Here is a 57,671-nt window from a genome sequence, read left to right as displayed (position 1 = left end):
AACCCTTGAATGCCGTCCGACGCTGGGCGCGAGGCAGCATCCGGGCCAGGGCAGCATGTGCGTCAGAGAGCGGGAAGCGTCCTGGATCGGCCAGATGCGCGAGCCAGAGTTCGCCGACGAAGGCGCCGCCGGTCCAATCACCGTCGGGCGTGGATGTCCATTTTCCATCCTCTGTGCTGGCCCAGTGCGGCAGACCTACTGTGACCGCGTCCCGCGTTTGCGCAATGCGCGCCAGCATGCATTCACGCGCGACGATAAAGTTGCTTGTCGACATGTTTTCTCCCAAGACAATCTCCAGGGCTCCAGGCGAAGCCTAACCCTAGTCACGAAGGATTCAATATCAGTCGCCGATGTAGACATGGCCGCGTTTCTTCGCGATGTGATAAACGATCACGCTCAGCACCGCGATCACCGATCCATAGACCGGGAACATCCAGGCCATATTCGCGTGCTGCAACCACACCAGCAAATAGGGTGAGGTCCCGCCGAACAGTGAGACCCCGAGCGCGTAACCGAAAGCGATGCCGGTCGTACGCACTGCGCGCGGCATCAGCGTGGTTGCGATGAAGTTGTAGAGAGCCATGTTGAAACCGACGATGGCGCCGCCGAACACCATGACGAAGAAGAATGTGGAAATGCTCTTCTCGGAATAGAGCAACGTCAGGAAGAAGCATCCGACGAGCAGCAGCCGCAGCAGCGTGAACGCCCGCGAGGGGCGGATCCTGTCCGCGAAAGTACCCACAAGAGGCGCTGTCACGATCCAGATCACGCCCATCAGGGTCGTGATCCCGTACACCCAGGTGCTGTTCTCCTTGAACACGCCGTTGGCCAGATTGGGCAAACCAGCATTCCAGGCGTAGTTCGCAATCTGCACCGCGCCGACGACGAGGACGACCGCGAGCAGCGAAAGTCGAACGCTCCAGAGTGTCTTCCACACATCGCCGGTGGTCTTTTGAATGCGCGACAGCTCATCGCAATGCATGACGTCCTTGATCAGGGTCTCCGGCAGCGTGCTGCGCAAATAGATCACGACCAGGCCAAACGCGCCGCCGACTGCAAAGGGCAGCCGCCAGGCCCATTCGTGCAATGTCTCGGAAGCCACCGAGGCACTTACCAAAAAGGCGACCAAACTGGATCCGAAGACACCGAGCTGGATAAACGTGCCACTGATCAGACCAAGATATCGCCCCTCCTTGCCCGGCGGTGCAAGTTCGATCGCAATGGCGTTGGCAACCCCCGCCTCGGCGCCCGTGGCGAGGCCCTGGATAATCCGGATAAGCAGCAATATCACGGCCGCCGCAGCGCCAAGATCCTTGTAACCCGGCAAGACGGCAATCAGCAGCGAACACAACGCCATCGCGGTGACCGAGATCATCATGACCCGCTTGTGGCTAATGCGATCGGCGATTGGACCGAGTATCGCTGCTCCCACCGGTCGCGCGAAGAAGCCCGCGCCGTACACCGCAAGTGCGGCGAGCAGCGACGTCGTGGGATCATCGGAGGGAAAGAAAAGCGGCGACAGAAACGACGCCATCATTCCATAGACGGTCCAGTCGTACCACTCCAAGGCTACGCCGCCGCCCAAACCTATCGTCATGCGCTTGTTGGCAACATGTCTTTCATGCGGGATGGTTGCGGTCATGGATTCAATCACAGTGGTCATTCATTTCCTCCGGTTTTCATTATGGACTTTTACTAGAGCTTGATGAAAACGTTTTCATCTCCGAACGAACGATGTTGTTCCTGCACGCGCACTACAGGTAAATCATCGAGCGATGCGAGTTCGATGTCGCGCGTCAACGTCCGGTGAACGCTGGCGGCCGCTTCTCGACGAAGGCAGCCATGCCCTCCTTTTGGTCGTCGGTGGTGAACACGTATCGGATCGCACGCCGCTCGATCGTCAAGCCGGCCGACAGTGACGTTTCGTCGGCCGCCTGGATCGCTTCCTTGGCTAACCGAGCGGCGACCGGCGCACGCTTCGAGATGACGCGCGCTATCGCGAGCGCGCGCCCGAGCACCTCGGACGCCGGCAGCATTTCTGATGCAAGTCCCGCCGCCACTGCCCGTTGCGCGCTGATCGGCTCGCCTGTCAACACCATCTGCATGGTCAGAGATTTGCCAACGATCCGCGCTAAACGCTGCGTGGCGCCATCGCCGGGCATGATTCCGATGGTGATTTCCGGTTGCGCCAGTATGCTATCTTCTGCCACCAGCAGAATGTCAGCGAGCATCGCGAGCTCAAGGCCGCCGCCCATGCACACGCCTCGAACGGCCGCAATGAGCGGCTTGGGGAAGCCGGCGATAACATCCCAAGCACCCTGCCGTGCAGGATCGCTCAGTGCATCGAAGCCGTGCTGCTGCATCTCCTTGATATCAGCACCAGCGGAGAAGGTGTCTTCACCGCCACTGAGAACGACGCATCGCACGGCCTCATCGGAACGAGCCGCTCGAAGTGCATCGGCAAGCAGACGCAACAGAGCCGCACTCAGTGCATTGCGTTGTCTTGGGCGATTGAGCCGCAGCAGGAGGATGGCTGGCTCAGGCCGCTCGACGATGATGAGGGACTCGGTGAGGTGGTTCATATCGTTCCTTTGAGCAAGACAGCTGCGAAGAGTCCTTAGCTTGTGCATGCGGCTAGACGCCGCTGCCCTTCTTCGGAAGGAAGCGTTGCATGTTTGCTCGTGCGGTCTCGTGCAGGATATCCTGGGCAAAGTAGCGGTTTGCCAGGTCATCCATGACCTCAGCTCCGGCGGCGATCGGCGTGGAGAAAAACTGTTTGGTGGTCAGCACAGCGTGCGGCGGCATCGCCGCCAGGCCCTTGGCGTAGTGGAGCGCAACTTGGCGTGCCGTTTCATTTGGATGCGACAGAATGTCAGCCAGCCCTAACCTATGAGCCTCCATGCCATCGATCGCAGTCGGACTCCAGCTTAAGGAACGGGCCACAAAGGGACCAACGCGTGCGGCTAGTGTATTGAGTCCAAAGCCCGGCAGCCAGCCAAGAGAAACCTCCGGCAAATGCCAGCGCGTTGCCGGAGCCGTTACGACTACGTCACACGACGCCGCGAGCATAAGGCCGCCGCCCAAGGCAAACCCATCGACAGCACAGACGACCGGCTTTCTGATCAGGGTAAGGGAGCGAACAAATGCGCCCAGGCGGCCGTTGAGGTTGAAGGTGCCCTCGATGTCGCCTGCAGAAAAGTCCTTGAGGTCTGCGCCGGCTGAAAAACCGGGGCCGTTTCCTGCAAGCAATATCACGTTGACGTCTTTATCGCTGGCCGCCCTGGCCACCGAATCAACCAGATCTCTCAGAATGTCCTCGCCGAGAGCGTTGCGTCGCTCTGGCCTATTCATCGTTAGAATCTCGACGTTGCCGTCGTAGTCTCTTGTGACGAACTTCATGCCGGCACCTCTCCTATGCCTGTACGGCGCCAGCGTGGAAGCGCTCTGCCAAGTTCATCGGCTCGTTCTTGAAGATCCTCGCATCCATCAGTTTCAGGTCGGGCGATACGATGACGTCGAATTCGATATTGGGCAGGACATCCTTTTCAACGGATATCCCGGGCGCAACCTCGGTCAGCATCAGACCGTTCGGCGTAAGCTCGAATACAGCGCGCTCGGTGATGAACACCACTTCTTGTTGACGTTCTTTCGCATAACTGCCGCTGAAGGTAATTTGGTTGACGTCCTTGACCCACTTCTTGACCATTCCCTCGTTGGCAATAACGAGGGAGCCGTCATTGGGCTTCGCGCTCAGACCCTCTGCGGTGAGAGTGCCCGAGAAAACGACCTTTCGGGCGCCCTGACTGATGTTGATGAAGCCACCGGGCCCTATGATCTTGGCGCCGAAGCGACTGACATTCACGTTGCCGTGTCGATCGACTTCGGCCGATGACAGGAATGCAATGTCCAGCCCGCCGCCGTCGTAGAAATCGAACTGATCCGGTTGCGGCGCGATCATGTCGTAGTTTGTGCCGGCACCGGCATCCATTCCCGGAGCGGGAATGCCGCCAATCACCCCCTGCTCCGCCGTCAGCGTGACTGAGCGATATATTCCTTCTTCAGCAGCTACGACGGCAATTCCATTCGAAATACCGTAGCCGATGTTGACGGTCGCGCCGGGCGTCAACTCAAGCGCCGCGCGCCGCGCGATGATCTTTCTCACATCCAGGGGCAACGGCTCGATCGCCCCGTCCGGCACCCTCATTTTTCCTGCATACGCCGGACTATATTCCGTCGCATAAGTCTGCCGTTGATCGGGATCGACGACGAGATAGTCGACCAGAACTCCAGGTATTCTGACTTCTCGTTGATTTAGCGTATTCGATGCAGCAACCCGCTTGACCTGAACGATGACTATACCGCCCGAGCGCCGAGCTGCGGCCGCGATCGACATGCTTTCACCGACGTATGCTTCGTCCTCGAGGGAGATATTTCCCTTTTCGTCCGCAATGCTTCCTCGCAGGATTGCGACCTGGATAGGAAAGGTCTTGTAAAGCAGATGCTCCTCTCCTTGGATGTCAACAAGCGCAACCATATCCTCCTTGCTGCGCTCACTCTGCCTGCAGCCGCTGATACGGGGATCGGCGAAGGTGTGGAGTCCGACCTTCGTGATCACACCAGGCCGCCCCGCCGCATTTTCGCGAGCGAGTTGCGCAAGGACTCCCTGGGGAATGGTGTAGGCCTCGATCTTATTGGCCAGCGCTAACTGTCCAAGCGCTGGACAATTGCTCAAGCCACTTGCCACAACGCGACGCACCAAGCCAGGAGCCGAGAGCTTGTTAAAGCCGAGACCAGTCGCGAGCCAGTCGCCAATTGGCACCGTGCCCACCACGATCAGGTTTTCAGGAGACCCCCGCTCGGAATAGACGTCGCGAAGGGCATCAATGATCGCCTCGGGAACGGCGTGGCCGGCGCTAGAACCACCGAAATAAACGCAGTCACCGTTGGATATTAGCGATGCCGCCTGCCTAGCCGAAATAATCGGCACTGCACCCGCTCGTCGTTGCTTCGCTCGCACGCTGGTCTCCTGTCGTGAATGCAGGTCACTGACACAGCCGATTTGAAATCAAAACCTCCCGTCAGGCGCGAAGAGGTTTGCGCCTGGGTTCTATGGTCCTGAACTGCAATCGCCGGCCACGACTTCCCCTTCCGAGGGGAGCCAATTCTTGAAAAGGTTTACATCGCCTTTGCGGACATTGCAAGAGGCCTCCAAAAATAATTGGAATTGTTTGGCATTGCCGCAGAGCGTCTCATTTATGGCTGGGATTGTCTCTGCATCTGCGACCGAACGAGCCTTCCAAAGAACCCATACTGGATAGAATCCTCGTTCATACAAGGGGTTAGATTGCCACCTCGTAGAACGCGAGCAGTTCGCGTCCGTCACGGCAACGGGTGCTTGCGTCGAATCGAAGCCCGCGCGAACCTAGTCCCTCTGTGCCGGCGAGGATCGTGACATGGCAGCTTTCGCATTTGGCCCCTTTCGCAATTCTACGTGTTGTGGTAACGTTTTCACACTGGCGAAGTTTGGCAGAAAAGGCCGATGGCATCAGACAAGACGGCCCGCGGAGATCGCGGCATCATCGAAGTAGCTAAGCGCGCGGGATGTTCTATCGCCACAGTTTCGCGCGTGTTGAATCGACCGGAGAGCGTCGCGGTCGATTTGAGGGGGCGTATCCTCCAGGTGGTTGAGGAACTCGACTACGTACCGAACGGATCTGCGCGCGCGCTACGATCCTCGCGCTCGCGACTGATCGGCTTGATTGTTCCGACATTGGACGCCGCGATCTTCACTCGGATGCTGGAGGGCCTGGAGAGCCGACTAGCGCCCACGGGGGCGTCGCTTGTCCACTCTGCCACGGGTTACGATCTCGACAGAGAATTTAAGGAAGTTCGTAACCTTATTGAGAAGGGCGTTGACGGCATTGTTCTCGTCGGCTCTTGCCATCGAAAAGAGACGCTGAAACTGCTGCGTGATCGCAAGGTCAGGTTTGCTGTTACCTACGCTCTCTCGGAAGATATTTCGATTCCTTGCATGGGTTTTGACAATCGGACCGGCGGGGCGTTGGCAGCAAATTATCTTGCGGACCTCGGTCACAAGAATCTTGCGGTCATTGCTGGAATAACGCGCGACAACGACCGGGCGTCTGGCCGCCTTGAAGGGTTCCTGGACACGGCTGAACGCCGTGGAATAGATCGTTCCAGCATCGTCGTTGTCGAATCGCCCTACGATTTTGGTCGCGGCCGGGCCGCAGTCAAAATGATCCTCAAGCAGAATAAGAATGTAACTGCGATATTTTGCGGGAGCGACGTACTTGCTGGCGGAGCATTACGCGGCTGCAAAGATCTTGGATTGAGCGTACCTCAAGACATATCGATGATTGGTTTTGATAATCTCGATATTGCCGAATATCTCTCTCCTGGGCTTACGACCGTTGACGTCCCGGCTCGTGTGATGGGCGAACAGGCGGCCAATTATTTTCTGGCTGATCAAGCCTCGCTGGACATTCACTCCAGGGTAGAGTTGGAAACGCGATTGATCGTTCGAGACTCAACTGCCCCTGCGAGAGGTCGGCAATGATCGAACCTCGCACATGTCGTTGCCGGAGGCTGATCTCTTCCTCAACAATCGCACTGTCCGCCGGCCATACCCAAAGGTCGAACAACAGTTGCCAAGGACCGCTTTGCGGCTCGCCATCGATGTTGATCGCGCTGCAGACCAATATTCGGAAGCCGGCCCAACATGCAACAAGGGTGCGGATCGACAATGTCAAAGTATGGACGGGTGCTTGGCAGGTACTCGGCCACCAAGGCTGAAGATCAGATTCTCTCATTCTGTTCGAGGGCTGGAATGTCCGCGAATCCGGATCGAGCCCAAGAAAATCCAACGCCGCACATCCGCTGCTCGTCACATTGCTTCTGATGTCAATTCCGAGAGGGATCCTTGCCCATGCCAATCCAAAAAAGCGTGCTCTATAGCGGCCTGTTCCCCGTTGCGCCAACGCCATTTATCGAGTCCGGAGGTATCGATCTTGAGGGGCAGCGACGTGTTTTGGATTGCATGATCGATCAGGAGGTCGACGGAATTTGCATCCTGGCCAACTATTCCGAGCAGTTCCTGTTGTCAGACGAGGAACGCAGATTGCTGGTTGATCTCTGCCTATCGCATGTGGGTGGGCGCAAGCCGGTCATGGTGACATGCAGCCATTTCAGCACGCGTATCGCGGTGGAGCGTGCGCGATATGCGACTGAACGAGGCGCAAGTCTTCTCATGTTGATGCCGCCTTACCACGGCGCAGGTCTCACGGTAGACGAGACCAGCATGATCGAGCATTTCGCTCGTGTTGCCGATGCCGCAAGAATTCCGATCATGGTTCAGGATGCGCCACTCAGTGGCGTCGTGCTCTCGGTACCCTTTCTCGTACGCCTGGCACGGGAAGTGCCGCTGGTTAGCTATTTCAAAATCGAGGTGCCGTTTGCAGCCGCGAAGCTGCGCAACTTGATCGAGGCGGGTGGCGAGGCCATCGCAGGTCCATTTGACGGAGAGGAAGCCATTACCATGATGGCAGATCTCGAAGCTGGCGCGACCGGGACAATGTCGAGCGCGCTTTGCCCCGATTTGTTGCGAGCAGTGTTCGATCATCACAAGGCAGGGCGCAGCGCGGCAGCGGTCGCAGCATATGCAAAAGTGCTGCCGTTGATCAATTACGAGAACCGTCAATGTGGCCTGCGCGCGGCCAAGAGCGTGATGAGAGAAGGCAACGTCATCAAATGTGAGGCTGTGCGGCACCCATTGGAGCAGATTCATCCGAAAACGCGAGCCGGACTGGTTGAGCTTGCGCGCGGAGTCAATCCTTTGGCTCTCTCCTGGGGGCGCTGAATAGCCCTTTCGCGAAGTGACTTAAATATTCGGTCTGCAGTGCTGCGACGCCGAGACCTTGTGCACTTACCAAAATCCAACTGAGATCTTATCCATGACGAATAATTACATCGCCGGCGAGTGGCTTCCTGCAGCGGAGGCATCCGCAAATATCAACCCATCCAACACCAATGATGTTGTCGGCGAATATGCCCGTGCATCCGCTGCCGAGACTGAGCGCGCAATTGACGCTGCTTACGAAGCTTTTCCGGCTTGGTCGCGCTCCACCATCCAGACCCGGCACGATATTCTCAAGGCCGCGGGCGATGAGATCCACGCCCGCAAGGATGAGCTCGGCCGCCTGCTCTCCCGCGAGGAGGGCAAGACCTTGCCGGAAGGCATCGGCGAGGTCACGCGCGCCGGACAGATCTTCCACTTCTTCGCCGGCGAGTGCCTTCGCACGGCGGGCGAGAAGGTGCCGTCGGTGCGGCCTTTGGTCGATGTGGAGATCACCCGCGAGCCGGTCGGCGTCGTCGGGCTCATCACCCCCTGGAACTTCCCCATCGCGATCCCGGCCTGGAAGATCGCGCCGGCGCTTGCCTGCGGCAACACGGTGGTGTTCAAGCCTGCCGAGCTCGTGCCGGGTTCGGCTCATGCGCTCTGCGAAATCATCGTCCGCGCCGGCGTGCCGACAGGTGTGTTCAACCTGGTCATGGGCCGGGGCTCCGTGGTGGGCGAGGCGATGCTGAACAGCCCCAAGGTGTCCGCTATCTCCTTCACGGGCTCGGTGCCGACAGGGCGCAAGGTCGCCGAGAGGTGCATAACCGCGGATCCGATCAAGAAAGTTCAACTCGAGATGGGCGGCAAGAACCCCATGGTGGTCCTGAACGATGCCGACCTGAAGGTGGCGGTGGAATGCGCTGTGAACAGCGCCTTCTTCTCCACAGGCCAGCGTTGCACGGCTTCGTCGCGCCTGATTGTGACGGATGGCATCCACGACCAATTCGTGGCGGCCATGCAGGAGCGGATGCAGGGGCTCGTCATTGACGATGCCTTGAAGGCCGGCACGCATATCGGTCCCGTCGTCGACCAGAGCCAACTCGACCAGGACTTGAAATATATCCAGATCGGCCAGGCCGAAGGCGCCAAGCTTGTTGCCGGCGGCGAGCTCGTCAAACGCGAGGCTCCCGGCTTCTATCTCGCGCCCGCGCTGCTTACGGAGGTGAGCAACGGGATGCGTGTGGCACGTGAGGAGATTTTCGGACCTGTAGCCACGGTGACCCGAGCGAAGAGCTATGACGAGGCGCTGGAACTCGCCAACGACACGCCATTCGGCCTGTCTTCGGGCATCTGCACCACGAGCCTGAAATACGCCAGCCATTTCAAGCGCAACTCAGAGAGCGGCATGGTGATGGTGAACCTGCCGACGGCGGGCGTGGACTACCACGTGCCATTCGGCGGCCGCAAAGGCTCCAGCTATGGTCCGCGCGAGCAGGGCCACTACGCGCAGGAGTTCTATACCACGGTCAAGACGGCCTACATCTTCGACGGCAACAGTCCTTAACCTGCAGAAGACCAGATCGAGGCAGGACGTACGCCTATTCAACCCCGGGCAAGGCTGGAATGCCAGGAGCAAGTCCGACGGGTCGGGGAATCCTTGAGATTGGTCCTTCTCTGTCTGGCCCAACTTGAGTTTGGCGATCCTGCAGAGTCAACTGCGGAGGCAGGCATTTGAGGGGACCGACGATCATAGACATTGCGCGTGAGGCGAATGTCGGCGTCGCAACCGTAGATCGCGTTCTCAACGACCGCGGCGGTGTGAGGATCGCGCTTGCCGAAAGAATCATCAAGGCCGCAAAGAAGCTAAAATATCGCGACCGGCGATCAGGACCCCACCGCGGCATCATTCGCATTGAGGTGCTTCTGGTTCAGCCGGAACTCGAGATTTTTTATGCCGACCTCAACACCACTTTCCAGCGGATTTCGGCCACCTTGGACCCAACTATTCTGGTGCACCGGACGTTCGCTCGCGAGGACGATATTGCCGCCGTCGCCCGACATATTGCAAAGCCTCCCCTTCGCCGGTCTGGTCTCATCGTTCTGGCTCCAGACCATCCCAAGATTGCCGAGAGCATCCGCCAAGTCCGCATGTCGGGCGTGGAAGTCGTACAGATGCTTACGGGAAGTGCAGGCGATGACGTGCCCTATATCGGCATCGACAACTACGCCGCGGGAAGAACTGCGGCCTACTATATGTCGCGGATGCTGCAGGGACGTCGCGGCACTTTGCTCGCCATGTGCCACAGCGGAGCCTATCGGGCGCATCGGGAGCGCATACGCGGCTTCTCCGATTATCTGACCCAGCACACGAACAGTGATCACAGTTTCGACCTCGTCATTTTTGGACATGACGACAATTTGCTTTCAGCAGAGAGGCTGACGGACGCTTTGCGTGACGACGATCGCGTTATCGGGTTGTACACTGTCGGCGCTGGACGAGAGGGAATCGCGTCGGTCTTGAAGGCTCATCCGGTCAAGATATTCTGGATCGGACACGCGCTTACTCAAACCACAGCAAAATGTCTCCGTTCCGGCTTGATGGACATCTGCATCGACGGGGCGCAGGAGGCCCATGCGCGCCGATCGCTTGATACGGTGCTTCGCCGTCTCGGGCTGATCGAGGTGGATGTGAGCAGCGCCCCTGTCCAGTTTCTCACCATCACCGCGCAGAATCTTTCGTGCAGCATCTGAGCGGACTGCGGTCGGCGCCGCCTTAAAAGCAGAGGCGTCGTGGCGAGCTCCGAATCAAATGGGATCAACGATGTGAAGTGGCCGCGGTGCAAAACCGTGCCGGACGCCTCGCTCGTCAGACGCACCACGGCGTCGCCGACGGCGACCGGGCAAGCGCCGCGCGCAAGCGCTTGGTCGGGCACATCATGCCGCCGCCGTGCCGCGCGAGACGATCGATTCGGTCCATGCCCTTCAATCAGCGTTCGGCCGTGTCGGCCGGATGAGGAGGTGTGTCGCGTTGACAAAGTCCGAGAGAGCCTGGTCGGCGCGACGATAGATTTCCCGATCCAGGACCAGGTGACGCTGCTCTGAGTGCTTCTCGCAGTGCTCCTTGATAAAGACACCGCCAACCGGCGTTTCTCCGTCATGGTCCTCCGCCTCACGGCACGTCCACCCCGTCTCGCCGTACCGCGCTTTCACAATGAGCGCCAACAGAAAGGCCTTCTTGCGCCAGAAGGGGCGTGCGTTCGGATCTGTGTCGATCCGAATACCTTGCAACGCGCCACTCTTGTCGACGAGCCCCCTCACGAGCACGGGATGGCCGCCGAGCTTCGTCCCCTCATACTTGTCGTTCACGGCCGCCAGAGGATTCACCTCGTCGTTGAACCGAAACGAGATAACGTGCAAACCCATTTCATTCGGTGGGCATGTCCGAAAGTCCTTCCAGCCCGCCAGCCTGATGTCCTGATTATCGGCACAAGCAAGATTGATATACTCTTCCGGAGGGATGTTGGCGACCGACATCCCAAGACTGAGGTCGCGCAAGTCGGCGGCTTGGCGCGCGTTGGCATCCCCGCAAGGAACCACGAGGAGCAGAAGCCGTAGCGCCCAGAGCAATCGTCGATGACTCATTGCCTCTATTCCGTACCAGTTGCTCGGGAGTGGGCGGAGATGTTCTTGTAGACTTCACAGGCCCTCGCGCCCTCTCCAAAGAAGTCAGCGCAGTCCTGATAGCTCGCCGGCCCCTTGCCTTTGATGTGCTGCAGAACATAATCGACGACCGTCTCGATTTCCTTGGGTCGTAGAAATGTAGCCGCATCCAAAGGCAGGTCTTTGCCCAAATCCTGAGCCGTGACTCCGGAATAGCATCGGTAGTCCTTGTAGGCGTCGCGATCAAAATGCGGCATCCCCGTTCCCGGCCGCCCGCAATGGACGACTTCAACAAGTTGATCGCGGGTGAGCTGTGTGGCTCGCAACGAGAGCGCCGCGCCGCCATAGCCGCCGCCGCCATCGCCGTGCCATTTGTGGCAGCCGACGCAATTTGCCTTTTCGTAGATGCGTTGCCCTTCATCAAGCGCGCGATGCGCGCCGTTGATAACCTGCCCCTGTATGGGCGTGCCACCTTCGCCCCGAGCGACATCTCGTATCGCGAGAAGAGCCAAGCCACCACTCAGGATCAAGCTAACGACGCTCATGCGTACCGTCCTGTTAGCCCGTCGGTTCGGGCGCCCAAGTTTCAGTTCCATTGTTTCCTCTTGAACTCTTTTGACGAAGTGGGACAAGCGCAGTCTCGCCCCACTATCCGCAAAACGGATCACAGACCGAAAACATACAGCATGGAACCCGGGGCGATTTTCTCCAGGCCTTTAGTGGAATCGAGATTCCACTTGTCCCAGGCGCCGCCCAGTCCCACGAGGATCGCAATGTATTGCTTTCCGTCCACCGAGAACGTCATGGGGGGAGCGTTGATGCCGGCACCCGTATTGAATTCCCATACCTTGTTGAGCGTCTTGGCATCGAGAGCGTAGAGCTCTCCGGATGGCTGGCCAGCGAACACCAACTCGGGCGTTGCAAGCAGCCCACCCAGCATCGGGTAGGTGGTCTCATGCTTGCCAGTGACCTTACCAGTGGTGATATCAATGGCGGTGACGCTTCCTGTTATCGCCAGCTTCACGACTGGACCGCCGCCTGTGAAGAATTCGCGCGCCTTCCAATCGGAAGGTTTCGTCTCCTTGTTATCCAACTCGTCACAGCTCTCGATGACGGGGATGTACCAGGTCTTCAGGTCCGGATTGTACGCGGTAGGCGGCCAGTTCTTGCCGCCATTATGTCCCGGACAAACGGTGACATGCGAGTTCTTCCGGTTCAGCGTCACCTGCGGATCATAGGTCTGCACCGACTTGGCGGGATCATACTCGATCGGCTTTCCGGTCTCGGGATTGATGCCCCTGGTCCATGTCACCTTCTTGACGAAAGGGGTTGCCCACAGGAAAGAGCCGTCGGTGCGGTCGAGCGCGTAGCCGAAGCCGTTGCGATCAGCTTCAAGGACGATCTTGCGCTGGCTTCCCTTGAACGGGACGTCGACCAGCACTCTCTCCGCAACACTGTCATAGTCGAAGGGATCATTCGGTGTGTGCTGAAAGTGCCATTTGATTGTCCCGCTATCCGGATCCAACGCAAGGGTACTATCTGTGTAAAGGTTGTCGCCCGGACGATATTCCGTATCAAAATCCGGCCCAGGATTTCCGACACCCCAATAGAGCAAGTTGGCTTGGGGGTCGTACGATCCGGTCACCCAGGTAGATCCCCCACCGGTCTTCCACGAATCGCGATCATCCTTCCAGGTCTCGTTGCCTGGCTCGCCCGTGCCCGGAATCGTAAAGGTTCGCCAAGCTTCCTTTTGAGACTTCAAGTCGGTGGCAGCAATCCAGCCGCGGATGCCATACTCGGCCCCGGCTACTCCAGTAATAGCCATGTTCTTGACGATCAACGGCGCGCCGGTGATGACTTCGCCCTTGTCGGGATCGGCCACCTTGCGCTCCCAGGCGACTTTGCCATCGTCCTTATTGGTCGCAACCAAGCGCCCATCGAGGGTATGTGAGATCACAAGATTCTCCCATAGCGCTGCGCCTCGATTGTTAACACCGCAACAAGCAACGGCACCGGCCCAGTCGTGATCGGTCCTGGGATCCATTTTCCAGACCAGTTTTCCGTTGCCGCCGTGGAGATCGATCTTGTAGACAGATCCCCACCCGTCGGTGACATACATGAATCCGTTCTCGACAATCGGGGTGCCTTCGAGACCGCCATGGCTCCAAATGCCGCCCCCCTCGATACCGCCCAGCGCCATCGTCCAGGCGACGTGTAGCCCCTTGACCGTGCTGCGATTGATCTGGTTCAGCGGAGAGTAGCGCTGGGCCGTGTAGTCGCGGTGATGATGCAGCCAGTTGCTCGTTTCCTGGGTCGCATTGACAAGCCGCTTTTCGGTCGTTTCGTCAGAGGCAACCGCCGCACTCCCGATGGCGCCCGCCATGAGGCCGACCCCGGCGATCGCGCTGACGGCCGGCCAAAAACCCGCTTTTGCCTTGCTTACCTTGGACACTTTTTTCACTCCTCCAGTAGCCGATTTTTTATGGTGATTGCGTGCGAGCTCAGTCGCGGTTCGAGGCGATCAAGTATTGAAGCCTGGTCGTCTAGACGCGAACTTGATCGCCTGCTGGAAGCGAACGGATTCGCTTGCCGGTCGCGGCGAAGATCGCGTTGCAAAGCGCCGGCAGAAAAGGCGGCACTCCCGGCTCTCCGACACCCCCCGCCGGCACCTCGGAGCCGTTCGGAACGATGTGGACGCGCACATTTATCGGTGCATTGTCGATGCGAGCCACCGGATAGCTGTCAAAATTACTCTGCTCGGCGCTGCCATTCTTGAAGGAAATCTCGCCGATGAAATTGCTGAGTCCCATGACGGCTGCCCCCTCGATCTGGGAACGAATCCGCTCGGGGTTGACAGCAAAACCGCAGTCGATCGCAGTCTCGACGCGCGGTATGGTTAGCTTTCCTCGCGAGTCCACGCCGACTTCGACGACCGTTGCGACGTAGGACAGGAAGCTGCGGTGTGCCGCAATTCCGAGCCCGCCCCCCTTCGGCAGCGATCTCCCCCAGCTTGCACGCGAGGCCGCCAGATTGATGACGTTCGCGAAACGTCCGGTGTCGATCGGATGCGTCGAATACGGATCACCATAATTCCAGAGCGGATCTGTCAGCCCCAGTTTCTCGAGCTCAAGCTTTCGGGGTGGCCCAATGATTTCAAGCAGGACGTCTTTGGGATCCTTGCCCAGCTCGCGCGCGATCTCTGCAATGAAGGACTGTACGGCGAACGCGTGAGGTATGTTGTTGACCGACCGGAACCAGCCAATCCGCGTCAGGGCCGTCGCTTCGCCGGTCTCAAAGCGCACGTTGGGAATGTCCAGTGCGAGATCTGCAAGTCCCAATCCCAGTTCTATCGCCTGCTCGCGCTTTGGATCAGGCTTGAAATTCGCAAACAAGGTTGGCGCGACCGAGCGATGCCGCCATGCGATCAATTTTCCAGACGCGTCAACGCCGGCGTCCAGACGCGAATAGGTGACGGTATGATAGAAGCCATGATGGAGGTCGTCCTCTCGCGTCCAAGCGAGTTTGACTGGCGCACCATCAAGTGCCTTCGAGAGCAGTACGGCTTCCTGCGCGAAGTCAGATTGACACTTTCGACCAAAACCGCCGCCGAGAAGAGTGATGTTCACCTTCACCTTGTCAATCGGCAACTCAAGAAGCTTGGCGAACGCTTCGCGCGCGCCGAACGGATACTGCAAGGGAGCCCACACCTCGCATTCGCCGTTGCGAATGACTGCAGTCGCAACCGGCGGCTCCATTGATGCTTGAGCAAGGTGCGGCACATAATATTCGGCCGATACAATTTTGGATGCGCCGGCGAACGCCTTGTCGAAGTCTCCCTGAGTGCGCTCGACGTGACCCGGCCTATTCGCGACTTCAGCCATCTGCCGTCGATACGCCGCGGAGTCGTAGGCGCTATTCTCACCGTCTTCCCAGTTGAGCTGCAGGGCTTCTCGACCCTTTATGGCCGCCCACGTATTCGTCGCCACCACCGCGATCCCACCCAGCGGCGAGAACGCGGCAGGTGGCACCCAATCGACCTTGAGTTCCAACACCCTTTCGACGCCAGGAACTTTGAGAGCCTCGGTTGGGTCGAAGGATTTTATCCTCCCACCGACAACGGGAGGACGCGCGATCACGGCGTATTTCATGCCCGGCAATCGCACATCGTATCCGTATTGCGCCTGTCCGACCGTAATATCGAACAAGTCGTAGATCGGGACGTTGCCGTGGCCCATATACCGAAACGCATTGTCGGGCTTGAACTTCAGGGATTCCACCTGCGGGGTGGGCAAGTCCATGGCCGCTTTCGCGAGCTCACCGTACCCGAGCTTGCGTCCGGTCGGCTTATGCATCACTTCGTGATTGCTGGCTTGAACTTCCGATAAGGAAACGCCCCACTGTTTGGCCGCCGCTTGCTCCAGCATCTGGCGCATCGCCGCGCCGACTTGTCTCATCGGCTGAAAGAAATGACGCATGCTACGGGAGCCATCCGTGTCTTGATTGCCGTATCGCGGCTCGTCGGCGAGCGCCTGAATGATGCGAACCTTGGACCAATCGGCCTCTAGTTCGTCTGCCACCACCATCGGAAGAGAGGTGCGAATTCCCGTACCCATCTCGGAACGGTGGGCGGTAATCGAAATGATGCCCGACGAGTCAATCGATACGAACACGTGTGGATCGTTGACGGTCCCATGCGGCATCTGCGCGCCACCGGTCTCGTACGCCAGGCCGGCCCGCAAGCCGGAAATCTCGGCAGCTACGGCAAACGCCGTAACAGCTGCCGTCGAGCGAAGGAATTGACGTCGGCTAACGTTCTCAAGTCTCACGCCGGGGTTGGACGAAGTTGACGGTGCATGATCGCTCATCGTTAGACCTCCCTTGACGCCCTGCGAACCGCAGACTGGATCCGCTGGTAGCAACCGCAGCGGCAAATATTCCCTGCCATCGCATCGCTGATCTGCTGATCGGAAGGGTTCTTCATCTCGGCAAGGAGCGCCGCGGCCTGCATGATTTGTCCGGCCTGGCAGTAGCCGCATTGTGGAACACGCTCCTCGCGCCACGCGCGCTGAACGGGATGGTTGCCGTCCGCGTCCAAGCCTTCGATTGTGGTGACTGATTTGGCGACGTCGCCTACGGCCGTGATGCACGACCGAACCGCGTCACTGCCGACGTGCACCGTGCAGGCACCGCACTGGGCAATTCCGCACCCGTATTTCGTACCCGTCAGACCAATCACATCCCGAAGGACCCACAGCAGTGGCGTCTCAGGCGGCACCTCGACAGTGTAGGATCTCTTATTTATCGTAAGCTCAATACGCATTTCCGACGTCCTCCAGCTCTCCAGCCTTGCCGTTTGCGAGCCAAGCGATAGACGATTGGGGCAGCGGCACGTGGGCAGACGCGCGCAGCACTCCCGAGCTCCAAGACGGGCGGTCTCGCAGCTGTCGGCAGCAATCAATCGGGTTCAATAAGGAGCGGGACTCGCCGCTTGGACATTTATCAGCCCCGCACGTAATTCCGTGCCTGTCGTTCGCCCTCCCATTCTCGTCTTCAGTTCTTCCGAAGATCGAAATCGCAAGCTTCAGTGATAGCGGAGCCAATGGTTGCAATCCCGTTCCGCATTGATCGAAATCCATCAAACAGCTAGCGATTCAAGCGCGATAGAAGTTCGTCGCAGCGGCCGCATTGGGTTCCGAGGCGAGCCGCGTGCGATCTCCGCGTACCCACGCCGCAGGCAAACGCCACCGGTGCCAGCAGATCCCCTCCAAAGAGAAATGCGCGCAATAGCGCGGGCACGGCGATCGTCACCCGAAGGGCCGAGACGCCGGAGGCGGCTCGGGGCGCGAAGCGCCCAGAGCCCGTTTCCGCCGGAGCGTAGCGCAGGCGGATGCCCCCGGATGATTGTCACGAGTCCCAGGATCGCTTGCTGCTGATAGAATGGTGAGATGGATCACGGGAAGATAAACGCCGAGCCGATTGTGCTGCGCGAGCTCATGAGCTTCGTGGACCCGGCAGGTCGGCGCGGATTGCGATTGCCTATCCGGGCTTCAGGGAAGCAAGGTACGATCGAGCGGCAGATGCCGCGCGTGCAACGGCTCCACCAGCCGGCGCATTGTGGACGGGCAGCCTGTTATCACTTGGGCGGGTGTCGAAAGACCATAGCCTGCTTGCGGAGCTCCGTTTGCCCCTATTGAGATTTCATTTGGCGCTTCAATCGAGCACGCTTCCGAGCGGGCCACTCTCCGGCGCGTCTATGAATTTCTGGCGGCGCAGGGTATCCCGTCATCCTTGCAAACGTGACTCTTGGCGAACGGCAGGTCGATCTCCTCATCGGCATAGACCGTGCTGAAGTTCGCGCCGGGTGTGAAGAAGCTCGCTGCGTTCCTTGTATTTCTCCCAGTTTTCATCGCTATCGTCGGTCTGCGGCTGGACCGTTTTCACCTCGGCGCGGCCGTCTTGCCCAACATCGAGCCTGAGGAGGGAATCCATACGTCCTTCGATGCCGGGCTCCCGTGGTTCGTATTCGCGCTTAACGATCGTCGGCCCTTGATGAGAATGCCTGCGACCGTCAATTCGCTTACCCGCTTGGTGATAGGCAGGACGCGCTTCGGCGATGGCTTCGCCCGCCGGGCCGCAACGGCGTCTTGAAATGGGGCCCATAGGCGCGAACTCCCCTCGATCCGCGCATTCGGCCTCACCTCAAAATAGCCGAGCATCGGCTCGGCGCTCGGCCACCCGGGCGAGCCGTAGCAGGATTACAGGCGGCGCGGGCTTGACGACTTCGCCGCGATCCAGCGCGATTTCGCCCATAAGCGCTGCATTTCATTGCCGAACGCGAAATAAGAGGAGCGAACGGAGCCTGGAGATGTACCAAAATACCTAATCCAAGTTGCGAATTTTAACCGGACTGTTTTGGGGGCATCAATATGAAGAGATTACTGGGATTCTTGCTGTTCGCTCAGTTCTTGTTTCTTTCCGCCGAGGCCATGGCGCAGGGGCTTCCTGCTCCCTCATATTGGAAGAATGAACGGGGTTCAGAACTGTTCATTTGGTCCGCCAATAGCGGGGCAATACACGGGACTTTCACAAACCATGCTCAAGGATTTGCGTGCCAGGGCATCCCTTATCCTGCATCGGGAGCTGTTAGTCCAACCGGCTTGTATTTTGTTGTTACTTTTGCCCAGTGCAATTCCTTCACCCGCTGGGTTGGAAAAACTAACGGGTCTCAAATGCCAACGTCATGGACGCTGTTCTACGTTGATAAGACCGGTAAGCCTGGCAAGTTGAAGGGCGCTGATAAATTCACGCGCGTATGGTAGAACAACGTTAGAAGGCATCTCCCCAGATTCCAAAGGACAGTTGCGTCCAAATTGCGGAGGATCCGTGCATTAGAATTACTTTCCCGGTTTTTTGTTTTGAAGCCAGGCGCAGGTCGGCAGGTGCCACGAATATATGCGGCGTTCGTGTTGCTGCGTTTGGTTGACGAATGTGAGTTTTCAGCTCTCGGTACTTAAGATTCTCGCCGGCCAACGCAGGGCCGAGCCAGTCTTGCTGTCCTGAAGAATTACCTGGCGGTGTTCTACACGAGTGGTCCGGAATGGACGACCCGTATGAAACGATTGGCAGAGCGGGCGCCAGATCTCGATATTTTCAGGCAGAAGCTGGTTGCGCGCGAATCCGGCCATTGGATCATTATGGAAGACGGCCGGGCCTTTCTTGCTTCGGTGGAACAGGCGGCAATACTGGCCCACTTGGAGCGCGAAGGTCGGTCGGCCTAACCCTTCTGCCAAGCGATCGTCACTTTATTGTGCGGCGGCAAGATCGCGTGCGGCAATCGAACATGATCTTGATCCTCCCGGAAAGTATAGATACTTCGCGGTCGTTTTGAACTGGAGATATTGTAGTGTCGACTGGTATCGTAAAGTGGTTCAACGCGACGAAGGGTTACGGTTTTATCAAGCCCGATGATGGAGGATCGGACGTATTCGTGCACATCAGGGCGGTGGAGAAGGCCGGCTACACCGGGCTTGCTGAAGGGGCCCGGATCAGCTTCGAACTCACGACAGGCAGCTCGGGCAAGATGTCCGCAGAGAACCTGCGTGTTGGTTGATCCCGGTACGTCATGCACACCTGCTACATCCGCTAACTTCTCAAGTTGCTCAATCAGCCGATAGATCGGGACGAGTCCGGCAGGAGCGGTTGCGTTGTTGCAAGCCGCCCGGGACGCACTTGGTCGGGATGAGAGGTTCGCGCGTCCTGGCGAGCCTTGCCTGCCGCTGCCTGGCAGCGACCTCGCTCAGAAACTCCGCGATGTCTTTGTGGCTCTTCGGTGTAGAAGGTCTCCAAGCCGACCATCGCATGTAGCCGATTGCCATCCGGAATGGGGGCAGCGGTCCAATCAAATCGAAATGGCACCGCTCCCCGCAGAACTTGGCGCATCCCCGGGGCTGGATGCGGCCGTGTCGTCGCCTCTGCTCGTCGTGGCTTGGTAATACGTTTTTGCTTTGAGATGGTTCTGCAACGCAATAGGTCTGTAGGGTGCGAAGCTCGTGAAATTGCGCACCGATTTCATCGCCAGCCGCTCGTACACGGTGGAATGAAGTTGTGCCGTATCGGGCACCTCCCGAACTGCCCTTGCCCATTTGAATGCCGTGCCGCCCATCCCCACCATGCACTCGTCATGCATCATACCGTCGGCCGACGGATATAGTCTTAGCAGGTCCATGTCGACCATGACGCGGCCTGCATCCGGAATCTTCGCCGTGATGAACTCCACCATCCAGTTGAGCGTAATATCCGAGAGACGGGATTCGTTCTCGGGATAGCTTCCGCCGACGTCGGAATGATTTCCGGCAAACCAGATCTGGTCGAATTGCTCCGGTTCGCCCTGCCTATCCGGCCATTTGACCGTGCCACTCCCTCCCCAGGGTACCCGTTTGAAATCCTTTCGCCCTTCATCGATTGATTGCAGATGACGCGCGTATTGGATGTCTGACGGGAAATGGCGATCATAAGTCCAGTCAGGGAAGAAGCGTTGCCAGCCGATTGCAGCGACGGCATCCCAAATCCCGATGAAGTAGGCGGAAGCCCCTGAGGCTCGCCCGACCTGGGAATGGTACGCATCCCGAAACTGCTCCGCTCTTTTTTCGGCCTGTGCGGCGTCCCTGGGCATGCCAAGCCAATAGATGCAAGAGACCGCCTCCTTGGCGATCTTTCTCAACGATGTCGGAGCGAGGCTGATCGGCTCGCCATTGCGCTCCTTTGTTGGAATGCCGCACAGCTCGAGCACGTGCGCAAGACACCTGGCCGTGTAGGCACCACGGCTGAAACCGAACAGGTAAATGCGGTCTTCCGGCTCCCAGACGCCGATGATCGCAACGTAGCAATCGATTATCTTCTGCGTGATGCCGAACCCAAACATCTGTTGGACCGCCTCTTTTATCCGGTCCCAGCCATTGTCGTGTCGGGGCATCGGCGTGCCAATGCCGGGGACGTAGAGCGCCAGCTGCTTCTTCGGGTCAATGATTGATTCTGGCCCTGTTCTCGTTGCCCGATAAAGCTTGTAGACATTCGTCCGGCTCTCGTCCGGCAGGAGACCGCCCTCGTTACCTGTGCCGTCGGCGAACACCAGGATATTTTTAGCCATCTCGGTCTCCTTTATTACATCACGACAGGGTCGAGCGATGCGTCGGCAACGACTATACCGGTCGCGTCGGTGAAGATTGCCGCGACGTCCCTGGCCTTCTGACGGTACGCGTCGTAGGTACTTTGTCCGATAAGAGGGATCGCTTCCGCCAGGCTCGCCACCTGGCCCTGCTTGGCCGCCACGGCAGCGGCCTTCAGTTTTTGTTCATCGAAACGCAGCCCCGCGATTGCGGCATTCAGATCGGAAATGTTGGTTGGTGTCACCAGCTTGCCGCCGATGTAGACGACTTGGCTAAGTCCTACGATTCCCAGGATGGTGTCTGGGACAACGAAGGTGGAAAGCTGATTCACGCCTGCGGCGATCAAGCCTCCGATCACGACCAGCCCGAAAATGAAGCTCTGATAGCGATATACGTCGAAGACGCCGTCCGTGGAGAAAAAGTCACGCCAGCTTGCGTTTGACGGATCGAGGATCGTCCTGGCCATCGGAAGCCAGCTGCGTCGAAGCAGCCACGCCCGGTTTTCGGGCGACAGCGTGTTGCGCTGGCTATCGGTTCCCTTGGCGATCGTGGCGCCGATGCCGCTGATGCCCAGGAGCGTCAGGATCGATCCGGAGAGATCGACCAGCGTTCCTGTCTGAAGCAACAGCAGCGAGATCAGAGCGGCAACGGCCAGGGAGAAGGCCAGTGTTTGGAACGTCGACAGGCTTCCCTTTCCGTCCGCCCCCGCCGAGACCTGTGCGGGGTTCAACGCGCGCAGGAACGATTCAAAGGTGTGATCCTTCTTGCGGAGCGCGAACGCCATCCAGAGGTAGAGAACCAGCACCCCGACAAGGGCGGCACCAATGCTGAACCAGTAGGGACTGAGGCGGACACTTAGGGACGAGACGCGCCAAGGGGACTGACCGACCGGGCTGTTGCAGGTGTAGAGGTAAAGATTGACCCTGCTCCAGAACCAAGCCAGATCGTCACCCATGTTCAATGTGACGATGGTCTGGTCGGGATCGAGCAGATGCTTCTTCACCAGTGAATCCGAGTCCGTTGCACGGTGCGTGACCACATCCTGTCGCTTGAATAGATAGGTTTCGTCCCCATAATCGATGCCGGCGAAATAACGGACGCCATCGACGAACGGTGCACGCACGCCGACGTCGACGCGCTGGTTCGTTGGCAAAAAATTCGTGGCCAACACGATGGGCGCACCTACCGGATTTCGACCCGATCGCAGCTCTATGATGAACTCATCCGGTTTCACACATTGCTTCTGAGGATCGCTCGGACCGGTCTGAGCGCTCGCAGGAGAGCTAGCGTCCGTCGAGGGAGCCGTGAGCTTTTGAGAAGGGTCCCGTCGCGGCTCAGGAGATGTCGATTGCGGCACGGTCGGGTTCTGGCCGTCAACCTGCGCCGGCCGAATTTGCTGCTGCGCTCTCGGCCCTGAAGATGGAAGCAATGTTATGAGGGCTACGGCCCCCAGAGCAATGATGCAGGATCGAGCCATATGTTTTCACCGCCGTGTAAGCAAGCCAGCGGTCACTTACCAACGGTTGTTTCAACCTCGCAAGCCAACCTGTACCGTTTGCTCGATTTCTCCCCCAGTAAAGCGAGGGCTCGAACGGACAACCGACGCTTCGAGTTTGGTGCAATCGCAGCTTGACCAAATCGCACGTAGGCTGGCGCGCGCCGCAGCGGCCTATGTGGCGCAACCTGGCCCAGGCCAGCCGAAACGGTTAGGGCGGCATGGAATTTAATGCTGCAACTACCCTCGTCATTGCTGCCAATAGGTGTGGGGACCGCACGACGTAGAGTGCCGGCTCGGCATTTGACATCATCCCATGCTCCGGATCAACGTTTCACATTGAACTTTTGATACGGATGCCAGCGGAGACCGGCACGAAGACGCCGAAAAACTGCATCCTGCGCGTGCTACTGGTTCAACGTGAGCAGGTGGGGCGCGGAGTATCGAATCCATTGACAGTGGCTTGCGTGGCACGACCGCCAAGGCGGCAGCGATGTTGAATCATTGCTTTAAGATCTGCTTCCGTTCGAGTTGATCGCACTGGACAGGCGCAAACCGATGAGATCGTCGCCATGACGTCAGGTTCAGGCTACTTTCCATAAAGGATCCCGAAGACTGCTACGCAGGCTTGATAATCCTTGTTGCGATTGAAGTCCGCAAGGCGAGCAGGAGCAGCACTCCAGACCTTCCTGGCAGCACGCGACCCGTCTTGCGCGGTCATTCGCCTTCCAAAATGTCTGAGGAAACGTAAGACAATGGCCGACTACTGCATTGATTGCGTTCACAAACCGAATCGCATGAGCCCACATGAGCACATCACAGATGCGGGTGGGCCCAAGCCCGACGGAGGGAGATGGCAGGACACCGTAGAGAACGTCGTTCGGTTTATCGAGAAGAAGCAGCACAGGTTCGACACGCAGAAGGTCATTCGAGGGCTTGGGTCGCCGTGCGAACGAGCCGACGGGTCGGAAGTTCATCCAGACCATGCAGATCGGATTTGGAACGACAATCTGCTCGCATTGAAAGAGTGTCCGACCTAAATTGACCAGTTTGTCTTCTTCTTCGGCTTAACGTGATTGTCCTGCGTGCCTATCCCCCACGACCATCGGAATACTCGCCCGAGTTTTTTCCGTCTGCGAATATCGGGCTGACGACCGCCCCCTAAGGGGCGGCCGAACGAAGGAGTGTGCCTTGCCTTTCGAGATTGATTTTCTTCGCGCCGGGGACAGCAATGGCGACGCCATCATTGTGAAGTATGGCGAGACCAAGAACGGAAACTTCAGCCTTAATCTGATCGACGGTGGTTTTACAGACACCGGGGATCAGATCATCACCCACATCAAGCAGCACTACGCGGAGAAGGCGAAGATCGCCAATGTCGTGCTATCGCATGCCGACAACGATCACGCGTGTGGCTTGATCAAGGTGCTCGAACATGAGGATTTCACGTTCTTCGACCTCTGGATGAACCGCCCCTGGGACTACGTCGATGATGTGATCGACAGTTTCCATGGCGCGTACACGCGCGAGGGGCTGATCAAGAAGATGCGCGAGATGCACCCCTACCTTGTCGAGATGGAAAAGATCGCGGCCACGCGCGGCATCACCATCAGGGCTCCCCTTCAGGGAGCGCAGATCGGTCCGTTCACTGTGCTTGCCCCGAGCCGCGAGCGTTACACCAAGCTGATTCCCGATCTCGACAAGACACCGCAGTCGTATGCGAGCGAATCCAAGGGACTCCTCGGCTCTCTCTTCAAGGCTGCGGCCGACGTGGCGGGAAAGGTGCTAGAGCGCCTCGATTATGAAACCTTGGGCGAAAACCCACCGGCCACATCTGCATCGAACGAGACCTCGGTGGTCCAGTGGGCTTCCTTCGGCAATGAGCGTGTCCTGTTGACCGCAGACGTGGGGCCTGAAGGCCTGGCTGAGGCGGCCGACTACGCTGAGCAGATCAGCTTGCTGATCCAGCCGACGTTAGCCCAGATCCCTCACCACGGTAGCCGCCGTAACGTAACGCCGTCGGTCCTCAATCGCTGGCTCGGCCCGTACCCGGCCGATAACCAGGGATACGCCGTCGCATCCGTTGGCAAGAACGAGGAAATCTATCCCCGCACCAAGGTCGCCAACGCGTTCACGCGGCGCGGATACGAGGTCACGGCGACACACAAGGGATGGATCAACTTCGTGCGCGGCTACGACCGCCGGGCCGGCGTTACAAACGCGTATGTTATCCCGTTCAAGCCGGATGTGGATGATGAATAGGTTCTTGCCGAAATTCGACAAGTATACGCTTTTCGCGCGCCTGTTTCCGGCGATCATTGCAGCGGCTCCGGCAATTGCGCTCGCTTGGGCGGTTATTGCCGGCAAGGAGATCAAGCTAGTGCAGGCGATCGCCGGCACCGCGCTGACCGTACTGCTGATGGTGTTCGCCGATGTCGCCAGAAGGAGAGGAAAGGCCATAGAGCCGCGCCTAATCGAGCGGATGGGCGGCCTGCCAAGCGTCACGATGCTGCGGCATCGCGACATGACGTTTGACGCAGCGACCAAAGCTAGGATGCATGCGTTCTTGGCCGAAAAGCTGGCCGAGCCAGCGCCAACAGCAGAACAGGAAGCCGCCGTGCCTGAAACCGCGGACGATTTTTACAGGCGAGCCGGCAGTTGGCTGCGCGAGAATACGCGCAGCAAGAAGAAGTTCGACATTCTGTTCAACGAAAACATCACTTATGGCTACCGGCGCAATCTGTTTGCGCTCAAGTGGCCGGCTTTGGTCCTGAACGTCCTGATCGTCATAGGCAGCACCGCCTACCTGTGGCTTCAAGCAGGCCCGCTTGATCTGCTGCCCGTCTTTGTGATCGCCTTCCTGCACGCAGCCTATCTGGCAATTTTCTCAACCCGGTCGGCCGTTGAGGAGGCATCCCGCATCTACGCGCGTCAGCTGCTGCTCAGCACGGAATCGACAGAACTTCGGAAGCCGCCGCTCGCGGCCGCCAAACCGCACACTCGCAAGAAGAAGGCTGAAGAGCCTGGCGCTCTCGCGACTTAGAATCGCGAACCTATCAACCAATTGATGGAGAATGGTGGAATATGGCTAGATGCACAGCACCTGTAGAAGGCCATCGCTCAGCGAGCGCCGCGGCGAACTGCCCTGCATGCCGTGGCAGTTGGGGTCGCCGCGGCTACAGCTACAGTTCGTACTCGTCGCCGTCCTACTCCTCCCCATCCTACTCCTCGCCAGGGAGCAGCGGGGGCGGCCGGAGCAGCGGCGGCGGGTCTGGCAGTCGCGTAAAGCCGAGATGGTCGCGAGCCGGTTCGTCCGTGATGTACACACCTGCTGAGGTACGGGCGCTCACTCCGATCCGCGAGAACGTGGAGAAGCAAGCGTCTCTTGACCTTCGGGACGTCTTTCTTTGCCATGCGTGGGACGACCGGCAGGGAGCCGCCAAGGAACTCCACGATCTACTCCAGGCACGTGGTGTCAAGGTCTGGTTCAGCGAAAAGGACGTTGGTCTCGGCGTGCCGTTGCTCCGCGCCATCGACAGAGGCTTGGCGAACTCGCGGATTGGGATCGTGCTGGTGACCCCTGCGCTGCTGCGCCGCCTCCCAACAGAAGGCATCGCCGACAAAGAGCTTTCGGCACTCCTCGCTGGTGAGCGTCTCGTTCCCGTTGTGCACCAAACAACGTATGAAGCTCTCCGCGAAGTTAGTCCTTTGCTCGCATCGCGAAGCGGCCTGAGCACCGGAGAAGAGCCGATGGCGGATGTCGCAGCCAAGCTCGCCGAACTGGTCGCCCTCTAGCTCCAATAGGGTACCCGGCGCACGTCGCACACTTATTTCAATGGCAAACTCAGTTCCAGGAGCCTTGTCGATGAAGACATCGACGTCTTCAGGCTCCGCTTCATTTCGCGCATAGGAACCGAGGAGATACAGCCCGGCTACGCCGAACGCGCGCAGTTGCGGCTCTACGGCTTTAAGCGACGAAATGACCTCTGCTGTCTGCTTGTCCGTATCTTTATCACAACTAAATGAGGACCGATAAAAGCGAAAGCTGACACGCTCAACGGTCCAATCGTAACACGATTCGAAGATTCTACAGATGGGGAAGCGTAGCACTACCGATAGCCACGCTTAAGCTTCCGCATCCAGTTCAAGACAGCAGCAATACCCGCTAGCCCGCGCGTCGAATGGGTCTCGACATACACCCTGCCGGCGGCCGATGCGCCCCCATTCGCTCGTAGAGGCGGCTGATGAGATGGAAGAGAAGCTGGCCGCCGGACTGGGCAAGGGGCAAATATCTGAGTTCGTCCAGGACGATGAAGTCCATCCGTGTCAGATGCTCGGTGAGCCGTCCCTGCCGTCCGCTGCGGGTCTCGGCCTCGAGCCGGTTGACGAGGTTGACGAGGTTATAAAATCGTCCCCGGGCGCCGCCGCGGATGCAGCTTCTCGCGATGGCGATGGCCAGATGCGTCTTGCCGGTCCCGGTACCGCCGACCAGCACGACGTTGCGCTGCTGGGCGATGAAGCCGCCGCCGGCGAGATCATTGACGAGCGTTCTCGTTGATCGGCGTGCCGTCGAACTGGAAGTCGGCGATATCCTTGGCGAGTGGCAGCTTGGCGATGGTGAGCTGGTATTTGATCGACCGAGCCTGCTTCTCGTTGATCTCGGCGGTGAGCAGATCGCCGACGATACGCTGGGTTCATGCTGGCGTTTGACGGCAGTCGCCATGATCTCGTCGAAAGCGGCCTTCATCCCGTAAAGTTTGAGCTCGCCCATGAGATCAAAGATTTTGGTTCGTTCCATCAGATGGTCCTCCGGAGATTGTCGTAGCGGACACAGTCGGCGATCGGAGGATGGCGGAGCTTCAGTGCGGCCGGCGTCATGCTGTTGGCCGGTGGAGCGGGTTCACGTTGCCGGCCAGGATGTTGAGCACGACATCGGCGAAATGGACGCCGTGACCGAGCGCTTCGGCACTGGCGGCTTCCACCGCGGGCAAACCGTCAGTCAGCACCACGTTGAGGATGTCGACCATCTGCCGATTGCCATCGTCGCTGCTGGCAAGCCTGCGCCGGATCCGCTCGATTGCGGCCGGCAGCACCCAGTCGTAAGGGCGCACCGTTACGCAAGGCACCGGGTTTGCGAGCCTGCACCGGCACATAGTGCCAGGGATCGCAGGTCGTCTCGCCGCGACCGAAGGATCGTGGATGCTCCGCAACGATCCTTCCATCCTGACGGATCACGATGTGGTCGGCATAGGCCTGGACCTCCGGACGCCCGACGGCGCTGGCTGCGACCGAGTACTTGTTGTTGTCGAAGCGCACCAGGCAGGTCTTCGAGACCGGCGCCGCCGAAGCCGTCGAACCCCGGCTCCAGCGTCACGCGTAGCGACGAATCGCGTCATAGCCGCCGGTATAACCCAAGCCGCGAAGCTCTTCGAACAGCCGGCAGCCGTTCCCGTGCTGCCTTGCTCTCGTTTGCTGCAAGCAACCGGTCAAGCTCGGAACTCCACGGCCCCATCTTCGGGAGCGGTTGCGTCCCGCGTTCGTACCGGAACTCCGTTGCTTGAGAACGTATGACCGTGCGGACCACCTTCCGCGACACGCTAAGTTCTCGGCAGATCGCCTTGATTGGACGACCATCCACAAAATAGGCGCGACGGATGTTGTCAATCGTCTCCACCACCAGCGTCCCAACCTCGGCTTCCATGACTCAATGGAAGCCACTGTGGACCCTTGCCCCGGGTCCCGGATTGGATGCCGATCACCCCGAAACTGGCTCCTTATTCCATGCCGAAACACATTCCTCACGACGGAGCCTGACGCGGAGGTTCGGCCATCCATCCCAAGGCATGCCGGTAATCCTGACGACGGCGGACGAGTCCTGGATGACGGCCCCTGCGGACGACCCTAAAGTTGCAAAGGCCGCTTCCAATAGAATCCTCCGGGTCGTCGCCCGCGGTGTCAAGGAAGCCGGCAGGGCCGATATGCGGAAATCGCGCTTCCCTTCCCCATCTTCCGGTGAATCGAGTGGAGAACCACCTGCGGGCTAAATTCGGGAATTTGCGAGTTCAGCAACACGCACACCGAGAATGAGTTCTTCCGTGGATTGCGCGCACGATAATCCCGAAATTGCGAGTTTGCTTTGCGCAGAACTGTCGAAATGGTCTCCGACAGCTTGTTGGAGAGCGCTGCCCTGATCTCCTGTGCATTGCTTAGCCTTTCGAGGTCTCTGTCGATCGACCGACTCCCATAAAACACGGGCGCTTCCGCCTGATCGACTTTGGACTGATAGACTTCATTCAGCCGGTCGGTCTGCTCTGCCTCAAGATGCTTCATTTCAAGCAAAATGAGATCGCGGAAACAGGCAAAATCCGGAAACTTGCCGAGTCTCGCTTCGGCATCCTTGTAATCGTCGAGCGAACGGCCGCGAAGGACCTTAAGGACAAACTGCGTGAAGGCCGTCTGCAAGTCAGGAGGTCCACCGTGCCGCTCGGCGTGCATTATGCTTTCCTCGTCTCGTTGACGCTAGAAAGCTTCTCACCAGACCCGATTCCCATCAATACGACTCGGCAAAATTCGGGTACTCATTGACGAAACGGGGTGCGCCGATTCGGCAGGTGGAAAATGACCTCATCGAAATTCAGAGCGGAAGTTAAGGAACGAGAGGCTGGCGAGCCCTGCTTTGTCGTGCTCAACACGGATCAATCTATCGGCCTTGATTCCAAACAGATCGTTTTTGATCTTCCTACAGGTACGGGCCTTGCGGAAGCTCGCCAGCTCGCAACTGCTTTGAGCGGCCTAACCGTTTCCGTCCGGTAACTCGGATAACCTACCCGAGTCCGAGTAAGGCCTCGATGCGTACGATTCAGAGAAGCACCGCCCAAACTGTGATCGTTTCAGCCCTTCTCGGGTGAATCGCGCACTTGCCTAGGAGTTCAAGAGATTCTTGAATTCCACGTAGATGACGGCGGCAATAATCAGCACCGCAGCCTGGGTGAAGTGATCGCCAAACAGCGGAAGGCGCCACCCCTGAGGCAGGACCTTCTCGAGCAAAAGCAGCACAAGCTCCATGGCCAAAGCCAACCGCAACGCAAAGGGCATCACCGCGCTCCATAGACGAACCTAAGATGGTTCGTTCTGGACGACTGCATGCCGCTCGAAAATTGGTTTGATGTTGTGTGCTGCGGTAGTCATCTCATCGCAGCCGCTGCTCGCCGCCAACAGCTTCTGCCGGCAACCGCACATGCGGTCAATTTCACATCAGGCGTAGTCGGCGGAGGAGCCGCCTCGGCAGCGTCAACCCCGGTCGAATACCCTTATCTATATTCAGCCACAGATTGCCACTAGTAACCACTTGTCACTGGGGGGTGACTATGATAACAGGTGAGGTTTCCTTCTTTCAGGCAATTTCCACACAAGAAGCGTTGCGGGGGTCGAAGTGCCGGACTGGGCTGATGTTTACGAGCCAGATCTAGATGCTCGCCTGGATCTTCAACCAAACGCGCTATTCTTTATTCCGACGGGTCGGACGGTGCTCAATGGCGAGAGCGTCGCAAGTCTTTCTACCCACTCCGGCACCTTGAAGCGGGCGAACCACACCGGCCTGGCGGGAAAAGCCGCCATCAAGAAGGTCTGGAATTGCGAACCCGTCGTTTATGCCTCGGCGCTGGGATTTATCGCCTTAGCGAACAACCTCACGCAGGCAGCAACCTTTTCGAGCGCTGACATCGTGGCGTGCATCTTCAAAATTCCTACGCTTAAGGCGGCCGCAACCGCCAAAAACCTACCGACAGCAACCGCTATCGCGACGGCATCCGGCGTTCCTGAAAGGATCGTAACCTCTGCGCTTGAGGGTTACCGCGTGAGCTTCAATCACGCGGAAGCATTGTTCAAAGTCTGTGCCGATTCGGCCACCAGATTGGACAATTTCTTGGTTACGCAAGCGCGAAATGATAGCCGCACCAGCGTCAAACAGGACGCAAGCGGGTATGTTTATCGACGCACCGACCTGACGCCATCGGCGCCGCCCACAGGGCACCATTGGGCGATACAATAGTTGGAAAAGCCGGCTTTCGCTGGCTCATCCGCTTACGTTGTAAGGTCATATACGCTTCCGCCAATCTCCGCTGCCCGAGGTATCCGGCGAACGGACGTACCGAAGAGATAGAGATCGCCGCGCACAACTAATCGTTCCGGCAATTCCGTAAGATTCGAGCACAGTTCCAGATCCAAGTCCCCGCCGACGACGATATCTTCGGCGAGCCTCTGCAATGACGTGCATCCCTCTAACTCGACGACGCCACCAACCCGAAGATGCGATGGCAAGGCGCGAATCCGAGTCCCTCGCAATAGCAGCCGGCCCTCGATGGTGAGCGCTGGTGGCAAGTCGGTGAGTGCAGACACGCCCTCGGCGTTCAGATCGCCCTCGATGACGGCGTTGAGAAGGAACGGGAGCGTTCCGTTGGATACACGAAGTGAAAGGTTCAGGACACCAGATGATTCGGGCATTCGATCGTCCTCCTTGCCTCCACCCATCGCCGGAAGGCTATGGCGAGGCGGGTCTGAAGAGACGCGTTCCTTCGACTACTATGCAACCAAAACGCCAAGCAACGAAGTGACCTGCTGCACAATTGCGCAGCTGATCGGTGCCTGATTCGTTTTAACAATTTCTCTTTGCCGCACTGAGGCACTCCCCCGCCTTTTCCACTGATTTGAGTTTGGGAGCAGGGGCGATGGCAGCAGCCGTGCCGCAAAGCTGAGTGGTCGGCATTCCTGTCCTTGAACGCGGGGCGCGTCGGGAAGCCTGTGATCTCGTTTTCCCGCTCTCAAGGACGTTGGGGGCATATCACGGCGGTACCTTCGATCTCGCTCTCGCAGTCGGTGGTGACCTGACAACCTTCAAGTCGCCCGTTGGTCCCAACGTGGAGATACAAGGTCTCCCAACCATTGCCCCTTGCAATCGTGACTGTCGCAACGAACCGCTCAACGCGACGCACGCGACGGGCTAGCTAGGCCCAAACTAACTTGCGACATACTGAATTGCCCCCGCAACCCCGGCGAGCACAAAGAATGTCGTATTCGCTGACGTAGTCAAGTCTGCTTATCGGGCACTCTGCCTTTCTCTCGAATGAGACGAGGCTCAGAGCGGATCTCCAAGTCATGCAAATGAACTCGGTCGCCTTGATCAGGGAGCCGCACCGAACCCTCAGTGCCGACGTCGATAGTACGAGTGAACGTACGAACCTCGCCTCGCATGTCCGCTGACGTAATGGCCGTTGCGATAATAGCCATTGACGTACGCCCCGCGCCGACAGTGGCCTCGTAAATGCGTCGCTTCGGCCGTTCACCCGATTGTTCGCTGCCAAAATGCCGGGTTGGGGGGCGTCGCGTCTCGTGCGGGGGTGCCTGTGGCTTTGCGCGGGGGATCGTGACCGGAGGCCGGGACTTTTCGGCCCGGCGCGCTTGCGCGTAGAGTCCGGTTGGCCTTGCCAACGCGCCGAACGAGCTGTGCAAGGGTCGGCTTAGGCCACCGGCATGTTGCCGCGGGCGTCGCGCACCATCTCCGACGGGCACTTGACAGCCGTGGGCGTGAAGCGTCGTTTCCTTGATAGGCCGGGCCCTGCCAGCTGCGCGAGGAATTTGTTCTTCGCCCAGGCGTCCAAGGCCCAGGGGACGTGAAGCACTTGTAGATGAGAATGCAATACGGGTTCTTCTCAATGGCGTAAGACGAGATGAGCTTTACCGCATCGAGTTGCTTGCGTGACGGGCCCTGATTGTCGCATCGCTCCAGCCTTACGACGCATGCCCGGCGGCGGAGGAAAGGGAGCCCGTGCTCCTTCCATGTGCCGTCGGCGAAGACGGTCATCGTGGGCTTCTGGAAGTCCTCGTCGTGATACAAGAAGGTGATCGATGTGGGCATGGGCCGCCTCCGCGGGGATTCTAGCGGGCGGCTTGCACAAGTGAAGCCTCAAAAATCGACGTCCTCGAAGAGGCGTAAGCGGCCTGATGTCCTCGCGCGGGCTTGGTTAGCGCGGGACGCAGACCTGCATGCGGCCTCTGACCGGGTTGTAGCGGTGAGCTGGAGCAGGCTCAGCTTGGAGGAGGTGGGAATTGAGCCGGTTCGTGCCTTCTGCTTCGGATTGCATTCATGCAAGGTCGGCGTACGCTCGCGGCTTCCGCCACCGCAGGAGATGTGAGATGTGAGATGTGCAACGGTCCCCAGGAAAACAAGCCGGACTATAAGCTCGCTCTTGAGCTTGCGAGATATGAACTCGATTACCGACGCAAGAAGCAGTGGGACATCTTTTCGTGGTCGGTCACCATTCTCGTGTCGGTAATCGGCGGCATGATTGTGCTCACCGCCAAGGAGAAATTGAGTCCCAACCTGGCGTCAAGTGGCGCCATGGCGTCTGCGCTACTGTGCCTTGTTGTCTATGCCGCTTTCTGGATTTGGGAGAACATCAAGGCGGAAGAACACGCCGATACACAGATCAAGGACATTCTCAAAATCAACAGCTTGCCCGAGAACCTCCTCAAAAAATCGACGGCATTCGCGTTGGGCTATGTGCCCATCGTCCTGGCGATGGGAGTGGCGGCGATCGCCGCGGTCCTCCTCGTCAACATGTTCCCGTTCTGGTTTGCCATCGTCAAAGCCGGCTGAGAGGGTTGCTGCCCGTATCGATTGCCGCGCGGGCGTGTCTTAGCGCGAGACGCAGACCTGCATGCGGCCGGTGACGGGGTTGATGCCAATTTGACGGATGCCTACTGTGCCGCACGTTCTTGAAGCTGATCGCGAAGCCAGTGCGCTACACCAGCAATGAACCGACCACCCTCACGGCTTAAGGATTCAGGGCTGCGACCTCCGAATCCGAAGAAGTGGTCCAAGCCCTTCGCCAGCCGAAGCTCTGCTGGACCTGTTGCGGCGTCGAACAATGGGATGGCGTCCCTCGCTGCGGATACTTGTGGATCGGCTTGTCCCTGGGCGATCAGGAGTGGACAATGAACCGTCGAGATCATCCGCTTAGGAACCAGCCTGAGCACGTCGGGCTGAAGCAAACTATCAAGATTAGACGCCAGCAATTCAGCCTGGCTCCGCTGCCTTCTCGGATCGCGCAACTTGCGTAGCCACTCAGCCAGCGCCTGCCGCTGTTGGGCAAGAACCTCTTGACGATCAGCGAAGCGTGACCGGGAAGACTTGCTCATCTGCTCCGACACGATCCTACCCAGGCCGCGCGCGGGACAGGCCAACAGCGCGGCAGCCCTTACGTGTCCCCACGTAGGACCGGAAAGCAGACTGAGGGCGGCAATCGCGCCTAGGCTGTGCCCGATAACGCCGATGGGTATGGAGCCGAATTCGTTCGCTTCTTGAAGCCACGTCATTGCGCTACGGGCATCGGCAACACGTGTTTGAAAAGGATCAGTGTCAATCCGTCCAAAGCCGCTCCGCCCGGTACCTCGGGTATCCAGCGATACCAGCGCAATTCCGGCTGCACTGACAATGCTACCCATCAGTTTCTGTTGACCGGTGTCGAAAATCTCGGACTGACCATGCCGGTCAAGTGCGCCGGATCCCTGCAAGAAAAGGCAGACCGCCGAAATACCCGCGTCTCCGGCAGGCTTTAGGATCTGCGCGCCGAGTCTAGTGTCGTCACCGTCGATGATGACTTCCTCCCGCTGGACGCCTGTTAAATCGGGAAGGACGTGTTCTCGGGGTGCCCGCAAAGCAGGAAGCGGGACCGCGTGAAGCGAAGGGGCGGTCTCTTCGAACAGCCGACCGCCGCCCTCGAAACGCATTTCGGAGAGCTGATTATCCGCTCCGATCCGCAATGCGAACTTCAATGAGCAGGAGTACCAACCGTCCGGCTCGGGGATGACCGTGAATTCTTCCAGCTTCAGCGTATCCGGGTCGAGCGCCTTGAGCGTGGTCGGCACGTTCGGCTTTGTGGCAGCAAGGTAGATGGCCAATTGCTCGGCCAGATCCCTCTGAAAGACCAGGTCCGGCGCCGCCTCCAGGGCGATATTATGTATCGAGTCGTCGCTGAGCGTGGCTTCGATCTGCCCTCCGGCGATCTTCAGATGCCGGACCCCTCTCGCCCCCCTGAAGATGGCGTAGCTCAGCGGACGCCATTGCGCATCCAATTCGAGGAGACTTGCACCTGTTTCTGCCGCAGCACCGCCGAATTGTTCCCAGTGCTTCGTCCAGTGAAATTCGAAGGCGCGAACATCACCGCTGGCCGAGACGCAGCGCACCGACTGTTCGATGAACCGTTTGCCAGCCACCGTAATGGCCGAACCGTGGATGATTGTCGAAAGCTTCGACGGGGACGGAGAGCCGATTAGCTTGTCTCCAACAGAGGTTGCTGACGATGAGCGCCAAATGAAGGATAGGAAACGTCGCCCGCAGGAGGCTGCGGCACGGACTCCTTCATCACCGCAAGCCCAAGATAGAGGTCCTCTTCGCGCAGGACCAGCCCCGCTTCTTCAAATTCCCCCAAGATGGCTGCAATTTGATCTGCTGGAATGGGAAGAATTTCTGCCAGCCTGGCGAGGGATACAACTTCATCGACTGCGAGGTAGACACCCCGGTGATCGCCTTCCAGCATAATATGCTGGGGAAGACGGTTAGGACGCGTGTCCAGGATGGTGAGGAAGCTCGGCCCGTTGAACGCGATCAAGTCACCCTTTCCGAAGTTGTTCCGCCACCGCTGACTGTACGACCACGCCCGGTTGATGGCCTGCTCGGTATCTTCCGACAACACGCTGCTGTACGTGAAGAAGTAAGCAAGGTTGTGCGTGTCGCTGCCTGCGGCTGGATAGCAGAGTTCATAGGCGGGGTAGGGCTTCACATCGGTAAGATTGAACTCCTGTGGGGAAACGTGCATCGGGCTGAACCTATCGAGGCGGAACGCCGCATAGGAGGCAGGAGGCGTAAGGTGGGGTATCAGCTTCATCGTTTCGATCATCTGATCGTGAAACGCGGCCTTCTCCCCCGGAAAACCACAGATCATGTTCCAGGTCAGGGTGAAGTCCATCGCCTTCGCCCACTTCAGGAGCTGCACGTTTTGAATGCCCCGGACTCCTTTGCGCATCAGACGCAGGATGGGCGTGCTGAGGCTTTCGATTCCCGGTTGAAACCATGTGGTCCCGAGCGCCCTTAGGGTTGCGAGTTGCTCCTTCTTCAGGTTCGCCTTCATCTCGTAGAACAGCTGGAGAGCTGATCCGTCGCGGGTCAGGTCGGGGATGAGTGTCTTGAAGTAGCCCATATCGACGATGTTGTCGGTGCAGAAGAACGAGTCGATGCCGTGAGAGGCCCGCAGGTGGCGAATTTCCTTCGCGGCCCGCTCGGGGGATTTGCTGCGAAACCGCATTGAATTGCCATTAAGCCCGCAGAAAGTGCAGTGGTGTTTCTGGCCCCACCAGCAGCCCCGCGAGGTTTCCACGGTGAGCTCCGGCGCCATGAAAAGCTTGACGGTGCTCCCCCAGAAGGAAGAGACAAAATCCGAGTGGTCGGGGTAGGGCGACGCATTCAGGTCGGTCACGAGTGGCGTAGCTTTTTGCGCCGGTACAACAACGCCATCCTTGTCCCGGTAACTAACGCCTTCGATGTCCTGGTATCCGGACCCTCCCGACCAAGCCTGAATAATCTGGAGGATGGCCTGATCAGCTTCGCCAGAGACCGCCAGGTCGAGGGCCGGCGCTTGCCTTAGCAGGGTTGCGCCCATCGGCCCTTCGCAGTTGGCGCCGCCGATCATGGTCAGAATCTCAGGCCGCCGCACCTTGATTTCGCGAGCCAGAGCAATGGAAGCCAAGGTCTGCTGAAACGTCGAAGAGAAGCCAACGATGTCGTAGCTGTTGGCGCAGATTTCGTCGGCGAGCTGCGTAATGTAGTCTCCCGCAATCGAGCGGGCGTATTGGACCTGTCCAATAAACGCCGGCTTGAACGGAATGCCAACACGGTTCCGGCAGTAAGTCTCGAAATCGATGTCAGGCCTGGCCAGGTCCGGCCAAGCCGATTTGGAGAAAATCCACTCGCCTACAAGGTCATGGGAGGGGGAGAACTGCGCCACTTCCTGGTATAGCGGGAAGCCTATCCTGTCCAGGAAACGATGAACACCATAGACCACGTCACAAGGGATGCCGTTTTCCTGCAGAACAGCCTTAAGCAGACTGACGCCGAGCGCCGGCCGTTCCGCTGGAAGGAAAGGCATGACGCAAAGGAGAACGCGAGGCGGTACCCGGCGCATTGTCGCCCCCCGCGCTAGCGCATGCGCGACTCTATCGACCGGATCCTGTTTTCGAGATCTTCGGTCATCTTCAGGCGAGCTTCCAGCGCCGTTAGGCGCGCGTTGAGAACACCGTTCTCAGCTTCAAGCTGGCGCAGTCGTCCCGGCGCCTCCATGACACCGATCGCGGTGGCTGCCGCGGCAACGATCGCGACGGCCACGGCTTCCGCCTCAATCGCAACGTGGAAGTCGGACACGGCCCAACCGGCGACCTCATCGATGGAAACGCCGGCCACCTGCCGGTAGCGGTCCACGATATGGTTGCGAAGTGCGTCAACGTCGCCGGTGAGATAGAGATCGGTGATCTTCGGGTCGGCGAAGATTTCAATGAGTGCGCGCTCTTGAGGCCCGAGCTGCACTTTTCCGTTGGTCTTCAGGCCGATCCGGGCGAGGGCTTCGCTGGGATTTTCTAGAAAAGACCTGCGAAACTCCGGATCACTGGCTAGCTTTGCAGAAAAGTCCTTAATGTTTTGGTTCGACGACGGATTCATCAATCTGGTGAGTTCGACGTTGGCCATGCCTTCCTCCTGGGGTGAATCAACGAGCGTGTTTAAGTCTGACGGACGTCCATTTCCTCGATGAGAGCTTGTCGAACGAGTAAATCGTTACGTTTGGTATGACCTTGGGTGCGTATGGCCTGCCGGACTTTTGGATCCTGGTACAAGGCGCGACAGGCGTCGCAAGGGTGCGCGAAGCGGTCTTCCCATTCGATGGAGGGGTCGACGGTGGCACTCCACGAAAGAATTCGCTCAGGTCCTTCAAGTGAAAGCCAGAGCTTCATGAGATCTTTGGAAGCGTCGCCCACGAGACCGGCCATGGTCTGCCGATCCAGTCCGCCAAGCCTCAATTCCGGAATCTGCTCGCGTGTTAGCCCGCAGCATGCGCCAACCTCATGGCGAGGGGTCAACACAATGGTGTCGAGCACACTGTCGCACGGCTTCCGGGCGTACATCGAGCGACGGTTCGTGACACGCTCAGGATCCTGTGCAACCGCCGCCGCATCTTGCATCGAAATCCAGGGAGACTCGATGATCTTGAACATCTGCGAACTCTTGATCGCTGCTACCCGCGGGTCGTCCAGGAAACTTCGGGCCGAGGCGGCTCGACCTTCGCGGATTTCCACGACCACGACGGTGCGCAGTCCAAGCCCAATCGCAGCTATCGCAGCGTTCACGATCCTATCGGCCGGAACATACCGGAGATGCATATCTCCGGTACTGAGATTAAGTTCGTCCAGTCCCGCGTTTAACAAAGGTCGTAATCGCTGCTTGGCCAGCTCAACCGTGCGGGCCCAGTAGCCGTTTGTTACGCATCGGGTGCCAAGGCCACGCTCGGTGCAGCGCGCGACTGCAATGATAAGTTCCTCCTCAAGGGTGAAGCATTCACCGCCTGAGAAGACTACACTGCGCAAACTTGGTATTTTCGACGCTTCTTCGATCGCATCGAGAATCTTTCCTAGCGACAGCTTCTCCGAAACGCCTGGATGTGACCCGAAACAGCAGTTCGTGCATGCTGCCGTACAGTGATAGGTGCCAAGAATGGTCAGGGTGCTTGGCGCAGCACTGGGGGCTTTATCCAACTTAGAACAATCGAACGCTGCTGGCCCCTCATCAACTGTGGGCAGGAGACGGGTATGGGCATGGTCAAAAAAAGCGGTCAGCAGTTCGTTCAGTTTCCGCCCAGCCTCGCGACCCCGAAGCGGGGTGCCGCCGAGACGTAAATAATGCGGCGCAGGAACACTCGCCGCCGGATTGCGACGCATCAGCTGTGCGATGCCTGGCGGCAGAGCGATTTCCGATACGCTGACTTGCGATGCCACCACGGCGTCCAGGGTCTGCCGCCAGGGTTCTTGCGCAGCCGCAAGCAGATCGAGAACCTGCCGGATCTCGGGTACATCTAAAGCATCGAACGATCGAAGCACTGCGCCGCGAACATCGCACTCCTGCGGGAGGCCGATCAGGTGAGCCATCACGGGATTTGACAGAATGGCGATAAACGTCGCCGCGAGGCGGGTCCGGTTTGCGACAAGTCGCCAATAGGCCGCAAGCGTGTCGGGCCCATCGGTAGGAAAACCAAGTTTCGCCAGCCGAAGCGCAAAGTGGAGCGCAATGGTCTCCGCATGCGGGTTGACTTCCAGCGAGCTGCCCATTGCCTCCAAGACGAGAGGATTCCTTGATAGCAAAGCGAGCAATCGAGTAACTGGCCCGATGTCTTCCGTGTCCGCTAGGGCATGGCCTTCGGGAAGAGGCAAAAGCAGGAAATCTCGTGATGTCGTCTGAAGCTGAAAGGTGACATTTTCGACGCGACCGGACGACAATCGCACGCTTGCGGAAGCGTCTTCAAATCCTGCCGCAGAAACGTTTATGGTCCAGTCTCCCTGCTCAAGGCGGAGCCTGTAAACACGGCGGCTCTTGAGATACTGGAACTCACTGGTTAGGCGTCCGCTTTCATGCTGCCCGGAGATGAAGACATTGGCGAGCACCGGCCGGCCATGGCGGTCCACAACTGTAAGAAAAATAGTGGCCGCGTCGGTAAATGATGACTCGGCTGAAATTAAGTGAGCGGAATGCACGCTACTTCACCGTGTCTGTAATGGACCACATAGTACCTAAGTACAAAACAACTTCAAGCTGAGAATTGCGGCGGGGCGGCTAAAGCAACCTCGGCGAGAGTCGCCGGAAAGGTCAGCGTCGATGACCTTGGTCAGGGTTCACTTACGCTGCCGCCTGCGACGCTGTGGAAGCGGCGGTTGCAATTGCTCGCTTGTCAGCTTTCAACAGTTTCAACCAATGCGTCAGATATTGCGCGTGGTCTGCTCGCGGTTCGGCTGTAATGCCAAGTTCTAAACAGAGGAACGCGGAGCCAAGCTCGGCAACAAGCTCCTCCATCGCGTAGGCCTCAGTCCCGAAGCGTCCGGACAGGTCGCGGTTGCAGCGATGGGCGGGTCCGGTCCAATGGCTCAACTCATGCAGCAGTGTGGAGTAATAGGCCTCGGTGGAAGTAGACGTCGAAGATCCTGTGAAGAGCTCACGCGGCGGCATGTGGATCTCGTCCAGCTTCGGCACGTAGCAGGCGCGGTTGCCGCCATGGCAATCTTCGCCTCGGTACGGGCAATGAAGCCTTCCACGTCATGCAGCTGCTCGACAGAAGCGATTGGAACGATCTCCGGCAGACCATCTACCTGGTCGGCATTTTGAAGACAGGCGTCGCGCGAGCAAATGCCCGCGTCTTGGAATCGTTTTCACCCTCGTCATCGGCCGCAACCTCAACCTGCTTGTAGAAAACCACGTAGGAAGCCTTCTGGCCCTTGCGGACGATAGCTCCCTTCTCCGCCCACTGGCGGTAGGTGCCCCAGAGGTGTGAGCCAAACCCTTGAACCTGGGCCTCGACCCAGAGGGCGAGGGCATTGACCCCGCGATAGGTATTGCCGGAAGCGATATTGACGGGCGTGCATCCGCCGCGGCCGCGATGCCACGGCATCTGCCATTGTCCCGCAGGGGGCAAGCGCCACCCTTGAGTGCCACCAGATCGCCGCGCATTCCTGCGTCGAGCACGTAGCGTGTGCCAGCATCTCGACCGCCGGAGAAGTTTGTTCAAGGTCGCTCGGGGACAGACCCCAACCGGCACAGAGCTTCACATGCAGGTTCATCTCGACATCAAGGAGGGCCGAGAGGCCGGCCGCTGCTTCACGCATGTCGGCAAGTTTGGGCGACTTGTAGACCGAGAGCGCGCAGGCGCGAGCAAACTCGATGAGGAACAGGTGGTCCTGAGCGAGGCAGTAACGAAACGCCGCTTCGGGAAGCGAGCCGTCTGCCAATCCGCCTCGTGGAGGAACGCTCGGTATAGGCCTGCCACTCAGCGGATGCTTCTGTCTTTAGACGCTCGAAGAAACTCACGACCTTTTTCGTCTGGCTTGCTTTTTCATGAACGTCTCGGCTCGCTGCCGATAGCACATTGCGAATCGCGTGGACGCTGACTTCAACAGGCCACCAGTTTCGCACCAGAAACAACCCGCAAAAGCGTAGCGAACGTGGTCGAATTCCGCGAAACGCGCAGGAAATTCGCCGGCTCCATCCGACTATGATCAGGTTGTCGAATGGCTGATTGAGCGGCTAACCGAATTCGAACCTAGTTTGGCAGCGCGGGAAATCACGGGCAAGTCGTGAACGATCGAGGCTGTTTTCCCACGGAAAAGCCGCAGCGCGGTCCAGCCCCACTGCGGCCATCCCGGACTAACTAAAAATTGGTGCTCAAATCTCCCCGGTGTTCTCACAGTAGAACACCCCGTCCCAAAATGGATTCCGTATAACTACCGCAACTCGACGTCACATTATTGTAACTTAAGCCCTAAGATGACACGGATCGCTCTCCAGCCCCAATGCTCCCGACAGCCGATTTTCAATCGCGGATCAGAGCGCCGGGAGTGCTAGGCCGCGCAGGCTTTGTGCAGATCTTAACCGGCCCGGACATTTTCCGTCGACGTTGAGCTTTTCTTGAGTTCCTCGACATTGAGTATCCCCAATGATTTAAGCCGGGAGCCGGAACGTGTTCATTTCTATACCGCAGACCGTGGCTGGCCCCGAGCCGGCGATCCCCCCGCCGAATCTACCCTCCTTTGTTTAGCAAATTCCCGCTCGCCTACGATCATCTTCGCGGCAACACGCTGGCGCCTGACATTTGAAAAGTCTCATTTTCATTGACTACCGCAGCAGTCAACATGAACGGACTCGCCATCGCAGATCGAGACTTTCATGAGCGGTTCAAAAGCAAAAGTGATTTGTAGCTTTGTCGTGATTCTTATCGGGTCACGGTGCTTGCCCAGTGAAGCTGCCGCTGAAGGGCGATCTAGATCTGGCGAGCCGCTTAAAATCACAGAGGAGCTTCGATCGGATCTCCGACTGGAGGATGCGAACGCCGCACGCGATCCCTGCGACCTGTCCGTAGCACAAGACGGAAATTTACGCTAGCTTCTGAGGGCTTTGCTGTGATGCGTCCCCGAATGCGATTACCTCGGGGCCAAAAGGCGATCATCCGACCGCTTGATCCTTCCCACCCTCAAAGTTGGGACAATCCCGACAATGAGGAAGTTTGGCTTGAGCTGGCGCGTGCCATCGGACGGCAGCTTGCGCGGGATGAAAAAGGTGGTTTGGAGCAGCGGATAGGGGAACGGGATGGCGATAGCGTCACCAAAAAAGAGGGCCGTGATATACGCCCGCTATTCGAGCGACATGCAAAAAGTGACCTCGATTGACGGTCAGCTATTGCTCTGCCGGAAGGTCGCCGCACGCAATGACCTAGATGTCGTCGGTGAATTTGTCGACGCTGCAAAGTCTGGCCTTACCGAGGATACCCGCGATGGCTATCAGCGATTGCTTAATGGTGTGCGGAAGCAAGATTTTGACGTGATCATCGTCGAGCATTTCGACCGCCTGTCGCGCGATCCCGCCACCATCCAGCGTCTCAAGCAGGTGTTTGAGTTCAACCGCGTTGAGCTGATGGATCAGAAAGGCGTTTATGCGACCGCAACTGACATCAGCATCGCAAGTCTCTACAATACGATCTACAAGCCGCAGCTTGCCGACAAGGTTCGGCGCGGGCATGATAACGCCGTCAACAACGGAAGAATTCCTGGCTCGTACGCCTATGGTTATCGGCCAAAGCCGGGCGTGCCTGGCGAGCGGATGATCGATGAGAGCGAAGCAGAGATCGTGCGCCGTATCTTCATCGAGTATACGGCAGGCCGTTCAACGCGAGATATCGCCGCCGATCTTACCCGCGAACGCGTACCCTCGCCTGGGGCTACCCGTCACAAGAACAAGGCTGGTCGCACCACCTGGAATCATCAGTGCATCACTGGCGGTCGCCATGGTCGCGGCATTATCGGCAACGAGCTGTATATCGGCGAGATACATTGGAATGTTCGCTCAACAATTCTCAATCCCGAAACGCAGAAAAAGCAGAAGCGCCGCAATCCCGAAGAACGCCATATCATCGTCAAAAACGCCGAGCTGCGGATTATTCCGCAAGCGCTCTGGGATAGCGCGCAGAAGGTTCGCAATGAACGCGCTATCCATATGTTCGGGCCGTCCGGCAAGCCGCGGCGCCGGCCTGTGGTCCCGCGCAACAACGAGCACCCGCTTGCGGGAGTCCTTCGGTGCGGTGTCTGCAACGGCCGTATGCGAATCGCTCAATCCTCCCGGAATGGAGGGCCGCGTGCCGCATGCGCCAACGCGCATCAGCGAGGCACCTGCGAGCATACCCGCAGCTTTGATATGGACGTTCTACTGAAGGATGTTGCCGAAAAAATGGAAGTAAGATTGCTTTCACCGAAAGCCATTGAAGAGGCGATGCGTGCCTGGAAGGAGGAGCGGAAGAGCGATCAGCGAAAGGACAGCGAACGCTCTAACCTGGAGCGTCGGCGCCGTGTGCTGAATGCCGAGATCGAACGCTTGTCATATGCGATCGCAAACAGCCGTCGCAAACCGGATGAGTTGATCGAGCGGATAGATGAATGCGACGTGGAACGGGAAACTGTCGAGGAACGCTTGCGCTTGCGCGGCAATGGCGGCGAAAACGTGATTCCGTTCGACCACCCGAAGTTCGGTGACCGATACCGTTCGGAAGCTAAGAGACTGGTCACCGGGCTCAAGATAAATCCGAAGGCGATCGAAACTCGCATCGCTTTCCGTAACTTGGTCGACTGCATTATAGTGCATCCTGTGCGCAAGCGAATGCCCTACGAATACACACCGTACCTGAACGCCACTGCCCTTTTCGGCATGAAACTCTTCTCAGAAGATCGTGAGAAATCAGGAACGATCAGCACGGCCTATTACGACACCGTCCAGTCAGGGAAATCCGTGTCCTCGTAATAGACGCGGATGTGCATGTAGTGGCGGCCGTCGCGGATCTCGCCGTCGAGATGAGACGTGAGGGCACTCATTGGATGTCCGCATCCAATTTCAATGACCTGGCCGCAGCAAGCAATCGCTTGTCGCGTGTCCAGATCGAGGCCTCGATTGTCAACGACGTCGATGCCAGCAAGTGGGCATCGACGTATCCGATACCCAAATCGGACAGCTTTCGTTTGACGATGAACTCCTGAACCTCGTCATTACTGGCGACCGTCGCCTTGGGAAGGGTATTCAGATCGTCGAGCATGTCCGACCCCTTCGGCACGCCTCCCAGAAGCAATTCGCCGACCACGAACGGATGAATGACAATATCACCGTGATTGAGGAGGCCAGCAAACCGTGTATCCGCGCGACGGAAGTGGTCGACCCAGATCGACGTATCCGCGAGGACTATCATTTAGGCCGGCGACGCGGCGGAGCCTTGACGTTGGGCTCAACACCTCCCATTCGCGCAAGCCGGCGCGCGGCCTCACGTTCAACGAAGGCCTTCAAGGCCTCCCTGACGACGGATGACTTTTCACTGACGCCAGCGAACTCCTGCGCCTTGGCAAAGAGCTCGTCGTCGATCGCGATTGTGGTTCTCATGGCGGCACCTCTACATCAAAGATAGCATCATTTGATGTAGCATTCCATGCCTTACGCCACCACCGGCGGCGATCTTCAGCGGAAAATCGGCGGGCCATTGCCGCGGAGCCGGATGATAGCGGGTGATGCGCGGCCGCAGCTCCGGCTCGACGCCAACGCCATAGGCGGCGGTCGACACGCCGAGCGCAGAAAGGCCGCCGACAGAACGGATGAGATGACGCCGAGAAATCATGAAAGCCTGATCGTGATGCGCTTCCGTGATGCGGCCCGAATGGAGCGGAATTGGGGTGTGCTTGTGCAGTTCATCAGCACAGAGATTACCGAAAGTTCATGACAACCAGAGCACTGCGCGTTCGCGCAGATCAGTCGTCGCTTTCGTCCGTCCCAAACAGGCCGAACTGGGCCGCCGCATCGCGCGAGGGCTCGGCGATGTCGAGATGGCGGAAGGCGTGCGAGGTGAGCAGCCGGCCGCGCGGGGTGCGCTGGAGATAGCCGCACTGGATCAGATAGGGCTCGATGATGTCCTCGATCGCGTCACGCGGCTCGGACAGCGCGGCCGCCATCGTCTCGACTCCGACCGGGCCACCGCCGTAGTTTTGCGCGATGGTCGTGAGGTAGCGGCGATCCATCGCGTCAAGACCCGCGGCATCGACCTCGAGCGCGCTCAGCGCGTGATCGGCGATCTTGCGGTCGATGGAGGCGGCATCTGCGGCGGAAGCGAAATCGCGCACCCGGCGCAGCAGGCGGCCGGCGATGCGAGGCGTGCCGCGGGCGCGGCGCGCGATCTCGTTGGCGCCGTCGGAGCTCATGCCGACGTTGAGCACGCGCGCCCCGCGGGTGACGATGCTCTCCAACTCCTCGATCGTGTAGAAGTTGAGGCGGACCGGAATGCCGAAGCGATCGCGCAGGGGATTGGTGAGCAGTCCGGCGCGCGTGGTGGCCCCGACCAGAGTGAACTTCGACAGCTCGATCTTCACCGAGCGCGCCGCCGGGCCCTCGCCGATGATGAGGTCGAGCTGAAAATCCTCCATCGCGGGATAAAGCACCTCTTCCACCGCGGGGCTGAGGCGATGGATCTCGTCGATGAAGAGCACATCGCGCTCCTCGAGATTGGTGAGCAACGCGGCGAGATCGCCCGCCTTGGCGATCACCGGCCCTGATGTCGCGCGAAACCCGACGCCGAGCTCCTTGGCCACGATCTGCGCCAGCGTAGTCTTGCCGAGGCCGGGCGGGCCGACGAACAGCACGTGATCCAGCGCCTCGCCGCGCTTGCGCGCCGCCTCGATGAAGATTGAGAGATTCTTGCGCGCCTGCTGCTGGCCGACGAAATCGGACAGCGATTGCGGGCGCAGCGTGGTGTCGCCGACGTCGTCGCTACGGCGCTCGGGCGAGACCATGCGGTTGGCCTTGGGATCGCTCACTTCGCGAGCTCCTTCAGGCCGAGGCGAATAAGCTGCGCCGTCTCGGCATTCTCACCCGCGCTACGCGATGCCGATGCGATGGCCGCCGCGGCCTGCGGCTGGCCGTAGCCGAGATTGACCAGCGCGGAGATGGCGTCCGCCACCGGTCGCGGCGCGCGCTGGTCGTCAACGGCACCAGCGAGATGCACGACGGCCGGATCGACATTGGCAAAGGCCGGCGCCTTGTCCTTCAACTCGGTGACGATGCGCTCGGCCACCTTGGGCCCGACGCCGGGCGTGCGCGCCACCGCGGCCTTGTCGCGCAGCGCGATCGCGTTGGCGAGATCGGCCGGCGCCAGCGTGCCGAGCACGGCGAGCGCGACCTTGGCGCCGACGCCCTGCACGGTCTGGAGCAGGCGAAACCATTCGCGCTCCTGGTCGGTGCGGAAGCCGAACAGTTTTATCTGATCTTCGCGGACGTAAGTCTCGATCGACAGCACGGCAGCCTCGCCGGGCGATGGAAGATGCTGCAGCGTGCGCGCTGAGCAATGGACCTGATAGCCGACGCCGCCGACGTCGAGGAGCACGTAATCCTCGCCGTAGGAATCGATCAGGCCCTTGAGCTTGCCGATCATAGTCCCGCCACTTTCAGCCTGAGCGCCGTGCTCTGGCGGTGATGGGCATGGGTGATGGCGATGGCGAGTGCGTCGGCGGCATCCGCCGACGGCGGATCGGCCTTGGGCAGCAGGATTTTCAGCATCATCACGATCTGCTGCTTGTCGGCATGGCCGGCGCCGACCACCGTCTTCTTGACCTGGTTCGGCGCGTATTCGGCGACACTGATGCCGAACATCGCGGGCGCCAGCATGGCGACGCCGCGGGCCTGGCCGAGTTTCAGCGTCGCGACGCCGTCCTTATTCACAAAGGTCTGCTCGACCGCGGCTTCCATCGGATTGTGATTCGAGAGAACGGCCGCGAGCCCCTCATGGATCGCTAGCAGGCGGCTCGACAGCGGCAAATCATCCGGCGGTTCCACCGAACCGCAGGCGACATAGATCAGGCGGTTGCCTTCGGCCTCGATCACGCCCCAGCCGGTGCGACGCAGGCCGGGGTCGATGCCGATAATGCGAACGGGGCCACGAATCGGGAGCGCAGTCATGGGCCAGTGATAGCGGCTGGCTGCCGTGGGGGGAAACAGAAACAGAACGGAAGTAACAGGGGAAAGCGGGACAGGTTTACCCGCCCATCTTCGCGACCAGCGCGTCCGACACCTCGAAATTGGCGTAGACGTTCTGGACGTCGTCGTGCTCGTTGAGCAGATCCATCAGCTTCAGCAGCTTCTCGCCGGTCTCGTCGTCGACCGCGACCGTGTTCTGCGGCTTCCAGATCAGCGCGGCCTTGCGCGGCTCGCCGAACTTGGCTTCCAGCGCCTTGGCGACGTCGCGATAACTCTCGGTCGAGGCGTAGATCTCGTGGCCGCCTTCGCCGGAGATCACGTCGTCGGCACCCGCTTCGATGCCCGCGTCGAGCATGGCGTCGTCCGAGGCGACGCTGCGGTCATATTCGATGATGCCGGTGCGGTCGAACATGAAGGAGACCGAGCCGGTTTCGCCGAGATTGCCGCCGGATTTGGTGAAGAAGGAGCGGATGTCGGAGGCGGCGCGGTTGCGGTTGTCGGTCAGCGCCTCGACGATGACGGCGACACCGCCGGGGCCATAGCCCTCGTAGCGGATCTCGTCATAGTTCTCGCCGTCATTGCCGAGCGCCTTCTTGACGGCGCGCTCGATATTGTCCTTCGGCATGTTCTCCTGCCGCGCCGCGATGATGGCCGCACGCAGGCGCGGGTTCATGTTGGGATCGGGCGTTCCCAGCTTGGCGGCGACGGTGATTTCCCGCGCCAGCTTGCCGAACAGCTTCGACTTCTGGGCATCCTGCCGGCCCTTGCGGTGCATGATGTTCTTGAATTGGGAATGTCCGGCCATGCGTGATCTTCTCTAGGGAACCGTGCGCCAATGGTGAGCGTGAGGAAGCGCGGCCTTATAGGCCGCCAACCCACCGGAATGAAAGAGCCTCTCGTACTTTAAGGTAATACCGTAGTGCCCCCGTGCCCAGAAGTCAGGCATCGTTAACCCTGATTTCATTCCGGCTTGCGAAAATAACAGCCACCCGCCTCCCAACAAGAGTGATCTCTGATGGCGTTCGCATTATTCCGGAAGCGTCGGCCAAATTCGGCCGCGCCCGCGGCAGCCCTCCAGGCCGCGCAGCCAGCGGCTGATTCCGCGCCCGCCCCGGTCAGTGATGGCGATTCGGCCCGGGAGATCCTGGAACTGCTGGAACTCGAGCTCGGCGCCATGATCCGCCAGCTCGAGCGCGCCGCCAATTCGGTCGCCAGCGGCGCCGAAGCGACCGCGGCGACGCTTGCGGACATCCGCCAGCGCACCGACGCGCTGACCGGTCGGACCAATGCCGCACAGTCGAACGCCTCAAGCTTCGCTGATGCCGCCGACAAGTTCACTCAGTCCGCGCATGGAATCGGCGCGCAGGTTCGCGCCGCCGGCAAACTGGCTGATGAAGCCAGCGCGGCGGCGCAGGAGGCCCGCGCCAATGTCGACCGGCTGCGGGAGTCCTCCGCAGCAATCGGCAATGTCGTCAATCTGATCGCCCAGATCGCGCGGCAGACCACGCTGCTCGCGCTCAACTCCACCATCGAGGCCGCGCGCGCAGGCGCCGCCGGCAAGGGTTTTGCGGTCGTCGCCACCGAGGTGAAGGCGCTCGCGGTGCAGACCCAGGGCGCGACGGAGGAGATCACAAAGAAGATCGACGCGCTTCAGCGCGATGCCGCAGGCTCCGCGGACGCGGTGCACCGCATCTCGCAGGCGATCGAGGCGATCCGCCCGGTGTTCGACACCGTCAACGGCGCGGTGGCCGAGCAGAACGCCACCACCAGCGAGGTCTCCGGCAACGCGACCAGCGCATCGCAATTCATCATCTCGGTCGGCGAGAGCGCGGCCGAGATCGACGCTGCGACCAAGGCCGCCGAGACCCATGGCGAGAGCGTCGCCAGCGCCGGCAAGGCCGTGACGACCTTCGCTCAGAAGCTGAAATCGCGCTGCGCAGTGCTGCTCCGCCAGAGCGAGAACGACGACCGCCGCAAGACCGAACGACTGCCCTGCCATCTCAAATTCGAGAGCACGCGCGGCGTGCTGCCGGTCTACGAGATCGCGATGGACGGTGTGTTGATCGGTGGTGCGGAAGCAAGCCGGCTCGCGCCGCAGGCGATCATCGAGGGCACTCTCGAAGACGTCGGCGCCTGCCGTTTGCGCGTGACCGAGCAAGCCAAGACCGGCGCCCGCGCGCACTTCGTCAGCCCAAGTGCCGCACTTCGCGAGAAGATCGAAGACAGGCTCTGGTCGATCCACGAGGAGAACACCGAGTTCGTCACCCGCGCGATGGAGGCGGGCACCGCACTGACCCGGATTTTCGAGCAGGCCGTCGCGCGCGGCGAGGTCAAGATGGATGACCTCTTCGACACCGATTACGCCGAGATCGCCGGCACCAATCCGCAGCAATACCGCACCAAATATCTGGACTGGGCCGACCGCGCGCTGCCGCCGTTCCAGGAAACCTTTCTCGCCAAGGAACCGCGCATGGCGTTCTGCGCCATGGTCGACCGCAACGGCTTCCTGCCGGTCCACAACAAGGTCTATTCGCATCCGCAGCGACCAGGCGATGCCGCCTGGAACACGGCCAACAGCCGCAACCGCCGCATGTTCAACGATCCGGCGGGGTTGGCCGCAGCACACAATTTGCGACCGTATCTGATCCAGAGCTATGCGCGCGACATGGGCAACGGCAACACCGTGATGATGCGCGAGATCGACGTCCCCATCCGCGTGCAGGGCCGGCACTGGGGCGGATTCAGGACGGCCTACAAGCTGTAGTGCACGCTCAGGCAAGACGCCGGGCGCGAATCACTTCTTTAGGTGAAGTTGGAATGGGAATGCCGCGGTGAGCCGATCAACGGCTCCGACTGGAGGAAGCCCGTAAATGTCCCTCGCCCAGCTTGCAGTCATGGACACTGGATCCAACCGGACGCTCGCCGAGCGGCTGATCGACCAGCTTGCAGACCGCATCGGCGGCCTTGGGGTCGAGCTTGCCGACATCGCCGGCCACGTCCAGGAGGTCGCAAACCGCGTCGCCAACCAGTCGGACCGGTTCCACCATCTCCAGAAAACGGCCGAGACCATGGTCTCGGCCAACCACGACATCGCCAACGCCTCGCAGGCGGTGCAATCGACCACGTCGGCTGCCGTCGGCGAGATCGCGCAATCGCGCGGCGCGGTCGACACCGCAGTCAGCCACATCTCGGAGCTCGTCGCGGCCGTGGAGCGGATCGAAACGCGCCTCGGCGCCGTCGGCTCGGCGCTGGCCCAGGTCGCAAAGGTCTCCGGCTCGATCGAGGCGATCGCCAAACAAACCAACCTGCTTGCGCTGAACGCAACAATCGAGGCCGCGCGTGCCGGCAACGCCGGGCGCGGTTTTGCCGTGGTCGCAAGCGAGGTCAAAAATCTCGCGGAGGCCACCCGCCAGGCCACGCACCAGATCTCCGACACCGTGCGCGATCTCGACGGCCAGATCGAAGGCCTGATCGGCGAGAGCAGCGAGGCCTCGCAACGTGCGAAGACCGCCGGCGAAGGCGCCCAGCAGATCTCCGGCATCATCTCGCGGGTCCAGCAGGGCTTTGCCTCGGTGGAAGCCGAAATCGGCAGCGTCACGCGCGCGGCGACCTCCAATCTCGGCCATTGCGACACCGTCATCAACGAGCTCAACGAGCTCGCCAAAGGCGTCGACCTCTCCTCGCGCGATCTCAAGAACGCCGACCAGCGGGTGACAAAGCTGCTCGACACCTCGGAAGGCCTGATCGCGCTGATCGCCGACAGCGGCGTGGAAACATCGGATGCGCCGCTGATCCGTGTCGTCGTCGACACCGCCAAGCGGATCTCGGCCGAGTTCGAGGCCGCGGTCGGCCGCGGCGAGATCACGCTCGACCAGCTCATGGACGAGAACTATCGGGAGATCGCGGGCACCGATCCCAAACAATACAACACCGCCTATGTCGACTTCACCGACCGCCTGCTGCCCGCCATCCAGGACCCGATCCAGAAGTCGGATCCGCGCATCGTGTTCTGCGTCGCCTGGGCCAAGGGCGGCTATCTGCCGACCCACAATCCGAACTACCGGCTGCCGCAGGGCAAGGACCCGGTCTGGAATAACGCCAATTGCCGCAACCGCCGCCTCTTCACCGACCGCGCGGTGAAGAAGGTTGCGGCCAACACAAAACCGTTCCTGCTCCAGACCTATCGCCGCGACATGGGCGGCGGGCAGTTCGTGCTGATGAAGGACCTGTCCTCGCCAATCATGGTCCGCGGCAAGCACTGGGGCGCGTTCCGGATGGGATTCCGCCAGAGCTGAATCAAAAATCTCGAAAACAACCCCATGCACAGTAGCCAGGTGTGCGGAATCAACGACTTACGCCGCCAGGCTCCGACGCCGCTTGACTCGTCGGGCAAAACAGGCGCATAATGCTATTATTCCGAAATCAACATTCGTCGAGACAGACGTCCCAGCTGAGTGAGTCTGCCGGCGTCGCAGCCCTCGCTCGCAAGGCAGGGGCTATCTCATAAGACATTCTGCACGACCTGAGCGCGCGCCTCGTCCTTCGAGACGACCGCTTCGCGGCCTCCTCAGGATGAGGCCAAGCGGCATCGTGCTCGTCAAAGCGACGGCCGCACATCATCCTGCGGGCCCGCCTCAGGCGGGCGTCTCGAAGGATGGCCGCAAGGGAGGACGTGCCGCCACCTGACTTTTCCAATCGCACGAGTTTCGTCTTTGCACGGTTTTGCGCATTCGCATGGTGATGTGCGGTGGCCGGTCACGCGCATGATGAAAATGCACCAGAAAATGACGATTATCATATCGACTAGCCTAAAAGCGCCGCACAGATCGTCGCGCACAGCGTGTCGCCGGTGCCCTCGCCCGACCTGCCGGCCACCAACGTCGCGCAGATCGTGCTTTCAGGCACCAAGCGCCGCACGCCGGATGGCGCGCTATCGATGCCGGCGTTCGGCAATGCGTCTAGCGACGACGAGATCGCGGCGGTGGCGAACTACGTCACGGCGCGGTTCGGCACCAAGGGCTCGAAGTTGACGGCAAAGGATGTCGCGGAGTTGAGGGAGCAGACGGCGGATTAGCTATCGCCGTGAACGCGACTGCGCCTTCTCCCCTTGTGGGCTAGCTTGGGCACACATTTTTGGCGAGGAAGAAGCCTTGGGCGATGGCTCGGAAGCGTTCGAGCCCGTCGCGCATTGTGATTGGGCCGTTGGATTTGTCGCTCTCGTAACCGGTCCAGCCACCGAGGCGGGCGATGGTCCAGCCGGCCCAAGCAAGGCTGCTTGGTATATGGGGATTTTGCTGTTTGGCGGTGCGGCCCCGCAAACGTTCCTGCAAGGCCGATAGAACCTGCATTTCGCGATCGTCAAAGACGTGCGAGGCAGGTTGGCTATCGTCGAGCGAGGCGCGCGCGAGCACGAGTTGCATGGTTTGGCACGCGGCGATGAGAGCGATAACGGCGAGCTTTTCCAGCGCCGCGCCTTCGGCAAGAACGCTCGCCTCGAGATCAAGGCCTTGGCGCTTCACGGTCCTGAACAATTGTTCGACATGCCAGCGCTGGCGGTACCAGCCGATCACCGTTGGCGCGGCGCGTGGGGATCGGAGCAGGATGCTGGCCGACAGACGACGACCGTTCCGAACCGCACCGCCAACTGCGCTTGACGAGCCTGGCGCTTGCCTGCCCGCGCCGGCAGATCGATCGCCAAGCGATGTTGCTCGGGCAGTGCCGCCATGGTCGCAAACAGAGCGCGGTCGCCTGTTGTTGCACGATCCCGGCACGCGCGGCTCAACAGATGCGTGCGACGATCCGGCAGGCGAGCCCACTTCTCATAAATGTCTCCTTCGCGATCGTCGATCACTGTGATCATGCTCGCCTTGGTCAGGCCCCATTTGGCCCGCCGCGGGCCCTTCACCCATCGATAGGATTCCTTTTCCTCAATCGGCTGCTTGCGATAGTCGGCGGCCTTGGTTTTAAAGCGGCGCCAGACCTGCACGTCGGCCAGGCCCAGACAGTGACCTGTTTCTGCATCAACCGTCAGAACGGGATGCACGAACAGGCCGACGTCACGGCCATTGCCCACCCGGCCGAGATCGCGCTTGCGCCCTCGCTTGGCCTCATAGTTGATCTCGCTGGTATCCTGGATCGCCAGGACGTGCCGGCCGGCCGCAATCTCACGCAGACGCGCTCGCGCGCGGATCACCATCTTGTCGACCGTGACCCGCTCATTCATCAAAAAGCGCCGAAATTTGACCTTCTCGGCGCGATCCTCGCCAAGTTTGCGCAGACAAACCGTCTGTCGCTCGCAGACACGCGCAAGCAACAGAGCGCCATTTTTTTAAGACGCTCGTCGCCGAAATAGCCGATATCCATCTCCGCCATCGCTCCGCTGCCAGAATCACGACGGCCTACACAGAATCACAGGCGATTCATTCTGTGCAAGAGATCTGTGCCCAAGCTAGCCCCTTGTGGGAGAAGGTGGCGCGAAGCGCCGGATGAGGGGTTGGCTCCACATTCGAATGCGAGCGGCTTATGGATCGTTTGTTTCTGGATCGTTTGTTTCGCCTCCTTCCATTTCGCCGATACGCTGTTGCAGCGGCGAAACCCATCCGACCCTATTTTTGATCAAATTCCATCGTGAGCGCCTGGCGATCAGGATCGCAGCATCCATTTCGCCCACTCCTCTCGCGAAATCCGCGTAGATCTCCGCCTCGATCAGAGCGTTGACCTGTCTTTCGTAGTATTCAGTGATGTAGTAGCTGACGCGCTCGCGGTATTCCTCCCATTTCATTCTGTGTGCCTTCTCGGCGGCTGCCTCGGAAGCTGTTTTGCCCCAGTAGGACAAGAAATCATGCGCAGCATTTGCACTCCAGTCGTGAAACAGTTGGTGCGACCGAGGTTTCGATAATATGGCTGCAAAATCCTTGCACCAGCGCGCGATCTCGACAGGATCGGCATTAATTCCGGGATTCGATGCTAGCCATTCGCTCACTTGGCGCAGCGGTTCGTGTAGTCGCCAATCGAAGGCCTCCATCTCGGCGCGACGCTCTGCGCTGGGATGCCATTCGAACAGCACCAGAGTCTTGGTGTTCAGCCGTTCAACCGTCGATGCATAGGCGAACGACAAACGAGCCTTGCGTGATCGCAGTAACTGGAGAACCTCGCGTTGACCATAGTATAGGCTCGACGACCAATCCAACGCCTTACCGCTGTTATCTGCGCGGTAATGCGACTCGTCGGTATGGCCATCTCGACGCGGTACGGTTTCGATCACGAGATCTATATCACCCAGGTCATCGCTGTCAGTGACGTACGAACCGAACGCGCTGATCTTGGCTACGAAGAAGACCAGCTCATCTCGTCTATTGATCTCGTTGGCGCGCTCAATTAGAGCGGCGACCTCCTTGTCAGCCTTTGCGCGGTCGAAACGCTTCGTCAGATTCGCTGCCGCCCCTTTTGGCTGGTCTCATATTGAGCCTTGTCCCAGTCGCTTTCAGGTTTATGTGGCTCAAAGTAGCCCTCTGATAGTAGCTCCGCGAAGATGCGCTGAGCATCAGCCACCTTAACCAGCTTGAACTTGAAGCCCCAAATCTTGCAATACTGCTTACGATCATCAGCATCGGACCGCTGACGAAGGGTCCTAGGGATTCTAGGATTGCTCTTGCAGGCGGCATCCACCGTGCAGCGCCAATGCTCGTTATTAAGGAAGTCAAGGACGGCCTCCACGTTGACGCGGTCGGGCCGATGCAGTTCGCGCATCAAGTCGCGGGCCATCTTAATCGGCATTCCTGCGATAAGTTTGGAATCGATTTTCATTGTCGCTTGAACAGGTGGGTAATTTCACGTGGCTCAACGAGAACCATCCTATCGAATGGCCGCAAAAGGTTCTTGCGATTTTTTTGCCACTTTGCCTTCACACCGGAGACATGCGTGGTGCCGTGAAGCGCCGGATGAGGGGCCGTCTCTGGGAGTGCAGCTTAAAGTGAGACTCGCGGATAGATACCCCTCACCCGTCTCGCCGCTACGCGGCGAGCCACCCTCTCCCACAAGGGGCGAGGGTGCACCGTCAGCGCCGCGCGAAAACTCAGCTCAACCAGAATCGCGGCGTCGCCGGCTCCAGCCTTCCACCCACACGCACCGGTGCAATCTTGAGCGCAAGCCCCGTCGCGTCATCGGTTTCGACCGCCACGCCGCTGAGCGTCGCCACGCCCGCGGCCGGCTCGAACCGGCCTGACGGAATCCCCGACGTGAACCGCCGCAGCGGCTCTTCCTTCTGCATGCCGATGATGGAATCGTAGTCACCGGTCATGCCGGCGTCGGTCATGTAGGCGGTGCCGCCGGTGAGGATCTGGTGGTCGGCGGTCGGCACGTGGGTGTGGGTGCCGACGACGAGGCTGGCGCGGCCGTCGCAGAAGAAGCCGATGCCCTGCTTCTCGCTGCTCGCCTCGCAATGGAAGTCGACGACGATGGCGTCCGCGGCAACACCGAGCGGACAGGCGCCGAGCTCGCGCTCCAGTGCGGCAAAGGGATCGTCGAACGGGGTCATGAAGACGCGGCCGAGCGCATTGACGACGAGGGCATGCTTGCCGTTCTTGGTCTCGACCAAAGCGGCGCCGCGGCCGGGCGTGCCGCGCGGATAGTTCGCGGGACGTACCAGGCGCTCTGCGCGCTCGATGAACACGAGGGCCTCGCGCTGGTCCCAGGAGTGATTGCCGAGCGTCACCGCATCGGCGCCGGCATCGAGAAACTCCTGGTAGATTGCTTCGGTGATGCCGAAGCCGCCGGCGGAATTCTCGCCGTTGACGACCACGAAATCGAGCGACCAGTCCTTGACCATGCCGGGCAGATATTCGGCGATGGCATTGCGGCCGCTGCGGCCGACGACATCACCCACGAAGAGAATGCGCAACTTCAGAACTCCGGAATTCCAACACGTCGGATTCCGTTAGCACATAATCCAGCGCCACGTCGTGGGATAGTGCCGGAACCGCCTCGATCTCCTGCACTGCAAAAGCCAGCCCGATGCCGATGATGTTCTTGGCTTTGCGTAAGTGTGCGAAGGTGAAGTCGTAATGCCCCGCACCATAGCCGATGCGATGGCCGAGACGGTCGAAGGCCGCAAGCGGCGTCAGCATGATGTCGGGAATGACTTCGCTAGCTGCCGGCGACGGTTCGGGAATGCCGAGCGGGCCGAGCATCAGCCGGTCGCTCGGATGAAAGATGCGGAAGACCAGCGACTGACCGCGCGCGGTCACACAGGGCAGCGCCAGTCGCGCGCCCTCCTCCGCGAGCCTCCTCAGCAGCGGCATCGGATCGATCTCGCTGCGGATCGGCGAGTAGCCGGAGACGATGCTCCCGGGCAGCAGCTTGAACGGCAGCCCGCGCTTGGCGAGCTTTGTGGCGGCAGCGACGCGCTTCTTCTCGCTCAGCCCGTCGCGTTTTGCGAGGGCTTTGGCACGGAGTTCGGACTTGGTATTGGTCATGCGCTCGGTCCCCACGTCATCACCCACGAAGGCGGGTGATCCAGTATTCCAGAGGCAGTGGTGATTCACACAAAAGCCGCGGCGTACTGGATGCCCCGGTCCCCCGTGCACAATTGCGCACTAGGCCGGAGCATGACACCTGCTGAACTGGCCGCAGTCGTTTCAACAAGCACAAACCAAGCAAACAACAGTGCGAAGCCGCAGACGCCGTTGAAGCGCTCGATCCCGGAGTTCCCTACGAAAGTAGGTGGGCACCATATGTCCGAGCCCACGGGCCCGGCCAGGGACAGTTCCCTAAAGGATCGATAAGGCCCCGGGGATATATGGCTCCGGACGCGCGCAGCAGCCTCGCTCGGGCAATGTAACAACGATGCTGACGAATCGCCAGCGCGATCGCAAATGACTGGATGGTGTTTGGTCAGTTGCTCGCGCCGCGGGCTCGCTTAACCTCTCCCGCTTGCGGGAGAGGTCGCGCCGAAGGCGCGGGTGAGGGCTCTCTCCTCTTGGGGGTCCTCGATCGTGGAGAAACCCTCTCCCCGACCCTCTCCCGCAAGCGGGAGAGGGAGCGCAGCGGAGCCTACCCGATCGCGATGCCGTTGCCGACGGTCCGGTTCAGGACCTGGGTCGACTTCTCGATGCGTTCGGCGGCGGCGTTCAGCGCGTTCACCACCGCGGTCTGGGTCATCCGGGCGCGCTCGACGGCGGCATTGCGGAAATCCCGCAGCTCGGTCAATTCCTGCTCCATGGTGCGGATGCGGTTGCCGGCGTCGACCAGTTCGTCGCAGACGGTCAGTGCCGCCATCACGGTGAGCCGCGCATCGCCGATCTCGCCGAATTTTCCGCGCAGCGACTGGATCCGCGTCTCCAGGCTTTCGGCGAGCTTCAGCAGCCGCACCTCCTGGCCCTCCTCGCAGGCCATGCGGTATTGCCGGGCGTTGATGGTGACGTTGATGTGGCTCATCCATCCTCTCCGGTATCGAGCACCGAGCGTATCGTGACGATTGCGGAATCGAGCCGATCGGAGATTTCGCGATTGGTGCGCTCGAGCTTGCGCGCCTTCACCAGTGCGCCGTCGAGCTCGTCGGCAAGCCGCGAGCGGTCTGCGCCCAATGCCTGAATCCGCGTCGCGAGCTCGTTCTCGTCGCGATCGGCATCGCGCCGGCGCTCGACC

The 57,671-nt window shown here is 59.6% G+C and carries 50 protein-coding genes, 1 other RNA gene and 8 pseudogenes (2 of these 59 running past the window's edge); 18 read left to right on the top strand and 41 right to left on the bottom strand.

Annotated features, from left to right (window positions below; all coding sequences use genetic code 11):
• The 5 genes from JJE66_RS15135 to JJE66_RS15115 form a co-directional block, all read right to left on the bottom strand.
• Positions 1–286, bottom strand: the 5' end (the start) of a protein-coding gene (locus JJE66_RS15135) for a glycoside hydrolase family 88 protein (RefSeq protein WP_200515019.1). It extends 878 nt beyond the left edge of the window; only the first 286 of its 1,164 coding nucleotides appear in the window; the start codon lies at positions 284–286; its stop codon lies off the left edge, out of view.
• 54 nt (positions 287–340) lie between these two features.
• Positions 341–1,663: an MFS transporter gene (locus JJE66_RS15130; protein ID WP_200515018.1), complete on the bottom strand. Its 1,323-nt coding sequence runs from the start codon at positions 1,661–1,663 to the stop codon at positions 341–343.
• Between the two features lie 133 nt (positions 1,664–1,796).
• Positions 1,797–2,582, bottom strand: coding sequence for an enoyl-CoA hydratase-related protein (locus tag JJE66_RS15125; RefSeq protein ID WP_200515017.1), 786 nt, complete (start codon positions 2,580–2,582; stop codon positions 1,797–1,799).
• Positions 2,583–2,634: 52 nt separating this feature from the next.
• Positions 2,635–3,399, bottom strand: a complete 765-nt coding sequence (locus tag JJE66_RS15120) for an enoyl-CoA hydratase/isomerase family protein (protein WP_200515016.1) — start codon at positions 3,397–3,399, stop codon at positions 2,635–2,637.
• A gap of 13 nt (positions 3,400–3,412) precedes the next feature.
• The gene (locus JJE66_RS15115; protein WP_311979878.1) at positions 3,413–5,017 is read right to left on the bottom strand and encodes a CoA-transferase; all 1,605 of its coding nucleotides are present in this window, start codon (positions 5,015–5,017) and stop codon (positions 3,413–3,415) included.
• Positions 5,018–5,539: 522 nt separating this feature from the next.
• Between JJE66_RS15115 and JJE66_RS15110 the strand changes: the two genes are divergently transcribed.
• From JJE66_RS15110 to JJE66_RS15095, 4 genes are all read left to right on the top strand, one after another.
• Positions 5,540–6,577 carry a LacI family DNA-binding transcriptional regulator gene (locus JJE66_RS15110; protein WP_200515015.1) on the top strand — a complete coding sequence of 346 codons (1,038 nt, stop codon included), beginning with the start codon at positions 5,540–5,542 and terminating at the stop codon, positions 6,575–6,577.
• 369 nt (positions 6,578–6,946) lie between these two features.
• Complete coding sequence (locus JJE66_RS15105; protein ID WP_200515014.1) at positions 6,947–7,876, top strand: dihydrodipicolinate synthase family protein; 930 nt, start codon at positions 6,947–6,949, stop codon at positions 7,874–7,876.
• Between the two features lie 94 nt (positions 7,877–7,970).
• Positions 7,971–9,419 carry an aldehyde dehydrogenase family protein gene (locus tag JJE66_RS15100; protein ID WP_210349677.1) on the top strand — a complete coding sequence of 483 codons (1,449 nt, stop codon included), beginning with the start codon at positions 7,971–7,973 and terminating at the stop codon, positions 9,417–9,419.
• 167 nt (positions 9,420–9,586) lie between these two features.
• Positions 9,587–10,606, top strand: a complete 1,020-nt coding sequence (locus tag JJE66_RS15095; RefSeq protein WP_200515013.1) for a LacI family DNA-binding transcriptional regulator — start codon at positions 9,587–9,589, stop codon at positions 10,604–10,606.
• Between the two features lie 231 nt (positions 10,607–10,837).
• Here the strand turns inward: JJE66_RS15095 and JJE66_RS15090 are convergent, their stop codons facing one another.
• The 6 genes from JJE66_RS15090 to JJE66_RS15065 form a co-directional block, all read right to left on the bottom strand.
• The gene (locus tag JJE66_RS15090) at positions 10,838–11,497 is read right to left on the bottom strand and encodes a hypothetical protein (protein WP_200515012.1); all 660 of its coding nucleotides are present in this window, start codon (positions 11,495–11,497) and stop codon (positions 10,838–10,840) included.
• Positions 11,498–11,502: 5 nt separating this feature from the next.
• Positions 11,503–12,060 (bottom strand): c-type cytochrome, encoded by a 558-nt coding sequence (locus tag JJE66_RS15085; protein WP_200515011.1) that lies wholly within the window; start codon positions 12,058–12,060, stop codon positions 11,503–11,505.
• A 119-nt stretch (positions 12,061–12,179) separates the two neighbouring features.
• Complete coding sequence (locus JJE66_RS15080; protein WP_311979876.1) at positions 12,180–13,967, bottom strand: PQQ-dependent dehydrogenase, methanol/ethanol family; 1,788 nt, start codon at positions 13,965–13,967, stop codon at positions 12,180–12,182.
• A gap of 91 nt (positions 13,968–14,058) precedes the next feature.
• A complete protein-coding gene (locus tag JJE66_RS15075; RefSeq protein ID WP_200515010.1) occupies positions 14,059–16,380 on the bottom strand; it encodes a molybdopterin cofactor-binding domain-containing protein in 2,322 nt (773 codons plus the stop codon).
• Positions 16,381–16,382: 2 nt separating this feature from the next.
• The gene (locus JJE66_RS15070) at positions 16,383–16,835 is read right to left on the bottom strand and encodes a (2Fe-2S)-binding protein (protein ID WP_200515009.1); all 453 of its coding nucleotides are present in this window, start codon (positions 16,833–16,835) and stop codon (positions 16,383–16,385) included.
• A 1,007-nt stretch (positions 16,836–17,842) separates the two neighbouring features.
• Complete coding sequence (locus JJE66_RS15065) at positions 17,843–18,175, bottom strand: hypothetical protein (protein ID WP_200515008.1); 333 nt, start codon at positions 18,173–18,175, stop codon at positions 17,843–17,845.
• A gap of 266 nt (positions 18,176–18,441) precedes the next feature.
• On the opposite strand from JJE66_RS15065, the gene JJE66_RS15060 reads away from it, so the two are divergent.
• The 3 genes from JJE66_RS15060 (at position 18,442) to JJE66_RS15050 (ending at position 19,625) form a co-directional block, all read left to right on the top strand.
• Positions 18,442–18,834 (top strand): avidin/streptavidin family protein, encoded by a 393-nt coding sequence (locus tag JJE66_RS15060; protein ID WP_200515007.1) that lies wholly within the window; start codon positions 18,442–18,444, stop codon positions 18,832–18,834.
• A 291-nt stretch (positions 18,835–19,125) separates the two neighbouring features.
• A complete protein-coding gene (locus JJE66_RS38005) occupies positions 19,126–19,293 on the top strand; it encodes a hypothetical protein (RefSeq protein ID WP_246756203.1) in 168 nt (55 codons plus the stop codon).
• A gap of 125 nt (positions 19,294–19,418) precedes the next feature.
• Positions 19,419–19,625 (top strand): cold-shock protein, encoded by a 207-nt coding sequence (locus JJE66_RS15050; RefSeq protein WP_200515006.1) that lies wholly within the window; start codon positions 19,419–19,421, stop codon positions 19,623–19,625.
• A 288-nt stretch (positions 19,626–19,913) separates the two neighbouring features.
• On the opposite strand, the gene JJE66_RS15045 is transcribed toward JJE66_RS15050, so the two are convergent.
• Together JJE66_RS15045 and JJE66_RS15040 are read right to left on the bottom strand one after the other, a co-directional pair.
• Positions 19,914–21,161: a DUF2235 domain-containing protein gene (locus JJE66_RS15045; protein ID WP_200515005.1), complete on the bottom strand. Its 1,248-nt coding sequence runs from the start codon at positions 21,159–21,161 to the stop codon at positions 19,914–19,916.
• Between the two features lie 14 nt (positions 21,162–21,175).
• On the bottom strand, positions 21,176–22,414 hold the full coding sequence (locus JJE66_RS15040) for a hypothetical protein (protein WP_200515004.1): 1,239 nt from the start codon (positions 22,412–22,414) through the stop codon (positions 21,176–21,178).
• Positions 22,415–23,430: 1,016 nt separating this feature from the next.
• Here JJE66_RS15040 and JJE66_RS15035 point away from each other — a divergent pair.
• From JJE66_RS15035 to JJE66_RS15020, 4 genes and pseudogenes are all read left to right on the top strand, one after another.
• Positions 23,431–23,685: pseudogene (locus JJE66_RS15035) on the top strand (DUF3892 domain-containing protein); the annotation flags it as partial.
• A gap of 181 nt (positions 23,686–23,866) precedes the next feature.
• Complete coding sequence (locus JJE66_RS15030; RefSeq protein WP_200515002.1) at positions 23,867–24,937, top strand: MBL fold metallo-hydrolase; 1,071 nt, start codon at positions 23,867–23,869, stop codon at positions 24,935–24,937.
• A 4-nt stretch (positions 24,938–24,941) separates the two neighbouring features.
• Positions 24,942–25,718: a hypothetical protein gene (locus JJE66_RS15025; RefSeq protein ID WP_246756201.1), complete on the top strand. Its 777-nt coding sequence runs from the start codon at positions 24,942–24,944 to the stop codon at positions 25,716–25,718.
• 41 nt (positions 25,719–25,759) lie between these two features.
• Positions 25,760–26,470 carry a toll/interleukin-1 receptor domain-containing protein gene (locus JJE66_RS15020; protein WP_200515000.1) on the top strand — a complete coding sequence of 237 codons (711 nt, stop codon included), beginning with the start codon at positions 25,760–25,762 and terminating at the stop codon, positions 26,468–26,470.
• Between the two features lie 433 nt (positions 26,471–26,903).
• Here the strand turns inward: JJE66_RS15020 and JJE66_RS15015 are convergent.
• Positions 26,904–27,473 (bottom strand): annotated as a pseudogene (locus tag JJE66_RS15015) (ATP-binding protein); the annotation flags it as partial.
• Positions 27,473–28,376 (bottom strand): annotated as a pseudogene (locus tag JJE66_RS15010) (Mu transposase domain-containing protein). The pseudogenes JJE66_RS15015 and JJE66_RS15010, both read right to left, overlap by 1 nt.
• A 93-nt stretch (positions 28,377–28,469) precedes the next feature.
• Between JJE66_RS15010 and JJE66_RS38870 the strand changes: the two are divergent.
• Positions 28,470–28,719: pseudogene (locus tag JJE66_RS38870) on the top strand (hypothetical protein); the annotation flags it as partial.
• Here JJE66_RS38870 and JJE66_RS15005 read toward each other — a convergent pair.
• Together JJE66_RS15005 and JJE66_RS15000 are read right to left on the bottom strand one after the other, a co-directional pair.
• Positions 28,631–29,170 carry a hypothetical protein gene (locus JJE66_RS15005; protein WP_200514999.1) on the bottom strand — a complete coding sequence of 180 codons (540 nt, stop codon included), beginning with the start codon at positions 29,168–29,170 and terminating at the stop codon, positions 28,631–28,633. The pseudogene JJE66_RS38870 and the gene JJE66_RS15005 sit on opposite strands and share 89 nt — an antisense overlap.
• Positions 29,171–29,596: 426 nt before the next feature.
• Positions 29,597–29,770, bottom strand: a complete 174-nt coding sequence (locus JJE66_RS15000) for a hypothetical protein (protein WP_200514998.1) — start codon at positions 29,768–29,770, stop codon at positions 29,597–29,599.
• Positions 29,771–30,107: 337 nt separating this feature from the next.
• Between JJE66_RS15000 and JJE66_RS14995 the strand changes: the two genes are divergently transcribed.
• On the top strand, positions 30,108–30,725 hold the full coding sequence (locus JJE66_RS14995) for a hypothetical protein (RefSeq protein ID WP_200514997.1): 618 nt from the start codon (positions 30,108–30,110) through the stop codon (positions 30,723–30,725).
• Positions 30,726–30,757: 32 nt separating this feature from the next.
• Here the strand turns inward: JJE66_RS14995 and JJE66_RS14990 are convergent, their stop codons facing one another.
• Positions 30,758–31,177, bottom strand: a complete 420-nt coding sequence (locus JJE66_RS14990; RefSeq protein WP_200514996.1) for a hypothetical protein — start codon at positions 31,175–31,177, stop codon at positions 30,758–30,760.
• Between the two features lie 1,639 nt (positions 31,178–32,816).
• On the opposite strand from JJE66_RS14990, the gene JJE66_RS14985 reads away from it, so the two are divergent.
• Positions 32,817–33,329 (top strand): hypothetical protein, encoded by a 513-nt coding sequence (locus JJE66_RS14985; RefSeq protein WP_200514995.1) that lies wholly within the window; start codon positions 32,817–32,819, stop codon positions 33,327–33,329.
• Between the two features lie 101 nt (positions 33,330–33,430).
• Here JJE66_RS14985 and JJE66_RS14980 read toward each other — a convergent pair whose 3' ends face one another.
• The 7 genes and pseudogenes from JJE66_RS14980 to JJE66_RS37990 form a co-directional block, all read right to left on the bottom strand.
• Entirely contained in the window at positions 33,431–34,948 is a 1,518-nt protein-coding gene (locus JJE66_RS14980; protein WP_200514994.1) for an alpha/beta fold hydrolase, read from the bottom strand.
• A 56-nt stretch (positions 34,949–35,004) separates the two neighbouring features.
• A complete protein-coding gene (locus tag JJE66_RS14975) occupies positions 35,005–36,912 on the bottom strand; it encodes a RiPP maturation radical SAM C-methyltransferase (RefSeq protein ID WP_200514993.1) in 1,908 nt (635 codons plus the stop codon).
• A gap of 14 nt (positions 36,913–36,926) precedes the next feature.
• Positions 36,927–37,469, bottom strand: coding sequence for a hypothetical protein (locus JJE66_RS14970; RefSeq protein ID WP_200514992.1), 543 nt, complete (start codon positions 37,467–37,469; stop codon positions 36,927–36,929).
• A gap of 32 nt (positions 37,470–37,501) precedes the next feature.
• Complete coding sequence (locus JJE66_RS38630) at positions 37,502–39,523, bottom strand: radical SAM protein (RefSeq protein ID WP_200514991.1); 2,022 nt, start codon at positions 39,521–39,523, stop codon at positions 37,502–37,504.
• A 142-nt stretch (positions 39,524–39,665) separates the two neighbouring features.
• Positions 39,666–40,028 (bottom strand): annotated as a pseudogene (locus JJE66_RS14960) (zincin-like metallopeptidase domain-containing protein); the annotation flags it as partial.
• Positions 40,029–40,128: 100 nt separating this feature from the next.
• Positions 40,129–40,431: an ArdC-like ssDNA-binding domain-containing protein gene (locus tag JJE66_RS37995; protein WP_246756193.1), complete on the bottom strand. Its 303-nt coding sequence runs from the start codon at positions 40,429–40,431 to the stop codon at positions 40,129–40,131.
• Between the two features lie 31 nt (positions 40,432–40,462).
• Positions 40,463–40,768 (bottom strand): annotated as a pseudogene (locus tag JJE66_RS37990) (hypothetical protein); the annotation flags it as partial.
• 1,354 nt (positions 40,769–42,122) lie between these two features.
• Here JJE66_RS37990 and JJE66_RS14950 point away from each other — a divergent pair.
• Positions 42,123–43,823: a recombinase family protein gene (locus tag JJE66_RS14950; RefSeq protein WP_200514989.1), complete on the top strand. Its 1,701-nt coding sequence runs from the start codon at positions 42,123–42,125 to the stop codon at positions 43,821–43,823.
• A gap of 67 nt (positions 43,824–43,890) precedes the next feature.
• Here JJE66_RS14950 and JJE66_RS14940 read toward each other — a convergent pair whose 3' ends face one another.
• From JJE66_RS14940 to JJE66_RS14910, 7 genes and pseudogenes are all read right to left on the bottom strand, one after another.
• On the bottom strand, positions 43,891–44,262 hold the full coding sequence (locus tag JJE66_RS14940) for a type II toxin-antitoxin system VapC family toxin (protein WP_200514988.1): 372 nt from the start codon (positions 44,260–44,262) through the stop codon (positions 43,891–43,893).
• Positions 44,259–44,450 carry a type II toxin-antitoxin system VapB family antitoxin gene (locus JJE66_RS14935; RefSeq protein WP_200514987.1) on the bottom strand — a complete coding sequence of 64 codons (192 nt, stop codon included), beginning with the start codon at positions 44,448–44,450 and terminating at the stop codon, positions 44,259–44,261. Before JJE66_RS14935 ends, JJE66_RS14940 begins: the two co-directional genes overlap by 4 nt.
• A gap of 67 nt (positions 44,451–44,517) precedes the next feature.
• Positions 44,518–44,682, bottom strand: a pseudogene (locus JJE66_RS37985) (metallophosphoesterase); the annotation flags it as partial.
• A gap of 130 nt (positions 44,683–44,812) precedes the next feature.
• Complete coding sequence (ruvB, locus tag JJE66_RS14925) at positions 44,813–45,847, bottom strand: Holliday junction branch migration DNA helicase RuvB (RefSeq protein WP_200515369.1); 1,035 nt, start codon at positions 45,845–45,847, stop codon at positions 44,813–44,815.
• Positions 45,848–45,867: 20 nt separating this feature from the next.
• Positions 45,868–46,485 (bottom strand): Holliday junction branch migration protein RuvA, encoded by a 618-nt coding sequence (gene ruvA, locus JJE66_RS14920; protein WP_200514985.1) that lies wholly within the window; start codon positions 46,483–46,485, stop codon positions 45,868–45,870.
• On the bottom strand, positions 46,482–47,009 hold the full coding sequence (ruvC, locus tag JJE66_RS14915; protein WP_200514984.1) for a crossover junction endodeoxyribonuclease RuvC: 528 nt from the start codon (positions 47,007–47,009) through the stop codon (positions 46,482–46,484). The genes ruvA and ruvC overlap by 4 nt, the downstream gene beginning before the upstream one ends.
• 76 nt (positions 47,010–47,085) lie before the next feature.
• On the bottom strand, positions 47,086–47,832 hold the full coding sequence (locus tag JJE66_RS14910) for a YebC/PmpR family DNA-binding transcriptional regulator (protein WP_200514983.1): 747 nt from the start codon (positions 47,830–47,832) through the stop codon (positions 47,086–47,088).
• Positions 47,833–48,042: 210 nt separating this feature from the next.
• On the opposite strand from JJE66_RS14910, the gene JJE66_RS14905 reads away from it, so the two are divergent.
• From JJE66_RS14905 to JJE66_RS14895, 3 genes and pseudogenes are all read left to right on the top strand, one after another.
• The gene (locus JJE66_RS14905) at positions 48,043–49,791 is read left to right on the top strand and encodes a methyl-accepting chemotaxis protein (protein ID WP_200514982.1); all 1,749 of its coding nucleotides are present in this window, start codon (positions 48,043–48,045) and stop codon (positions 49,789–49,791) included.
• 106 nt (positions 49,792–49,897) lie between these two features.
• Positions 49,898–51,322 carry a methyl-accepting chemotaxis protein gene (locus tag JJE66_RS14900; protein WP_200514981.1) on the top strand — a complete coding sequence of 475 codons (1,425 nt, stop codon included), beginning with the start codon at positions 49,898–49,900 and terminating at the stop codon, positions 51,320–51,322.
• Positions 51,323–51,888: 566 nt separating this feature from the next.
• Positions 51,889–52,101, top strand: a pseudogene (locus JJE66_RS14895) (c-type cytochrome); the annotation flags it as partial.
• A 40-nt stretch (positions 52,102–52,141) separates the two neighbouring features.
• On the opposite strand, the gene JJE66_RS14890 reads toward JJE66_RS14895, so the two are convergent.
• The 9 genes from JJE66_RS14890 to JJE66_RS14850 form a co-directional block, all read right to left on the bottom strand.
• Positions 52,142–52,597, bottom strand: coding sequence for a hypothetical protein (locus JJE66_RS14890; protein ID WP_200514980.1), 456 nt, complete (start codon positions 52,595–52,597; stop codon positions 52,142–52,144).
• The gene (locus tag JJE66_RS14885; protein WP_200514979.1) at positions 52,594–53,250 is read right to left on the bottom strand and encodes a hypothetical protein; all 657 of its coding nucleotides are present in this window, start codon (positions 53,248–53,250) and stop codon (positions 52,594–52,596) included. The genes JJE66_RS14890 and JJE66_RS14885 overlap by 4 nt, the downstream gene beginning before the upstream one ends.
• A 297-nt stretch (positions 53,251–53,547) precedes the next feature.
• A complete protein-coding gene (locus JJE66_RS14880) occupies positions 53,548–54,291 on the bottom strand; it encodes a hypothetical protein (protein WP_200514978.1) in 744 nt (247 codons plus the stop codon).
• Between the two features lie 161 nt (positions 54,292–54,452).
• Positions 54,453–54,833 (bottom strand): hypothetical protein, encoded by a 381-nt coding sequence (locus tag JJE66_RS14875; RefSeq protein WP_200514977.1) that lies wholly within the window; start codon positions 54,831–54,833, stop codon positions 54,453–54,455.
• Positions 54,834–55,101: 268 nt separating this feature from the next.
• Positions 55,102–55,926, bottom strand: coding sequence for a TIGR00282 family metallophosphoesterase (locus JJE66_RS14870; RefSeq protein WP_200514976.1), 825 nt, complete (start codon positions 55,924–55,926; stop codon positions 55,102–55,104).
• The gene (locus JJE66_RS14865) at positions 55,904–56,500 is read right to left on the bottom strand and encodes a 5-formyltetrahydrofolate cyclo-ligase (protein ID WP_200514975.1); all 597 of its coding nucleotides are present in this window, start codon (positions 56,498–56,500) and stop codon (positions 55,904–55,906) included. The genes JJE66_RS14870 and JJE66_RS14865 overlap by 23 nt, the downstream gene beginning before the upstream one ends.
• Positions 56,501–56,691: 191 nt before the next feature.
• A non-coding RNA gene (gene ssrS, locus JJE66_RS14860) (6S RNA) lies at positions 56,692–56,852 on the bottom strand.
• Positions 56,853–57,077: 225 nt separating this feature from the next.
• Complete coding sequence (locus JJE66_RS14855) at positions 57,078–57,461, bottom strand: cell division protein ZapA (RefSeq protein ID WP_027530136.1); 384 nt, start codon at positions 57,459–57,461, stop codon at positions 57,078–57,080.
• Positions 57,458–57,671, bottom strand: the 3' portion of a protein-coding gene (locus JJE66_RS14850; RefSeq protein ID WP_027530137.1) for a DUF4164 domain-containing protein. It continues 107 nt past the right edge of the window; the window shows 214 of its 321 coding nt (coding positions 108–321); its start codon lies off the right edge, out of view; the stop codon is at positions 57,458–57,460. Before JJE66_RS14850 ends, JJE66_RS14855 begins: the two co-directional genes overlap by 4 nt.

It is taken from the genome of Bradyrhizobium diazoefficiens (genome assembly GCF_016612535.1).
GTDB classification, from domain to species: Bacteria; Pseudomonadota; Alphaproteobacteria; order Rhizobiales; family Xanthobacteraceae; genus Bradyrhizobium; species Bradyrhizobium diazoefficiens_C.
The sequence above is the reverse complement of the archived record's forward strand: the minus strand, read 5'-3'. Positions and strand labels throughout refer to the sequence as shown.

Coding starts and splice junctions, on each gene's coding strand:
- JJE66_RS14985 (WP_200514995.1), top strand. CDS start 32,817: ATGCAAGGTCGGCGTACGCTCGCGGCTTCCGCCACCGCAGGAGATGTG.
- JJE66_RS37995 (WP_246756193.1), bottom strand. CDS start 40,431: ATGCCGTGGCATCGCGGCCGCGGCGGATGCACGCCCGTCAATATCGCT.
- JJE66_RS14885 (WP_200514979.1), bottom strand. CDS start 53,250: ATGAATGAGCGGGTCACGGTCGACAAGATGGTGATCCGCGCGCGAGCG.
- JJE66_RS15070 (WP_200515009.1), bottom strand. CDS start 16,835: ATGCGTATTGAGCTTACGATAAATAAGAGATCCTACACTGTCGAGGTG.
- JJE66_RS15110 (WP_200515015.1), top strand. CDS start 5,540: ATGGCATCAGACAAGACGGCCCGCGGAGATCGCGGCATCATCGAAGTA.
- JJE66_RS14865 (WP_200514975.1), bottom strand. CDS start 56,500: ATGACCAATACCAAGTCCGAACTCCGTGCCAAAGCCCTCGCAAAACGC.
- JJE66_RS15045 (WP_200515005.1), bottom strand. CDS start 21,161: ATGGCTAAAAATATCCTGGTGTTCGCCGACGGCACAGGTAACGAGGGC.
- JJE66_RS15090 (WP_200515012.1), bottom strand. CDS start 11,497: ATGAGTCATCGACGATTGCTCTGGGCGCTACGGCTTCTGCTCCTCGTG.
- JJE66_RS15005 (WP_200514999.1), bottom strand. CDS start 29,170: ATGCACGCCGAGCGGCACGGTGGACCTCCTGACTTGCAGACGGCCTTC.
- JJE66_RS14910 (WP_200514983.1), bottom strand. CDS start 47,832: ATGGCCGGACATTCCCAATTCAAGAACATCATGCACCGCAAGGGCCGG.
- JJE66_RS15100 (WP_210349677.1), top strand. CDS start 7,971: ATGACGAATAATTACATCGCCGGCGAGTGGCTTCCTGCAGCGGAGGCA.
- JJE66_RS15075 (WP_200515010.1), bottom strand. CDS start 16,380: ATGAGCGATCATGCACCGTCAACTTCGTCCAACCCCGGCGTGAGACTT.
- JJE66_RS14905 (WP_200514982.1), top strand. CDS start 48,043: ATGGCGTTCGCATTATTCCGGAAGCGTCGGCCAAATTCGGCCGCGCCC.
- JJE66_RS14855 (WP_027530136.1), bottom strand. CDS start 57,461: ATGAGCCACATCAACGTCACCATCAACGCCCGGCAATACCGCATGGCC.
- JJE66_RS15065 (WP_200515008.1), bottom strand. CDS start 18,175: ATGGGCCCCATTTCAAGACGCCGTTGCGGCCCGGCGGGCGAAGCCATC.
- JJE66_RS15105 (WP_200515014.1), top strand. CDS start 6,947: ATGCCAATCCAAAAAAGCGTGCTCTATAGCGGCCTGTTCCCCGTTGCG.
- JJE66_RS14875 (WP_200514977.1), bottom strand. CDS start 54,833: ATGAAAATCGATTCCAAACTTATCGCAGGAATGCCGATTAAGATGGCC.
- JJE66_RS14970 (WP_200514992.1), bottom strand. CDS start 37,469: ATGGCCAACGTCGAACTCACCAGATTGATGAATCCGTCGTCGAACCAA.
- JJE66_RS15060 (WP_200515007.1), top strand. CDS start 18,442: ATGAAGAGATTACTGGGATTCTTGCTGTTCGCTCAGTTCTTGTTTCTT.
- JJE66_RS14975 (WP_200514993.1), bottom strand. CDS start 36,912: ATGCGCCGGGTACCGCCTCGCGTTCTCCTTTGCGTCATGCCTTTCCTT.
- JJE66_RS14950 (WP_200514989.1), top strand. CDS start 42,123: ATGGCGATAGCGTCACCAAAAAAGAGGGCCGTGATATACGCCCGCTAT.
- JJE66_RS14900 (WP_200514981.1), top strand. CDS start 49,898: ATGTCCCTCGCCCAGCTTGCAGTCATGGACACTGGATCCAACCGGACG.
- ruvA (WP_200514985.1), bottom strand. CDS start 46,485: ATGATCGGCAAGCTCAAGGGCCTGATCGATTCCTACGGCGAGGATTAC.
- JJE66_RS15020 (WP_200515000.1), top strand. CDS start 25,760: ATGGCTAGATGCACAGCACCTGTAGAAGGCCATCGCTCAGCGAGCGCC.
- JJE66_RS15000 (WP_200514998.1), bottom strand. CDS start 29,770: ATGCCCTTTGCGTTGCGGTTGGCTTTGGCCATGGAGCTTGTGCTGCTT.
- JJE66_RS15130 (WP_200515018.1), bottom strand. CDS start 1,663: ATGACCACTGTGATTGAATCCATGACCGCAACCATCCCGCATGAAAGA.
- JJE66_RS15120 (WP_200515016.1), bottom strand. CDS start 3,399: ATGAAGTTCGTCACAAGAGACTACGACGGCAACGTCGAGATTCTAACG.
- ruvB (WP_200515369.1), bottom strand. CDS start 45,847: ATGGTCTCGCCCGAGCGCCGTAGCGACGACGTCGGCGACACCACGCTG.
- JJE66_RS14935 (WP_200514987.1), bottom strand. CDS start 44,450: ATGAGAACCACAATCGCGATCGACGACGAGCTCTTTGCCAAGGCGCAG.
- ruvC (WP_200514984.1), bottom strand. CDS start 47,009: ATGACTGCGCTCCCGATTCGTGGCCCCGTTCGCATTATCGGCATCGAC.
- JJE66_RS15125 (WP_200515017.1), bottom strand. CDS start 2,582: ATGAACCACCTCACCGAGTCCCTCATCATCGTCGAGCGGCCTGAGCCA.
- JJE66_RS15085 (WP_200515011.1), bottom strand. CDS start 12,060: ATGAGCGTCGTTAGCTTGATCCTGAGTGGTGGCTTGGCTCTTCTCGCG.
- JJE66_RS14990 (WP_200514996.1), bottom strand. CDS start 31,177: ATGCCCGAATCATCTGGTGTCCTGAACCTTTCACTTCGTGTATCCAAC.
- JJE66_RS14940 (WP_200514988.1), bottom strand. CDS start 44,262: ATGATAGTCCTCGCGGATACGTCGATCTGGGTCGACCACTTCCGTCGC.
- JJE66_RS38005 (WP_246756203.1), top strand. CDS start 19,126: ATGAAACGATTGGCAGAGCGGGCGCCAGATCTCGATATTTTCAGGCAG.